Origin of the sequence: Streptomyces termitum (genome assembly GCF_014650175.1) — a bacterium.
Lineage (GTDB): Bacteria > Actinomycetota > Actinomycetes > Streptomycetales > Streptomycetaceae > Streptomyces > Streptomyces termitum.
This window is the reverse complement of record NZ_BMUL01000003.1, coordinates 113,674-171,344: the sequence shown is the minus strand read 5'-3', so window position 1 is coordinate 171,344 and position 57,671 is coordinate 113,674. Positions and strand designations below refer to the sequence as shown.

Annotated in this window: 45 protein-coding genes and 1 tRNA gene (2 of these 46 only partly in view); 10 read left to right on the top strand and 36 right to left on the bottom strand. The window is 73.4% G+C overall.

What is annotated here, in order from left to right:
- Positions 1–1,173 carry the 3' portion of a M9 family metallopeptidase gene (locus IE219_RS06905; protein ID WP_189975964.1) on the top strand. 1,035 nt of this gene lie to the left of the window's left edge, so only the last 1,173 of its 2,208 coding nucleotides appear in the window; its start codon lies beyond the left edge, outside the window; its stop codon occupies positions 1,171–1,173.
- Between the two features lie 76 nt (positions 1,174–1,249).
- On the opposite strand, the gene IE219_RS06900 is transcribed toward IE219_RS06905, so the two are convergent.
- Both IE219_RS06900 and dapE read right to left on the bottom strand, forming a co-directional pair.
- A complete protein-coding gene (locus tag IE219_RS06900; RefSeq protein ID WP_189975662.1) occupies positions 1,250–1,999 on the bottom strand; it encodes an LOG family protein in 750 nt (249 codons plus the stop codon).
- 78 nt (positions 2,000–2,077) lie between these two features.
- Entirely contained in the window at positions 2,078–3,181 is a 1,104-nt protein-coding gene (gene dapE / locus IE219_RS06895; protein WP_189975661.1) for a succinyl-diaminopimelate desuccinylase, read from the bottom strand.
- A 29-nt stretch (positions 3,182–3,210) separates the two neighbouring features.
- Here dapE and IE219_RS06890 point away from each other — a divergent pair, with 29 nt between their 5' ends.
- Together IE219_RS06890 and IE219_RS06885 are read left to right on the top strand one after the other, a co-directional pair.
- The gene (locus IE219_RS06890) at positions 3,211–4,119 is read left to right on the top strand and encodes a VldE C-terminal domain-containing protein (protein ID WP_189975660.1); all 909 of its coding nucleotides are present in this window, start codon (positions 3,211–3,213) and stop codon (positions 4,117–4,119) included.
- A 336-nt stretch (positions 4,120–4,455) separates the two neighbouring features.
- Positions 4,456–4,905: an ATP-binding protein gene (locus IE219_RS06885; RefSeq protein ID WP_189975659.1), complete on the top strand. Its 450-nt coding sequence runs from the start codon at positions 4,456–4,458 to the stop codon at positions 4,903–4,905.
- Between the two features lie 128 nt (positions 4,906–5,033).
- Here IE219_RS06885 and dapC read toward each other — a convergent pair whose 3' ends face one another.
- Together dapC and fdxA are read right to left on the bottom strand one after the other, a co-directional pair.
- Positions 5,034–6,128 carry a succinyldiaminopimelate transaminase gene (dapC, locus tag IE219_RS06880; protein WP_189975658.1) on the bottom strand — a complete coding sequence of 365 codons (1,095 nt, stop codon included), beginning with the start codon at positions 6,126–6,128 and terminating at the stop codon, positions 5,034–5,036.
- A gap of 91 nt (positions 6,129–6,219) precedes the next feature.
- Positions 6,220–6,540 carry a ferredoxin gene (gene fdxA / locus IE219_RS06875; protein WP_030207635.1) on the bottom strand — a complete coding sequence of 107 codons (321 nt, stop codon included), beginning with the start codon at positions 6,538–6,540 and terminating at the stop codon, positions 6,220–6,222.
- A gap of 112 nt (positions 6,541–6,652) precedes the next feature.
- Here fdxA and IE219_RS06870 point away from each other — a divergent pair, with 112 nt between their 5' ends.
- Together IE219_RS06870 and IE219_RS06865 are read left to right on the top strand one after the other, a co-directional pair.
- Positions 6,653–7,678 carry a GNAT family N-acetyltransferase gene (locus IE219_RS06870; protein ID WP_189975657.1) on the top strand — a complete coding sequence of 342 codons (1,026 nt, stop codon included), beginning with the start codon at positions 6,653–6,655 and terminating at the stop codon, positions 7,676–7,678.
- A 7-nt stretch (positions 7,679–7,685) separates the two neighbouring features.
- Complete coding sequence (locus tag IE219_RS06865) at positions 7,686–8,531, top strand: transglutaminase family protein (protein ID WP_189975656.1); 846 nt, start codon at positions 7,686–7,688, stop codon at positions 8,529–8,531.
- Here IE219_RS06865 and IE219_RS06860 read toward each other — a convergent pair.
- The 6 genes from IE219_RS06860 to IE219_RS06835 all read right to left on the bottom strand — a co-directional run bounded on the left by IE219_RS06860 (position 8,528) and on the right by IE219_RS06835 (position 13,427).
- Positions 8,528–9,340 carry an inositol monophosphatase family protein gene (locus IE219_RS06860; protein ID WP_189975655.1) on the bottom strand — a complete coding sequence of 271 codons (813 nt, stop codon included), beginning with the start codon at positions 9,338–9,340 and terminating at the stop codon, positions 8,528–8,530. The genes IE219_RS06865 and IE219_RS06860 overlap by 4 nt on opposite strands.
- Positions 9,341–9,395: 55 nt before the next feature.
- Positions 9,396–9,470, bottom strand: a tRNA-Gly gene (locus IE219_RS06855).
- A 131-nt stretch (positions 9,471–9,601) separates the two neighbouring features.
- Positions 9,602–11,773, bottom strand: a complete 2,172-nt coding sequence (locus IE219_RS06850; RefSeq protein WP_229849634.1) for a peptidoglycan binding domain-containing protein — start codon at positions 11,771–11,773, stop codon at positions 9,602–9,604.
- Positions 11,774–11,902: 129 nt separating this feature from the next.
- On the bottom strand, positions 11,903–12,256 hold the full coding sequence (locus IE219_RS06845) for a DUF6113 family protein (protein WP_189975654.1): 354 nt from the start codon (positions 12,254–12,256) through the stop codon (positions 11,903–11,905).
- Entirely contained in the window at positions 12,253–13,191 is a 939-nt protein-coding gene (mshB, locus tag IE219_RS06840) for an N-acetyl-1-D-myo-inositol-2-amino-2-deoxy-alpha-D-glucopyranoside deacetylase (RefSeq protein WP_189975653.1), read from the bottom strand. Before mshB ends, IE219_RS06845 begins: the two co-directional genes overlap by 4 nt.
- Before the next feature lie 41 nt (positions 13,192–13,232).
- Positions 13,233–13,427, bottom strand: coding sequence for a hypothetical protein (locus IE219_RS06835; protein ID WP_046911704.1), 195 nt, complete (start codon positions 13,425–13,427; stop codon positions 13,233–13,235).
- A gap of 204 nt (positions 13,428–13,631) precedes the next feature.
- Here IE219_RS06835 and IE219_RS06830 point away from each other — a divergent pair, with 204 nt between their 5' ends.
- Complete coding sequence (locus IE219_RS06830; protein ID WP_189975652.1) at positions 13,632–15,815, top strand: S9 family peptidase; 2,184 nt, start codon at positions 13,632–13,634, stop codon at positions 15,813–15,815.
- On the opposite strand, the gene IE219_RS32220 is transcribed toward IE219_RS06830, so the two are convergent.
- The 13 genes from IE219_RS32220 to IE219_RS06765 form a co-directional block, all read right to left on the bottom strand.
- On the bottom strand, positions 15,791–16,729 hold the full coding sequence (locus IE219_RS32220; RefSeq protein ID WP_189975651.1) for a hypothetical protein: 939 nt from the start codon (positions 16,727–16,729) through the stop codon (positions 15,791–15,793). The two genes, IE219_RS06830 and IE219_RS32220, sit on opposite strands and share 25 nt — an antisense overlap.
- Positions 16,730–16,823: 94 nt before the next feature.
- Entirely contained in the window at positions 16,824–18,098 is a 1,275-nt protein-coding gene (locus tag IE219_RS06820) for an ABC transporter ATP-binding protein (RefSeq protein WP_229849633.1), read from the bottom strand.
- Entirely contained in the window at positions 18,091–19,074 is a 984-nt protein-coding gene (locus tag IE219_RS06815) for an ABC transporter ATP-binding protein (RefSeq protein ID WP_189975650.1), read from the bottom strand. The genes IE219_RS06820 and IE219_RS06815 overlap by 8 nt, the downstream gene beginning before the upstream one ends.
- 6 nt (positions 19,075–19,080) lie before the next feature.
- Complete coding sequence (locus tag IE219_RS06810; protein ID WP_189975649.1) at positions 19,081–20,067, bottom strand: ABC transporter permease; 987 nt, start codon at positions 20,065–20,067, stop codon at positions 19,081–19,083.
- Positions 20,060–20,983, bottom strand: a complete 924-nt coding sequence (locus IE219_RS06805) for an ABC transporter permease (protein WP_189975648.1) — start codon at positions 20,981–20,983, stop codon at positions 20,060–20,062. The genes IE219_RS06810 and IE219_RS06805 overlap by 8 nt, the downstream gene beginning before the upstream one ends.
- Positions 20,984–21,078: 95 nt before the next feature.
- A complete protein-coding gene (locus tag IE219_RS06800; protein ID WP_189975647.1) occupies positions 21,079–22,704 on the bottom strand; it encodes a peptide ABC transporter substrate-binding protein in 1,626 nt (541 codons plus the stop codon).
- A 178-nt stretch (positions 22,705–22,882) separates the two neighbouring features.
- Complete coding sequence (locus IE219_RS06795) at positions 22,883–23,971, bottom strand: ABC transporter ATP-binding protein (RefSeq protein WP_189975646.1); 1,089 nt, start codon at positions 23,969–23,971, stop codon at positions 22,883–22,885.
- Positions 23,964–25,019 (bottom strand): ABC transporter ATP-binding protein, encoded by a 1,056-nt coding sequence (locus tag IE219_RS06790; protein ID WP_189975645.1) that lies wholly within the window; start codon positions 25,017–25,019, stop codon positions 23,964–23,966. The genes IE219_RS06795 and IE219_RS06790 overlap by 8 nt, the downstream gene beginning before the upstream one ends.
- Before the next feature lie 14 nt (positions 25,020–25,033).
- Positions 25,034–25,987, bottom strand: coding sequence for an ABC transporter permease (locus IE219_RS06785; RefSeq protein WP_189975644.1), 954 nt, complete (start codon positions 25,985–25,987; stop codon positions 25,034–25,036).
- Complete coding sequence (locus tag IE219_RS06780; protein WP_189975962.1) at positions 25,980–26,912, bottom strand: ABC transporter permease; 933 nt, start codon at positions 26,910–26,912, stop codon at positions 25,980–25,982. Before IE219_RS06780 ends, IE219_RS06785 begins: the two co-directional genes overlap by 8 nt.
- Before the next feature lie 172 nt (positions 26,913–27,084).
- Positions 27,085–28,731 (bottom strand): peptide ABC transporter substrate-binding protein, encoded by a 1,647-nt coding sequence (locus tag IE219_RS06775; RefSeq protein ID WP_189975643.1) that lies wholly within the window; start codon positions 28,729–28,731, stop codon positions 27,085–27,087.
- Between the two features lie 429 nt (positions 28,732–29,160).
- Positions 29,161–31,062: a translational GTPase TypA gene (typA, locus tag IE219_RS06770; protein WP_189975642.1), complete on the bottom strand. Its 1,902-nt coding sequence runs from the start codon at positions 31,060–31,062 to the stop codon at positions 29,161–29,163.
- 265 nt (positions 31,063–31,327) lie between these two features.
- On the bottom strand, positions 31,328–33,787 hold the full coding sequence (locus IE219_RS06765) for an ABC transporter family substrate-binding protein (RefSeq protein WP_189975641.1): 2,460 nt from the start codon (positions 33,785–33,787) through the stop codon (positions 31,328–31,330).
- Positions 33,788–34,000: 213 nt separating this feature from the next.
- Between IE219_RS06765 and IE219_RS06760 the strand changes: the two genes are divergently transcribed.
- Positions 34,001–34,726 (top strand): TPM domain-containing protein, encoded by a 726-nt coding sequence (locus IE219_RS06760; RefSeq protein WP_229849632.1) that lies wholly within the window; start codon positions 34,001–34,003, stop codon positions 34,724–34,726.
- Between the two features lie 45 nt (positions 34,727–34,771).
- Here the strand turns inward: IE219_RS06760 and IE219_RS06755 are convergent, their stop codons facing one another.
- From IE219_RS06755 to IE219_RS06735, 5 genes are all read right to left on the bottom strand, one after another.
- Positions 34,772–37,366, bottom strand: coding sequence for a SpoIIE family protein phosphatase (locus tag IE219_RS06755; protein WP_189975640.1), 2,595 nt, complete (start codon positions 37,364–37,366; stop codon positions 34,772–34,774).
- 144 nt (positions 37,367–37,510) lie between these two features.
- The gene (locus IE219_RS06750) at positions 37,511–37,933 is read right to left on the bottom strand and encodes an ATP-binding protein (RefSeq protein ID WP_189975639.1); all 423 of its coding nucleotides are present in this window, start codon (positions 37,931–37,933) and stop codon (positions 37,511–37,513) included.
- A gap of 156 nt (positions 37,934–38,089) precedes the next feature.
- Complete coding sequence (locus IE219_RS06745) at positions 38,090–38,575, bottom strand: (deoxy)nucleoside triphosphate pyrophosphohydrolase (protein ID WP_189975638.1); 486 nt, start codon at positions 38,573–38,575, stop codon at positions 38,090–38,092.
- A gap of 55 nt (positions 38,576–38,630) precedes the next feature.
- Positions 38,631–38,807 carry an SPOR domain-containing protein gene (locus IE219_RS06740; protein ID WP_189975637.1) on the bottom strand — a complete coding sequence of 59 codons (177 nt, stop codon included), beginning with the start codon at positions 38,805–38,807 and terminating at the stop codon, positions 38,631–38,633.
- 335 nt (positions 38,808–39,142) lie between these two features.
- On the bottom strand, positions 39,143–39,895 hold the full coding sequence (locus IE219_RS06735) for a GntR family transcriptional regulator (RefSeq protein WP_189975636.1): 753 nt from the start codon (positions 39,893–39,895) through the stop codon (positions 39,143–39,145).
- A gap of 304 nt (positions 39,896–40,199) precedes the next feature.
- On the opposite strand from IE219_RS06735, the gene IE219_RS06730 reads away from it, so the two are divergent.
- On the top strand, positions 40,200–41,552 hold the full coding sequence (locus IE219_RS06730; RefSeq protein WP_189975635.1) for a glycoside hydrolase family 18 protein: 1,353 nt from the start codon (positions 40,200–40,202) through the stop codon (positions 41,550–41,552).
- Between the two features lie 252 nt (positions 41,553–41,804).
- Here IE219_RS06730 and IE219_RS06725 read toward each other — a convergent pair whose 3' ends face one another.
- The 6 genes from IE219_RS06725 to IE219_RS06700 all read right to left on the bottom strand — a co-directional run bounded on the left by IE219_RS06725 (position 41,805) and on the right by IE219_RS06700 (position 51,443).
- Positions 41,805–43,055 carry a DUF4190 domain-containing protein gene (locus IE219_RS06725; protein WP_189975634.1) on the bottom strand — a complete coding sequence of 417 codons (1,251 nt, stop codon included), beginning with the start codon at positions 43,053–43,055 and terminating at the stop codon, positions 41,805–41,807.
- 167 nt (positions 43,056–43,222) lie between these two features.
- Entirely contained in the window at positions 43,223–43,981 is a 759-nt protein-coding gene (locus IE219_RS06720; protein WP_189975633.1) for a DUF4232 domain-containing protein, read from the bottom strand.
- Positions 43,982–44,072: 91 nt separating this feature from the next.
- Positions 44,073–46,973, bottom strand: coding sequence for an AfsR/SARP family transcriptional regulator (locus tag IE219_RS06715; RefSeq protein WP_229849631.1), 2,901 nt, complete (start codon positions 46,971–46,973; stop codon positions 44,073–44,075).
- A 197-nt stretch (positions 46,974–47,170) separates the two neighbouring features.
- A complete protein-coding gene (locus IE219_RS06710; protein ID WP_189975631.1) occupies positions 47,171–49,360 on the bottom strand; it encodes a DEAD/DEAH box helicase in 2,190 nt (729 codons plus the stop codon).
- 206 nt (positions 49,361–49,566) lie between these two features.
- A complete protein-coding gene (locus IE219_RS06705) occupies positions 49,567–50,211 on the bottom strand; it encodes a LuxR C-terminal-related transcriptional regulator (RefSeq protein WP_189975630.1) in 645 nt (214 codons plus the stop codon).
- Positions 50,196–51,443: a sensor histidine kinase gene (locus tag IE219_RS06700; RefSeq protein ID WP_189975629.1), complete on the bottom strand. Its 1,248-nt coding sequence runs from the start codon at positions 51,441–51,443 to the stop codon at positions 50,196–50,198. Before IE219_RS06700 ends, IE219_RS06705 begins: the two co-directional genes overlap by 16 nt.
- A gap of 176 nt (positions 51,444–51,619) precedes the next feature.
- On the opposite strand from IE219_RS06700, the gene IE219_RS06695 reads away from it, so the two are divergent.
- Positions 51,620–53,548, top strand: a complete 1,929-nt coding sequence (locus IE219_RS06695; RefSeq protein WP_189975628.1) for a serine hydrolase domain-containing protein — start codon at positions 51,620–51,622, stop codon at positions 53,546–53,548.
- Positions 53,549–53,659: 111 nt separating this feature from the next.
- Here IE219_RS06695 and sbnB read toward each other — a convergent pair whose 3' ends face one another.
- Both sbnB and IE219_RS06685 read right to left on the bottom strand, forming a co-directional pair.
- On the bottom strand, positions 53,660–54,667 hold the full coding sequence (gene sbnB, locus IE219_RS06690) for a 2,3-diaminopropionate biosynthesis protein SbnB (protein WP_189975627.1): 1,008 nt from the start codon (positions 54,665–54,667) through the stop codon (positions 53,660–53,662).
- Positions 54,668–54,748: 81 nt separating this feature from the next.
- Positions 54,749–57,004, bottom strand: a complete 2,256-nt coding sequence (locus tag IE219_RS06685) for an MMPL family transporter (RefSeq protein ID WP_189975626.1) — start codon at positions 57,002–57,004, stop codon at positions 54,749–54,751.
- A 375-nt stretch (positions 57,005–57,379) separates the two neighbouring features.
- Between IE219_RS06685 and IE219_RS06680 the strand changes: the two genes are divergently transcribed.
- A protein-coding gene (locus IE219_RS06680) for an ATP-binding cassette domain-containing protein (RefSeq protein ID WP_229849630.1) crosses the window boundary here: on the top strand, positions 57,380–57,671 show its 5' end (the start). 692 nt of this gene lie beyond the right edge of the window; only the first 292 of its 984 coding nucleotides appear in the window; the start codon lies at positions 57,380–57,382; its stop codon lies beyond the right edge, outside the window.

Below are 57,671 nucleotides of genomic sequence, written 5' to 3'. Positions count from 1 at the left end.
GCCGACTACGGCACCGCGGGCGCCATCGACCGGCTGCGCGCCGGCATCCTGCCCACCACCCACACGTGCAGCCCGTCCATCCGGGTGCGCGCCCAGCAGGTGACCGCGGAGAACCTGGCCGCCATCTGCGACAGCCTCCTCAAGCAGGACGCCTACTTCCACGCCGTCGCCCGTGACTCCGGGCCCGTCGCCGACGACCACAACACCACCATCGAGGTCGTCGTCTTCAACCAGCGCTACGACTACCAGGTGTTCGCCGCCGCCTTCTACGGCATCGACACCGACAACGGCGGCATGTACCTGGAGGGGAACCCGGCCGTCCAGGGCAACCTGCCCCGCTTCCTCGCCTACGAGGACACCCGCGTGCTGCCCGACTTCCAGGTCTGGAACCTGAACCACGAGTACACGCACTACCTCGACGGCCGCTTCAACATGTACGGCGACTTCGGCGCCGGAGTCTCCACCCCCACCATCTGGTGGATCGAGGGCTTCGCCGAGTACGTCTCCTACTCCTACCGCAAGCTGCCCTACGACGCGGCGATCTCCGCGGCCGGGCTGCACACCTACCGGCTCAGCACCCTCTTCGACACCACCTACGAGAACACGGACACCGAGCGCACCTACCGCTGGGGCTACCTCGCCGTCCGCTACATGCTGGAGAAGCACCGCTCCGACCTGGACGCCGTGCTCGCCAAGTACCGCACCGGTGACTGGAACGGCGCCCGCACCCTCCTGAAGAACACCATCGGCACCCGCTACGACGCCGACTTCGACACCTGGCTGACCGCCTGCGCCGCCGGTGCCTGCGCCACCACCCCGGACCCGGGCCCCGGCCCGTCGCTGCCCGAGTGCCCCGGCGCCGACACCCGCCAGCTCGGCCAGAACTGCTCCCGCGGCAACCTCGCCGCGACCGCCGGGAACTACTCGTACCACTACCTCTACGTCCCCGCCGGCACCGCGCAGCTGACGATCACCAGCGCCGGCGGCACCGGGAACGCCGACCTCTACTACAACGCGTCGAGCTGGGCCACCACCGGCGCCTACACCAGCCGCTCCGTCCAGGCCGGCAACGCCGAGACCCTGACCGTCACCAACCCGCCCGCCGGCTACGTCTACATCAGCCTGCACGCCAAGGAGGGCTTCTCGGGGGCGAACGTCTCCGTCCGCTACTGACCCCGCCCGCACACGCCCGAGGCCCCGCCCCCGTCGTCGTACGGGGGCGGGGCCTCGGGGCTCCCGCGGCGGGCCGCTAGCGGGAGATCTCCTTGGTGACCAGGGCGACCGCCTCGTCCACGTCGTCCGTGACGTGGAAGAGGAGCAGGTCCCGCTCGGACGCCTTGCCGCCCGCGACGACCGAGTCCTTCAGCCAGTCGACGAGCCCCTTCCAGTACTCCGTGCCGAACAGCACGATCGGGAAGCGGGTCACCTTCCGGGTCTGCACCAGGGTCAGCGCCTCGAACAGCTCGTCCAGCGTGCCGAGGCCGCCGGGCAGCACCACGAACCCCTGCGCGTACTTCACGAACATCGTCTTGCGGACGAAGAAGTAGCGGAAGTTCACGCCGATGTCGACGTGCTGGTTGAGCCCCTGTTCGAAGGGCAGCTCGATGCCGAGGCCGACCGAGACGCCCTTGGCCTCCCGGGCGCCCTTGTTGGCCGCCTCCATGGCCCCCGGACCACCGCCGGTGATCACCGCGAAGCCCGCCTCGACCAGCGCCCGGCCGATCCGCACGCCCGCCTCGTACTCGGGCGAGTCCGGCTTCGTCCGGGCCGAGCCGAAGACGCTGATGGCGCTCGGCAGTTCGGCGAGGGCCCCGAAGCCCTCGACGAACTCGGACTGGATCCGCATGACCCGCCAGGGGTCGGTGTGCACCCACTCCGAGTCGCCCTCGGTGTCGAGCAGCCGCTGGTCCGTGGTGCCCGGCTGGACCTGATCCCGCCGCCTCAGCACCGGACCGAGGCGCTGCTCCTCCGGCTTCGCCATTCCCTCGGGAATGCCCATGGCCTGCTCCCTTCGCCGATCCACGATCTTTCTCGCTGTCGGGCCAGCGTAGGACCACGGAGGTGACGAAAGGCGAAATTACGGGAGACGGGCGGTCAGCCAGTCGCGGAGACGTGCCTCGCAGTGGTGGATCCGGTCCACGTGCACGTGCTCGTCGCGCTTGTGCGCGTAGATCGGGTCGCCGGGGCCGTAATTGACCGCGGGCACGCCGAGCGCGCTGAACCGGGAGACGTCCGTCCAGCCGAACTTGGGCATCGCGGTGCCGCCGACCGCCTTCATGAACGCCTCGGCGGCCGGGTGGGAGAGGCCGGGCAGCGCGCCGGGGCTCTCGTCGTCGACGGTGAACTCGGCGATGTCGCAGTCGGCGAAGACCTCGCGGACGTACGCCAGCGCCTCGGCCGGGGAGCGGTCGGGGGCGTAGCGGTAGTTGACCGTCACCGAGCAGGCGTCGGGGATCACGTTGGTGGCGACGCCGCCCTCGATCGCGACCGCGTTCAGGCCCTCGTGGTACTCCAGGCCGTCGATGACCGGCTTGCGCGGCTCGTACGCGGCGAGCCGGGCGAGGATCGGCGCGGCGGTGTGGATGGCGTTGGAGCCCATCCAGGAGCGGGCCGAGTGGGCGCGCTCGCCCGCCGTGCGCAGGATGACCCGCAGGGTGCCCTGGCAGCCGCCCTCGACCTGGCCGTCGGAGGGCTCCAGGAGGACCGCGAAGTCGCCCTCCAGCCACTCCGGGTGGGCGGCGGCGATCTTCCCGAGGCCGTTGAGGTCGGCGGCGACCTCCTCGTTGTCGTAGAAGACGAAGGTGAGGTCGCGGTTGGGCGCGGGGACGGTGGCGGCGATCCGCAGCTGCACGGCCACGCCGGACTTCATGTCGGAGGTGCCGCAGCCCCACAGCACGCCGTCCCCGTCGAGCCGCGAGGGGACGTTGTCGGCGATCGGGACGGTGTCGATGTGGCCGGCGAGCACCACCCGCTCGGCGCGGCCCAGGGTCGTCCGGGCCACGACGTTGTTGCCGTACCGGTCGACCGTGAGGTGGGGCAGCGCGCGCAGGGCGTCCTCGATCGCGTCGGCGAGCGGCTTCTCGGTCCCGCTGACGGAGGGGAGGTCGACCAGCGCGGCGGTGAGCGCGGCTCCGTCCCGGGTGAGGTCGAGCGGGGTCTCCTGCGGGGTGATGTCAGCCATATGCCGACCCTAACCCGCCCTCAAGTACGGTGGGCCCCGTGTCCGAGTCCACCCGCCCCGCCCGTCGCGGCCGTCTCGCCCGTTCGGGCGCCGCCCTCGCCGTCCTGTGCGCCCTGTCGGCGTACATCGCCGTCCACCAGGTGACCGGGAGCAAGGGCGCGCCCCGGTGCGTGGTGGGCCGGGGCGAGAGCCGGTACGACTTCACCCCCGACCAGGCGTCGAACGCGGCCACCATCGCGGCCGTCGGCACCTCCCGGGGGCTGCCCGAGCGGGCGGTCACGATCGCGCTGGCCACCGCCCTCCAGGAGTCCGCGCTGCGGAACATCGCGCACGGCGACCGGGACTCCCTCGGCCTCTTCCAGCAGCGGCCGTCGATGGGCTGGGGCACGCCGGAGCAGATCCTGGACCCGGTGTACTCGGCCGGGAAGTTCTACGACGGCCTGGAGAAGGTGCCCGGGTACTCGCGGCTGCCGCTGACCGACGCGGCGCAGCGGGTGCAGAAGAGCGGCTTCCCGCAGGCGTACGCGAAGCACGAGCCGGACGCGACGCTGCTGGCGGCGGCGCTCACCGGGCGGACCCCGGCCGGGATCTCCTGCACGGCCGACGTCAAGGAGGGCCGCCCCGGCGACCCGGCGGCCGTCCGGGCCGAACTCGTCCGCGCCTTCGGGCGGTCCGCCGCGCCGACGTCGGTCTCCGGCGGGCCGAGCGCGGGCCGCTCCGCCGCCGAGCCCGCGCTCCTCGTGGTCCCCGTGCGGGGCGAGGAGCGGCACGGCTGGGAGATCGCGCAGTGGGCAGTGGCCCGGGCGGACGAGCTGCGGGTGGCGGAGGTCGTGTACGGCGGGAAGGTGTGGCGGGCGGACGACTCGGGCGGCGGCTGGGACAAGGCGCCCTCGTCGGCCGCGCCGTCGGCCGCGGTCCACCTCCGGCTGGCCCGCTGAGCCCTTTCCCCCTTCTCCCCCACGCTCCTCCCGCACCCCCGGCCGCACCCCGGCCCCGGGGGTGCACTGGCGTGCGAGGGGTCGCCCGGAGCGGGGGACCGGGGGCGGGGGCGGACGGGTCCCGAAGGGGCGCGCGGAGGGGGCGCGTGAGGCTTGGGGCGACAGGGCAGTGACGGTTCGGCAGCCGTACCCGACAGGCGTCGTTCGTCCGTTTTCCTCCCCACCCGACAATACGACGCTTTGCCGATCCTTTACCCGGCGGTCCCGCAACCTCCCCCGGCCCCGGCTCGGTTGTGCAGCCCGCAAACGCAACCGCCCTCCCGTCGAAGGAGCCCCATGTCCCTCCCCCTGACCCGCCGGATCGCCCGCGTCGCCCTGATCGTCGCGGCCGGCGCAGCCCCCGTGGTCGGTGCGGCCGGTTCCGCGAGCGCCCTGGACAGCGGCCTCGCCCCGACCAACGCCCTCGGCGGACTGACCGCCCTGGACGCCGCCGGTGCGGGCGGCGCCGTCGACGGTGCCGCGCAGACCACCACCAAGGTCGTCGGGGCCACCGGCGGCGAGGCCGTCGCCACCGCCGTCCCGGCCGCCGGCAAGACGGTGGGCGCGGCGGGGAAGACCGCCACCCCGGCCGCCCAGAAGATCGCCGGCGACACCGCGGGCAGCGCGGGCCAGGCCCTCGGCCAGACCGCCGGCGCCGCCGCCCAGAGCGCCGGCTCCACCCCCGCCGGCGGCGTCCTCGGCGGCGCCCCGGCCGGTCAGATGCTCGGCGGCCTGCCGATCGGCTGACCCGGCGCGCAGCAGACACGAGGGCCCGGGACGCGCACCGCGTCCCGGGCCCTCAGGCTTCCCGTGCGACCGCCCGGCCGCAGCGCCCGGCCGGGGCGCCGCACGGCCGGGGCGCCCGGCGGGGGTGCTCAGCCCAGGCGCTCGACCGCCGCCGCGACCCGCTCGTCGGTCGCCGTGAAGGCGACGCGCACGAAGCGCTCCCCCGCCTCGCCGTAGAAGTCGCCGGGCGCCACGAGGACGCCCTTCTCCGCGAGGTACGCGACCGTGTCCCAGCAGGGCTCGTCGCGGGTGACCCACAGGTAGAGGCTGGCCTCGGAGTGCTCGACGCGGAAGCCGTGGCCCTCCAGCGCGGTCCGCAGGGCGGCGCGGCGGGCCGCGTACCGCTCCCGCTGCTCGGCGACGTGCGCGTCGTCGCCGAGGGCGGCGACGGCGGCGGCCTGGACCGGCGCCGCGGTCATCATGCCGCCGTGCTTGCGGATCTGGAGCAGCTCGCCGAGGACGGCCGCGTCACCGGCGACGAAGGCCGCCCGGTAGCCCGCCAGGTTGGAGCGCTTGGAGAGCGAGTGGACCGCGACGATCCCCTCGTACGAACCGCCCGAGACGCCCGGGTGCAGGACCGAGACCGGGTCGGCCTCCCAGCCCAGTTCGAGGTAGCACTCGTCGGAGAGGACGAGGACGCCGTGCTCGCGGGCCCAGGCCACGATCCGGGCCAGTTCCTCCTTAGGGAGGACCCGGCCGGTGGGGTTGGACGGGGAGTTGAGCCACAGCAGCTTCAGCCCGGCCGGGTCCAGCTCGGTCGGGTCGTCGTAGACGACGGGCTCGGCGCCGCAGAGCCGCGCGCCGACCTCGTACGTCGGGTAGGCGAGGCGCGGGTAGGCGATCCGGTCGCCGGGGCCGAGGCCCAGCTGGGTCGGCACCCAGGCGACGAACTCCTTGGAGCCGACGACCGGGAGGACGTTCTCGTGGGCGAAGCCGGTGGCGCCCAGGCGCCGCTCGCACCAGTCGGTGAGCGCGTCGCGCAGCGCGGGCGTGCCCCACACGGTGGGATAGCCGGGCGAGTCCGCGGCGGCCACCAGGGCCTCCTGGATCAGCGCGGGGACCGGGTCGACCGGCGTGCCGACCGACAGGTCCACGATCCCGTCCGGGTGCGCCAGGGCCGTCTTCTTGTACGGCTCCAGCTTGTCCCAGGGGAAGACGGGCAGGCGCGAAGAGACTGCGCTCACGGGTTGGCTCACTTCCTCGTACGTACGCGATACGCGTCGGTCCCGTACGGCGGCGGAGCCGTACGGGACCGAGAGCGGGTGCAACGAAAGATCAGCCGTTCTGCGGCGGCAGGGCGGCGATGAAGGGGTGGTCGCGCTCGATCTCGCCGAGCTTGGAGGCGCCACCGGGCGACCCCAGGTCGTCGAAGAACTCGACGTTCGCCTTGTAGTAGTCCTTCCACTCCTCCGGCGTGTCGTCCTCGTAGAAGATCGCCTCGACCGGGCACACCGGCTCACAGGCTCCACAGTCGACGCACTCGTCCGGGTGGATGTAGAGAGATCGCTTGCCCTCGTAGATGCAGTCGACGGGGCACTCCTCGATGCAAGCCTTGTCCTTGACGTCGACACAAGGCTGCGCGATGACGTAGGTCACGCTGTCGTTCCTCCTCGGTAGGGCTGGTCTGCGCGGGAGCGCGGTGTCGTCGATGCCCGCACCTAGTATCTCCGTTCTCGGGGGTGATCCGAACAGGAGGGGCGGAGAAGCTGTGGAATTCACCGGCGCGGGGCGTCTTGAGGTCCGTGTCACCAGCGCTGACGTGGGAAAACGTGTCTCCGTTCGGTATGTGACGGACTCGGCCCGGGAGGGCGGCCGATTCACCGACGCGGTCGGCGTGCTCACATCATGGAACGCGGGTGTGGTCACGATCACACGAAAGAGCGGCGAGGCCGTCCGGATCCCGGAACTCCGCCTGGTCGCGGGGAAGACGGTGCCCGCCGCCCCGGCCCGCCGCCGGGGCCCCGCCGCCACCTTCCCCGAACTCTCCCGGGTCGCCGCCCGCGCCTGGCGGCCGGTCGAGTCCGAGGCGCTCGGGGAGTGGACGCTGCGCGCGGCCGTCCAGGAGGAGGCCGGACGGCGGACGGGGTTCACCCGGCGGGCCAACTCCGCGCTCCCCTCCGGCGATCCCGGGATGCCGGTCGCCGGGGCGCTGGAGCGCGTACGGGAGTGGTACGCGGCGCGGGGGCTGCCCGCGTACGTGCAGACCGCCACCGGCGCCGAGGGCACCCAGGAACTGCTCGGCGCCGAGCTCGAACGGCTCGGCTGGCGGCGGGAGGTGACCGCCGAGCTGCGGACCGCCGCGCTGGCGCCGCTGGCCGACCGGGAGCCGGGCCCCGCCGAGGTGCGGCTCGCCGCCGCCCCGGACGAGGCGTGGCTGCGCTTCTCCCGGCCCTCCGCCGCCGGTGATCCGGCGGTGCGGCACGTGCTCGCCTCCGGGCCGCGGGTGTGGTTCGCCTCCGTCGCGGGCACGGGTGGGGTACCCGTGGCCGTCGGACGGGTCGTCGTCGACGGCCGCTGGGCCGGGTTCACCTCGGTGGAGGTCGGTCCCGGGCAGCGCCGCCGGGGCCTCGGCACCGCCGTGATGGCCGCACTCGCCCGGCGCGCCCTCGACGAGGGGGCGTCGGCGGCCTGGCTCCAGGTCGAGAGCGACAACGAGGGCGCGCGGGCGCTGTACGAGGGGATGGGCTTCGCGGTGCACCACCACTACCACCACTACCGGCAGGCGGAGGCGTGAGCGCGGCGTGAGCGCGGAGGAAGCCCAGGACCCACCGCCCGACCGGCGGGCGGAGTTCGCCCGGGAGGCGCGGGCCGAACGCCCCGACCTGGCCCGGCTCTGCCTGCTGATCTGCGCCGTCGCCGACCCGTCGCTGACCGAGCACGACCTGGTCGGGGCCGAGGTCGAACTCGACCGGCTGGCCGGGATGGTCCCGTACGCGACCCGCTTCACGGGCGCCTGGAAGGACGAGCTGGCGGCGCTCCTCGGCGGCCGGGAGGGCTTCGTCGGCGTGCCCGCCGACTACCAGCGGCTGGAGTCCTCGCTGCTGCACGAGGTGCTGCGGCGGCGCAGGGGGCTGCCGATCCTGCTGTCCGTGGTGTGGCTGGAGGTCGCCCGGCGGGCCGGGGCGCCGGTGTACGGGATGGGGCTGCCGGGCCACTTCGTCGTCGGCTTCGGCGACCCGGCCGCGCTCGACCTGGCCGACCCCTTCGCGGGCGGCCGGGCGATGACCGCCGAGGACGCCGAGCTGCTGGTGGCGAGCGCGACCGGGGAGGCCCTGGACCGGTCGATGCTGCGGCCGGCCGAGCCGGGCGCGATCGTGCTGCGGATCCTGCGCAACATCCGGGCCTGGGCGGCGCCCCGGCCGGAGCGCTCGGACGTGGCGCTGTGGGCGGTGGAGCTGGCCCTGCTGCTCCCCTCCCACCCGGCCAGGCTCCGCTACGAGCGGGCCGAACTCCTGGTCCAGCGCGGCGACTTCCTCACCGGCGCGGCGGAGATGGAGGCGTACGCGCAGATCATGGACGCGGTCGACCCGGACACCGCCGCCACGATCCGCCACCAGGCCCAGGCGGCCCGCGCCCGGCTGAACTAGGGCCTGTCCGGGTGGCGTCGGCCGGTCTCCCGGATCATCGCGAGCAGGCGGGCGTGGGTGGCGGGGTCGGCGGCGGCGAGGAGGCCGGGGGCGGCGCGACCCTCGCCGAGCGGGGTGCCGTCGAGGCCGGTGACGACGCAGCCGGCGGCCCGGCAGAGGGCGATGCCGGCGGCGAAGTGGACGCTGCCGGAGAGGTCGCCGCCGTCGGTGACGTACGCGGCCCGCTTCCCGTCGGCGACCCAGGCGAGGGCGAGCGTCGTGGAGACCACCCGGGGCCGGAAGCCCGCGGTGAAGCCGGGGTGGGCGAGCAGGTCGACGGCGCGGAAGCCGGGGGCGCCGGGGAAGGGCGGGTCCAGGTTGACGTCGACGAGGCGGGTGGCGGCGGTGGGCTCCAGGAGCCGGCCGCCGGCGCCCCGGGCGCGGACGCCGTCGGTGGAGAGCACCTCGTCCTCGTACGGGTCGGCGACGGCCGCCGCGGAGCCGTCCCGCAGGGCGACGTTGACGGCCACCAGGCGGTTGCCGACGCCGTAGTTGAGGGTGCCGCAGAGGGGGTCGACGAGCCATGTGCGGCGGGCTCCGGCGGCGCCGGTCCGGCCGCTCTCCTCGCCGAGGACGGCGTCGTCGGGGCGGGCGGCGCGCAGGACGGCGAGGATCGCCCGCTCGGCCGCGAGGTCGGCGGTGGTGGCGTAGTCGCCGCCGCCCTTGTCGATCCGGTCGAGCCGCTGCCCGTGGAGGGCGCGCACGACCTCGGCACCGGCCCGTGCCGCGGCGGCCGCGACCTCCGCGTCGGAGGAGTCCTGGGTGATCATGCGGGCGAGGGTACGCGCCGCGCGCCGCCCGGACCTGGGGCGGGCGGAAGGAGGGGGCGGGGCGACCGGATTCGAACCGGCGTCCTCCGAGATGGCATCGCGGCGCATTACCTCTGTGCTACGACCCCGCCCCCAGGCCACCGACCCTAGGGAAACGCCCCGGCGCGCGGCAAGCCGTTTCCGGCCCGTGCGGGCCGTGACGGCCGACGGGCCCCCGCCCTCGGGGAGGACGGGGGCCCGGACGGTCGCGGCCGGAGGGTGTCAGCCCTGGCCGGTGAGGTCGATCGTGGCGGTGCGCTCGGCCTTGGTCCTGCCGCGCAGCGCGTCGCGCATGACGAAGGCGACGTCGTCGGCGGAGACCTGGTGCTTGGAGCCGTCGCCCTTGGTGACCATGACGCCGTCGAAGGTGCCTTCGAGGAGCCGGGCGATGGCCTTCTTGTCGTAGACCTCGACCAGCTGGCCGTCGATGGCCTTCATGGAGAGGATCTGCGGCAGGGAGCGGGCCGGGCCGAAGTCGATCTCCTTGCCGCCGGCCCGGACGGTGATCCGGCCGGACATCGCGGGCTCGGCGAACTCCCGCATGGCGCGGTCCAGTTCCTCCTTGCCGACGGTGGGCTGCCGGACGGTGGCCGGGAGGTCGACGACGTTGGACCGGCCGGTCTCGACCTGGGCGCGGAAGGCGTCCTGGACGGAGATCAGCGAGCGCTGGACGTCGATGCCCTTGCCGGGCTTGCCGGGGACGGCGGTGACCTTGTTCGGGGCGAAGAGGATCGTGGCCTCGGTCGCGGTCGAGGAGTTGCCCGCGAGGTCCTGGAGGGCGACGGCCAGCTTCTCCTTGTCGACCGGGAAGACCGGCTTGGCGACGCGCTCGCCGCCGAAGAGGGAGCCGATCACCGAGACCGGGTTGTAGTCGCTTCCGGCGGCGGCGCGGACGGTCTCCTGGCTGTCCAGGGCGAGACCGGCCTTGTCCGGGGCGAGCTGGACCTTCTTGCCGTCGACGGTGAGCTGGAGGGGGGTCGCGGCGCGCGGGCCGAGGGCCGCCTCCAGCTTGTTGACGGCCTCCTCCTTGGTGCCGCCGCCGATGTCCACGCCGAGGACGGTGGTGCCCTTGGGGACGTCGGAGTGGTTGAGGAGGAGTCCGGCGCCGTAGGCCACACCGGCCAGGCCGACGACGGCGACGGCGGCGAGGACCAGCTTGGAGCGGCCCTTCTTGGCCGGGGCCGGGGCGGGGGCGGGCTTCGGCGCGGGCCGGGGCGCGGGGCCCCGGTCCGTCCGGCCGGGTCCGCCGGGGCCGGGCCGGGCGTCGGCGCGCGGGACGCCGCTGTCGAGGGTCGCGCCGGAGACGCGGCCGTCCGGGCCCGGACGGCCCTGGGCGGGGCCGGGCTGCTGCGGCGTCAGGACGGCGGTGTCGTCGGAGAAGCGGGGGGCGCCGTCGGCGTACGTGCCGGGGGCGGCGGGGACCGGCGCGCCGGGGCGCGGCGGGGCGACCGGCCCGGCCTGCGGCCCGGTCCGCGGGCCCGCCTGCGGACCGGCGGGGGCCTTCGGCGGGGCGCCGAGGTGGGCGATGCCGCTGGCCGGTCCCGTGGTGGGTCCGGCGGGCCGGGGGGTGCCGTGGGCGGGCGTGCCGTCGTACAGCGGCGTCCCGGCGGCCGGGGTGCCGTCGTACACGGGGGTGCCGGCGGCGGGCGTCCCGTCGTACACGGGGGTGCCGCCCGCCGGGGTGCCGTCGTACCCCGGGGTGCCGTCGGGGGCCGCGCCGGGCCGGGGGCCGTCGTAGAGGGGCACGCCGGCGGCGGGGGTGCCGTCGTAGCCGGGGAGGGTGCCGGTGTCGTACAGCGGGTTGCTGACGGGGCGGCTGGAGGGCGCGGAGCCGACCGTGGGCACACCGGCGGTCGCGGAGCCCGCGAAGCCGGTGCCGGGGGTCTGCGGGCCGCCCGGGGCCTTCGGCGCGGGCGCCGGGGCCTGGGGGGCGGGCGCGGCGGCGGGTCCGGCGGCCGGGGCCTGCGGCGCACCGGCGGCGCCCTTGCGCGGCGCGAACCAGTCGCTGGTCCCCTTGGCCCGGGGCGCCTCGGCGGCGGCCTGCGGCGGCTCGGGCGCGGGGGCCGGCTCCGGCTCGGGCTCCGGGGCGGGCGCGGGCCGCTCCGGCTCCGGGGCGGCGTCCGCGTCGGAGACGGGCTTGCGGACCACGACGGGCGGGATCGGCCGCGAACCCGGGATGTTGATCCGGATCCGGGTGGTCAGCGTGGTCTCGGTCTTGGGCTCCTCCGGCGGCGCGGGCGCGGCGGAGCTCTCCTCCGGCGCGTCCTGCGTCGGGTGGAGCGACGGATACTGGCGGGATCCGTACGGCTGGGTTCCCGACGGGTAGGCGGCCCCGCCGCGCCCCTGGGCGCCGGAGGACGAACTGTCGGTCTCTCGACCAGTTTCACGACTCAAAGCAGGATCTCCCGGTTGGCTCCGCCGCCCGCTCTTGCTGATGCTCGTACTGTCCCGGGCGGTTCGGCGGCGCGCACCACCATACTGTCCGGCGCCGCCGGTTATCCGCCCGGAGGGAAGTCCGTTCGGTCACGGAGTGGGTGAGGGGAGCCTGCTGACGGTGGCGCAGATCACAGCGGCGGCCATGCCGCCGAAGAGGAAGATCAGTTCCCCGAGGCCGCCGCCGAAGATCCCGTCGCCCTCGGGGCGGCCGAAACTGAGCAGGATGACGGCGAGGAGCCAGCCGCCGCCCGCGGCGGCGAGGCCCACCTGGGTGCCGGTGGCGCGCATGCCGCCGTAGAAGAGGGCGAAGGTGGCGAGGAGGGCGAGGAGCAGGCCGAGGGGGAACCAGGCGGCCTGGACGAGCGCCCCGGCGGCGCCGACGAGGACGCCGAGGAGCAGGAGGCCCGCGTAGGCGGCGTAGCGGGCGGCGGGGGCGGTCATCGGCCCGTCACCTCCCGCGGGGCCTCCTCGGCGGCCGGGAGGCCCGCGAAGAGGTCGGTCTCGCGGGTGCCGGCCGGGGCGCCGGGGGTGCCGTGGACGAGTTCGTAGTACTCGGTGGTGAAGAGGGGCTGCCCGAGGTCGTTGGAGAGGGCGAAGAAGGGGCCGTCGACGGCGACCTGGGTGGCGTGGGCGGCCATGGCGGCGCTCTTGCGGTCGGCGTACGAGCCGCCGGAGCCGAGCGGGCCGCCGTCGATCTCGGCGGTGATCCGGTCCTCGTCGACGACGCCGGGGACGTCGCCGAGCGCGGCGTCGGCGGGGAAGGCGGAGCCCTCGGCGGCCAGGCGGGCGAAGCCGGCCTCGGCGACGGGGCGCGGGACCCGGTTCCAGTAGATCTTGGCGACGGCGTGGGCGGGGCCCAGCTCCGGGCGGTGGGCCGGGTCGGCGGCGAGCTCGGCGGCGCGCATGGCGACCCGGTGGGCCTGGATGTGGTCGGGGTGGCCGTAGCCGCCGTCGGGGTCGTAGGTGACGAGGACCTGCGGGCGGACCTCGCGGACGATCTCGACGAGGGGGGCGGCGGCCTCGTCGACGGGGGTGCTCCAGAAGGCGCCGGGGCGCTCGTTCTGGGCGACGCCCATCATGCCGGAGTCGCGGAAGCGGCCCGCGCCGCCGAGGAAGCGGTGGTCGGTGACGCCGAGCTCGGCCATGGCGGCGGCGAGTTCGCCGACGCGGTGCGGGCCGAGGCGGTCCTCGCGGTCGGGCGCCAGGTGGGCCAGACCGGGCGGGATGACCTCGCCCTCCTCGCCCAGGGTGCAGGTGACCAGGGTGACCAGGGCGCCCTCGGCCGCGTACCTGGCCATGGTGGCGCCGTTGTTGATCGACTCGTCGTCGGGGTGCGCGTGCACGAGGAGCAGACGACGGGCGGGGAGATCGGTCATGGCCCCACCCTACGAGGCGGGGCCGCCCTCGACCGAGCGGGTCAGAACTTGAGTCCGCCGATCATGCTCGCCACGTTGGTGGTGAGGGTGGAGATGGAGGGCGCGATGGAGGAGCTTGCGAGGTAGAACCCCAGGAGCGCGCAGATCGCCGCGTGACCGGCTTTGAGCCCGGATTTCCGGATCAGCAGGAAGACGACGATCGCCAGCAGCACCACCACGGAGATCGAGAGTGCCACGGCGGTTCACCTCCACCTTCGGTCGGAATATGTCGAGCGGTTCTGTTAGGTCGGCGCTTCGCGGGGCATGCGCCGTATGGCGTACGCATGATGCATACCCACGGGTGCCTACCCACCAAGCGCTACGGATCATAACTATCCGTGCCCTCGCATCGATCGGCGTACGGGGGCACGAGGGGCGCGCACAGCGCTACTTTCAGCCGTATGACCATGTCTCAGCAGCACGCTTCCGCCCCTTCCGAGGGGCTGTCCTTCCCGCGCCTGCACGCCAGGACCCAGCGGTTCTCGCTGGGGGTGCCGCGCGGTTTCACGGTCTCACCAGACGGTCTGCGGGTGGTCTTCACCCGCTCGGGCTCGGGCACCGACCTGACCCACGCGCTGTGGGTGCTGGACCTGCCGGCGGACGGCGGGGCACCGGCGGAGCGGGTGGTCGCGGAGCCGTCGGTGCTGCTCGCGGGGGCCGGCGAGGAGCTGTCCGCGCAGGAGCGGGCGCGCCGGGAGCGCAGCCGGGAGGGGTCCGCGGGGATCGTGGCGTACGCGGTGGACGCGGCGGTGGAGCGGGCGGCCTTCGCGCTGTCGGGGCGGCTGTTCGCGGCCGGGCTGCGGTCCGGGGAGGTGCGGGAGCTGCCGGTGCCGGGACCGGTGCTCGACCCGCGTCCTTCGCCGGACGGGCGGTGGGTGGCGTACGTCTCCGGGGGCGCCCTGCGGGTGGTCGGAGCCGATGGTTCCGGTGATCGGGCGGTGGCCGTCCCGGAGGATCCGCACAGCACGTACGGATTGGCCGAATTCATCGCCTCCGAGGAGATGGGGCGGGACCGGGGTTTCTGGTGGTCGCCCGGCTCGGACCGGCTGCTGGTGGCCCGCGTCGACGACCGGGCGGTGGGCCGGTGGTGGATCGCCGACCCGGCCCGTCCGGACCGGGAGCCGCAGCGGGTGGCCTATCCGGCGGCGGGCACGCCCGACGCGGAGGTGCGGCTCTTCCTGTACGGCTCCGACGGCTCCGGGCGCACCGAGGTGGTGTGGGACCGGGACCGCTTCCCGTACCTGGCGCGCGTGCACTGGTCGGCGGCGGGGGCGCCGCTGCTCCTGGTCCAGGCGCGCGACCAGCGGAGCCAGTTGTTCCTGGAGGCGGACCCGGCGACCGGGGCGGTCTCGGTGGTGCGGGCCGAGGAGGACCCGGCCTGGCTCGAACTGCTGCCGGGGGTGCCCGCCCGGACGCCGGACGGGCGGCTGGTGCGGATCGGGGACGAGACCGGGGCGCGGGCCCTGGCGGTCGGCGACCGCACGCTGACGGACGCCGCGCTGCACGTGCGGGCGGTGCTCGACGCGGGCGTGGACGACGTCCTGGTGTCGGCGTCGGCGGGCGCTGCCGCGGCGGCGCCGGAGACCGGCGAGGCGCACGTCTACCGGGTGTCGGCGGCGGGCGCGGAGCGGGTCTCGGAGGGGCCGGGCTGGCACACGGCGGTGCGGTCCGGGGCGGTGACGGTGCTGGTGTCGGCCCGGCCGGAGGTGCCGGGGGCGGTGGCGCGGGTGCTGCGCGACGGCGTGGAGGCGGCGGTGATCGCCTCGTACGGCGCCGAACCGCCGCTGCGGGCCCGGCCGGTCCTCACCGAGGCCGGTGAGCGGCGGATCCCGTGCGCGGTGCTGCTGCCGTCCTGGTACGAGGAGGGGCGGGGGCCGCTGCCGGTGCTGATGGATCCGTACGGCGGCCCGCACGGGCCCCGGGTGGTCGCCTCGCACCACGCGCACCTGACCTCGCAGTGGTTCGCCGAGCAGGGCTTCGCGGTGGTGGTGGCGGACGGCCGGGGCACCCCGTGGCGCTCCCCCGCCTGGGAGAAGGCGGTGCTGCGGGACTTCTCGGTGGCCCTGGACGACCAGGTGGACGCGGTCCGGGCGCTGGCCGGGCGGTTCCCGCTGGACCTGGGGCGGGTGGCGATCCGGGGCTGGTCCTTCGGCGGCTATCTGGCGGGGCTCGCCGTGCTGCGGCGGCCCGATGTCTTCCACGCGGCCGTGGTGGGGGCGCCGGTGACGGACTGGCGGCTCTACGACACCCACTACACCGAGCGGTACCTGGGCACCCCGGAGGCCGAGCCCGGGGTGTACGCGGCGCAGTCGCTGGTCACCGACGAGGGGCTGGCGGCGGCGGAGGGCCCGGCCCGGCCGATGATGGTCGTGCACGGGCTCGCGGACGACAACGTGGTGGTGGCGCACGCGCTGCGGCTGTCGTCGGCGCTGCTCGCGGCGGGCCGGCCGCACGAGGTGCTGCCGCTGTCCGGGGTGACGCACATGACGCCGCAGGAGCGGGTGGCGGAGAACCTGCTGCTGCTCCAGGTCGACTTCCTCAGGAGGTCCCTGGGCGCGGGTCACCAGCCGGGCGGGCGCGGATAGGGCGGCGGCGGGGCCGGCTCGGGCGGGCGGGGGCCGGGCGCGGGGTCGGGGGCGCCGCGCCCGGCGAGCAGGACGAGGACGGCGGCCCCGGCGAGCGCCGTGCCGAGGCCCGCCGCGAGGGCGGGCCCGTCAAGGGCGGGGGCGGCGGCGGGCTGGACGTCGGGGCGGAGGTACGGGAAGAGGGCGCGGGCGCTCGCCGCGGTCCCGTCGCCGAGGAGGAGGCCGCCCGCGAGGAGTCCGAGGGGGCGGGTGTGCCGGGCGGCGGTGAGGGCGGAGCAGGCGGCGGCCGCGAGGAGCAGGACGAGGACGGCGGAGAGCCAGCCGGGCGGGACGGCGAGCGCGGTGCCGGCGGCGGACCGGCCGCCGGTGAAGCGGTCGACGGCGCGCATCGGGTCCGGGCCGCTGGAGTGGCGGACCTCGCGGACGGTCAGGGCGAGGGCGGCGAGGGCCAGCAGGATTCCGGCGGCGGCGGCCGGGCGGGGGCGCGGCCGGGTGGGGACCGGGTCGTGCGGGCCGGGGCGCGGGCGGCGGCCGAGCAGGGCGACCGCGAGGAGGCCGGCGGCGAGGGCGGTTTCGAGGAGGGCGGTGACGAGGGGGCCGGTGGCGTGGCTCCACAGGCCGGGGAGGCGGGCGGCGAGGGTGACGGCGCCGGTGGCGGCGAGCGCGCCGGCGGCGTGCCGGGAGCGGAGCGCGGCGAGGGCGGTGAGCGCGGCGGCGAGGCAGAGCAGCGGGTCGAGCGGGCCGGTGGCCGCCCGGAAGGGGGCGGCCCGGAGGCCGGTGTCGGCCCAGTGGCGCAGGAGGTCCTCCGGGGAGCCGAGGGCGGCGAGGTCGCCCAGGATCCAGACGAAGGGGACGAGGGCGAGCACGGCGGCGAGCGCGGCCCCGGTCAGACGTGCCGGTCGTGTCACAGTCACGGGCCGATCCTCGACGGTCGGCGCCGGGCGGGACAAGGGGTTCCGGGGAAGTGCGGGGGCGCGTCGCGGGCGCCCCCGCACTTCCCCGGGGCCGTCAGGACTCCTTGCTGATCCCGCCGGTGCCGCCGCCGGTGTCCTCGCCGCCGGTGCCGCCGTCGGCGTCCTCGCCTCCGGTGCCGTCGCCGGTGCCGTCTCCGGTCTTCTCGCCGGTCTTCTCATCGAGGTCGAGGTCGGGGCCGGGGCCGGGCGGTTCCTTCTTCAGGAGGGTCGCGCCCGGCGGTTCGGCGGCCGGGCCGGTCCCGGCGGCGGTCTCCTTCAGGGGGCCGGCGTGGGCCAGCGCGTCCTCCGGGGGCACGACCTGCTTCTCCTCGGCGAAGTGGCAGGCGGAGTCGTGCTTGGCGGGGGTGTCGGCGAGGCGGTAGACGGCCGGGACGGCGAGCAGCGGCACCTCCAGGGTGCACCGCTCCTGCGCCTTCCAGCAGCGGGTGCGGAAGCGGCAGCCGGAGGGGACGTTGGCCGGGGAGGGCACGTCGCCGGTGAGGATGATCCGCTCGCGGTGCTCGCGGGCCTCGGGGTCGGGCACCGGGACGGCGGAGAGCAGGGCCTGGGTGTAGGGGTGGGTGGGGTGCTCGTAGATCTGGGCGTCGGTGCCGATCTCGACGATCCGGCCGAGGTACATGACGCCGACCCGGTCGGAGATGTGCCGGACGATCGACAGGTCGTGGGCGATGAAGACGTACGAGAGGGCGAACTCGGCCTGGAGCCGGTCGAGGAGGTTGATGACCTGGGCCTGGACGGAGACGTCGAGGGCGGAGACCGGTTCGTCGGCGACGATGATCTCGGGCTGGAGGGCGAGTCCGCGGGCGATGCCGATGCGCTGGCGCTGGCCGCCGGAGAACTGGTGCGGGTAGCGGTTGATGTACTCGGGGTTGAGGCCGACGACGTCGAGGAGGTCCTGGACCTTGCGGCGCCGGTCGCCCTTGGGCGCGACCTCGGGGTGGATCTCGTACGGCTCGCCGATGATGTCGCCGACCGTCATGCGGGGGTTGAGCGAGGTGTACGGGTCCTGGAAGACCATCTGGATGTTGCGGCGGACGGCCTTCAGGGCGCGCGGGGAGAGCTTGGTGAGGTCCTCGCCCTTGTAGCGGATCGATCCGGAGGTCGGCTTCTCCAGGTTGACCAGCATCTTCGCGACGGTGGACTTGCCGCAGCCGGACTCGCCGACGATGCCGAGGGTCTCCCCGGAGGCGAGTTCGAAGTCGACGCCGTCGACCGCCTTGACCGCGCCGACCTGCTTCTTGAAGAGGATGCCCTGGGTGAGGGGGTAGTGCTTGTGCAGGTCCCGGACCTCGAGAATCGCCTCAGCCATGGAGGCACTCCTTCCAGAAGTGGCAGGCGCTGGAGCGCGGCACGGGCGACTCGGTGACCTCGTACAGCGGGGGGACGTCGGTGCGGCAGACGTCCTGGGCCATCGGGCAGCGCGGGTTGAAGGCGCAGCCGGGCGGGATGGCGAGCAGGTTGGGCGGCAGGCCCTTGATCGCGTACAGCTCCTGGCCCTTCTGGTCCAGGCGCGGGATGGAGTCAAGCAGGCCGCGGGTGTAGGGGTGGGCGGGGGCCTTGTAGATCTCGTGGACGGGGGCCTGTTCGACGATCCGGCCGGCGTACATGACGGCGATCTTGTCGGCGACGTCGGCGACGACGCCGAGGTCGTGGGTGATGAGGATGAGGCCCATGTTGAGTTCGCGCTGGAGCTCGGCGAGGAGGTCCATGACCTGGGCCTGGACGGTGACGTCGAGGGCGGTGGTGGGCTCGTCGGCGATGATCAGCTCGGGTTCGAGGGCGAGCGCCATGGCGATCATGATGCGCTGGCGCATGCCGCCGGAGAACTGGTGGGGGTACTGGCCGACGCGTTCCTTGGCGGCGGGGATGCGAACCCGGTCCATGAGTTCGACGGCCTTGGCGCGGGCGTCCTTCTTGCTCATCCCCTTGTGGACGATGAACATCTCGCCGAGCTGCTCGCCGACGGAGAGGACGGGGTTGAGCGAGGAGAGCGCGTCCTGGAAGATCATCGCCATCTTGGCGCCGCGGACCTTCCTGCGCTCGTCCTCCTTGAGCTTGAGGAGGTCCTCTCCCTTGAAGAGGATCTCGCCCTGGGGGATCTTGCCGGGAGGGATGTCGAGGATGCCCATCACGGCCTGGGCGGTGACGGACTTGCCGGAGCCGGACTCGCCGAGGACGGCGAGGGTCTCGCCGGCGTCCACCGAGTAGTTGACGCCGTTGACGGCCTTCGCGACGCCGTCGCGGGTGTGGAACTCCACGTGCAGGTCGCGCACTTCGAGCAGCATGGGTCCCTACCTCAGCTTCGGGTCGAGGGCGTCGCGGACGGCGTCGCCGAGCATGATGAAGGCGAGCACGGTGATCGCGAGGGCGCCGGCGGGCCAGAGCAGCATGTGCGGGGCGTTGCGGACGTACTGCGAGGCCGAGGAGATGTCGATGCCCCAGGAGACGGTGGGCGGCTTGAGGCCGACGCCGAGGTACGAGAGCGTCGCCTCCAGGGCGATGTACGTGCCGAGCGCGATGGTGGCGACGACGATGACGGGCGCGACGGCGTTGGGCGTGATGTGCCGCAGCAGCATCCGGGAGTTGGAGGCGCCGAGCGCGCGGGCGGCCTGCACGTAGTCGTTCTGTTTCGCGGTGATCACCGAACCGCGGGCGATGCGGGAGATCTGCGGCCAGCCGAGCAGCACCATGAAGCCGATGACGGGCCAGACGGTGGAGCTGGTGACGACGGAGAGCAGGACCAGGCCGCCGAGGACGACGGGGATGGCGAAGAAGACGTCGGTGATGCGGGAGAGGACGCCGTCCCAGGCGCCGCCGAAGAAGCCGGCGAGGCCGCCGAGGACGGAGCCGAGGAGGGCGACGCCGAGGGTGGCGAGGACGCCGACGGTGACGGAGGTGCGGGCGCCGTAGACGGTGCGGGTGTAGACGTCGCAGCCCTGGCCGTTGAAGCCGAAGGGGTGGCCGGGCTGGGAGCCCTCCTGCGCCTTGGCGAGGTCGCAGTCGAGGGGGTCGCCGGAGGCGATCAGGGACGGCCAGATGGAGATGACCACCAGGAAGAGGATGATCAGTCCGGAGACGATGAAGACGGGGTTGCGGCGCAGGTCGTGCCAGGCGTCGGACCACAGGGAGCGGGGCTTCTTGTCGGGTCCGGTGCCCTTGGGGCCGCCGGGGGTCTTCTCCAGGGTCTCGGCCTCGGCCATGGCGAGGTCGGTGGCCCCGCCGCCTCCGGTGGCGGCGATGGCGCGGCCCTCTTCGTACGGCTCGATCGGCTCAGGCATAGCGAATCCTCGGGTCCAGGACGGCGTACAGGAGGTCCACCAGGAGGTTGGCCAGCAGGAAGATGAGGACGAGGATCGTCACGAAGCCGACCACGGTCTGGGTGCTCTGGCGGACGATGCCGTTGTAGAGCTGGAGGCCGACGCCGTGGATGTTGAAGATCCGCTCGGTGACGATGGCCCCGCCCATGAGGGCGCCGACGTCGGCGCCGATGAAGGTGACCACCGGGATGAGGCTGTTGCGCAGCAGGTGGCGGCTGATGACCCGGCGGCGCGGGAGGCCCTTGGCGACGGCGGTGCGGACGTAGTCGGCGCGCTTGTTCTCGGCGATCGAGGTGCGGGTGAGCCGGGTGACGTACGCGAGGGAGACGGAGGCGAGGACGAGGCCGGGGACGATCAGCTCGCTGAAGGTGGCCTCGGGCGAGACGGCCGGTTTGATCCAGCCCCACTTCACGCCGAGGAGCAGCTGCACCAGGAGGCCGGTGACGAAGGTGGGGACGGAGAGGACGACCAGGGTCAGCAGCAGGACGGTGGTGTCGACGGGGCGGCCGCGCTTGAGGCCGGTGACGACGCCGAGGCTGATGCCGATGACGATCTCGAAGAGGATGGCGACGATGGTGAGGCGCAGGGTGACCGGGAAGGACTGCGCCATCAGCTCGGTGACGGGCTGGCCGTTGAAGGCGGTGCCGAAGTCGCCGGTGAAGACGTTGCCCATGTAGGTCAGGTACTGCTGCCAGACGGGCTTGTCGAGGCCGAACTCCTTCTTCAGCTGGGCGGCGGTCGCCGGGTCGCACGCGCGGTCGCCGCACAGTCCGGCGATGGGGTCGCCCATCACGTTCACCATCAGGAAGATCAACAGCGTGGCGCCGAAGAAGACCGGGATCATCTGCAGCAGCCGCCGGATCACGTATCGACCCATGGGGGGCTCCGGTGGGTTGGAGGAAGGCGTACGGCCCGGCGCGGGGGTCCGCGGGCCGGGCCGTACGGCGCCGATGTGCTACGACGGCCGGCGGGTCACTTGACCTTGATCTGGCCGTAGACCGGGACGCTGAACGGGTTGAGGGCGACGTTCTCGACCCGGTCGGAGTAGCCGGCGCTGCCGTTCTGGTACCAGAGCGGGATGGCGCCCATGTCGTCCCGGAGGACTCCCTCGGCCTGCTGGAAGAGGCCGACGGCCTTCTTGATGTCGGTCTCGGCGTTGGCCTGGTTCACCAGGTCGTCGAACTTCTTGCTGGTGTACTTGCCGTCGTTGGACGAGGCGTTGGTGAAGTACAGCGGCTGGAGGAAGTTCTGGATCAGCGGGTAGTCCATCTGCCAGCCGGCCCGGAAGGGCCCCTGGAGCTTCTGGGTGGTGACCTGGTTGCGGTAGTCGGCGAAGGTGCCGACGGGGTTGCCGACGCAGGCGTTGTTGTTGCCGAGGGCCCGGTTGATGGAGTTGCAGACGGCGTCCACCCACTCCTTGTGGGAGCCGGTGTCGGCGTTGTACGAGATCTTCATCGTGCCGCCGGGGATGCCGCCGCCCTCGGCGACCAGCTTCTTCGCCTCGGCGGGGTCGTACTTGCAGAAGTCGCCGCAGACGTCCTTGAAGCCGCCCTCCTCGCCGAGGACCGGTGAGGTCCAGTCGACGGCCGGGGTGCGGGTCTTCTGGAAGATGGTGTCGGTGATCTGCCGGCGGTCGATGGCCATCGACAGGCCCTGGCGGAGCTTCTCCTGGCCGGGCTTGTTCCAGTTCGCGTCGTAGAACGGGATGGCGAGGGTCTGGATGATGCCGGCCGGGGTGTTGATGTACCGGTCGCCGAGGTCGGCGGAGACGTTCTTGAGCTGCGAGGCCGGAATGTCGTCGACGAGGTCGAGGTTGCCGGCGGTGAGGTCGGTGTACGCGGTGTTGTTGTCCGTGTAGACCTTGAGGGTGATGCCGCCGTTCTGCGCCTTGTCGTCGCCCGGGTAGCCGTCCCAGCGCTTGAGCTGCATCTGGGAGCCCTTGGAGTACGAGTCGATCATGTACGGGCCGTTGCCGACGGGCTTCGACAGCCAGCCGGCGTGGTCGTCGAAGAAGGACTTCGGGAGCGGGGCGAAGGCGGCGTACCCGAGGGTGTCGGGGAAGGTCGAGAACTTCTGGGAGAGCTTGATGGTGAAGGTCTGCGGGCCGGTGACCTTCAGGCCGGAGAGGGTGTCGGCGGTGGGCTCGCCCGTGTCGGGGTGGACCTTGTCGTAGCCGTCGATGTAGCCGAAGAAGTAGGCGTTCTTCTGGTTGTTCTTCAGGTTGGCGCCGTAGTTCCAGGCGTCGACGAAGGACTGGGCGGTGACCTTCTCGCCGTTGGAGAAGGTCCAGCCGTCCTTGACGGTGACGGTGAAGTTGGTGGAGTCGGTGGTCTCGATCTTCTCGGCGAGCATGTCCTTGGCCTCGCCGGTCTTCGGGTCGTACTCCTTCAGACCGCGGAAGATCATCGACAGGACCTTGCCGCCCTGGACCTCATTGGTGTTCGCCGGCTCCAGCGGGTTCTGCGGGTCGCCCCAGGAGGAGCTCACGATGCCGTCGGCCCCTCCGCCGCCGCTGTCCCCTCCGCCGCCGCAGGCGGTCGCCGCGAGGGCGACGGCGGTGGCCAGTGCGGCCCACTTGGCGTGCGTGGCTCCGCGCATGGAGTGCCTCCCGATTGTCCTAAGCGTGACTTAGGCCCCAATATCACTCGATATTGACGGGTGTGCACTTTTACGGCGTCCGGGTGGGTGCGCGGCCCGGACGCCGGGGGAACGAGGAGGGCCCCTCGCACCCGGCGGGGGTGCGAGGGGCCCTGGCCCTTCGGACTGTCACGGTCGGTCAGCCCGCGTGGACGACATCCCGCTCCTCGGCGAAGTGGCACGCCGACTCGTGGGCGGCGAGCGTCTTCTGGCCGCGGAACCGCTCCGGGACCGCGAGCACCGGCTGCTCGGTGGCGCACTTGTCCTGCGCCTTCCAGCAGCGGGTGCGGAAGCGGCAGCCCGACGGCGGGTTCGCCGGCGACGGGACGTCACCGGTGAGGATGATCCGGTCGCGGTCGGCACGCGCCTGCGGGTCCGGCACCGGCACCGCGGAGAGCAGCGCCTGGGTGTACGGGTGCGTGGGGTGCTCGTAGATCTCCTCGTCCGTACCGATCTCGGCGAGCTTGCCGAGGTACATGACGCCCACGCGGTCCGAGATGTGCCGGACGATCGACAGGTCGTGCGCGATGAAGACGTAGGACAGGTTGAACTCGTCCTGGAGCTTCTCCATCAGGTTGATGACCTGCGCCTGGACGGAGACGTCCAGGGCCGAGACCGGCTCGTCGCAGATGATGATCTCCGGGTTGAGCGCGAGGCCGCGGGCGATGCCGATGCGCTGGCGCTGACCGCCGGAGAACTGGTGCGGGTACCGGTTGATGTACTCGGGGTTCAGGCCGACCACGTCGAGGAGGTCCTGCACCTTGCGGCGCCGCTCGCCCTTCGGGGCCACCTCGGGGTGGATGTCGAAGGTCTCGCCGATGATGTCGCCGACCGTCATGCGCGGGTTCAGCGAGGTGTACGGGTCCTGGAACACCATCTGGATGTTCCGGCGGACGGCCTTCAGCGCGCGCCCGGACAGCTTGGTGATGTCCTGGCCCTTGTAGAAGACCTCGCCCGCGGTGGCCCGCTCCAGGTTCATCAGGAGCTTGGCGACCGTGGACTTGCCGCAGCCGGACTCGCCCACGATGCCGAGGGTCTCGCCCTGGTAGAGGTCGAAGGAGACCCCGTCCACGGCCTTGACCGCGCCGACCTGCTTCTTGAAGAGGATGCCCTGCGTGAGCGGGAAGTGCTTCTTCAGGTTGCGCACCTGGAGGATCGGCTCACCGCGTCGGACGGGGGTGTCCAGGGCGGCGGCCACGGCCTCGTCGTTCGTGCTGAGGTCAGCCATGGATCGTCTCCTTCCAGAAGTGGCAGGCGCTCTTGCGGCCCGGCAGGTCCGACCCGTCCTGCTCCGTCACCGGCACCAGGGCCGGGATGTCCGTGCGGCAGAGGTCGGTGGCCTTGGGGCAGCGCGGGTTGAAGGCGCAGCCCGTGGGCACCTTGAGCAGGTTGGGCGGCAGGCCCTTGATCGCGTACAGCTCCTGGCCCTTCTGGTCCAGGCGCGGGATCGAGTCGAGCAGACCCCGGGTGTACGGGTGGGCGGGGCGCGCGTACAGCTCGTGGACGGGCGCCTGCTCGACGATCCGGCCGGCGTACATCACGGCGATCTTGTCCGCGACGTCGGCGACGACGCCGAGGTCGTGGGTGATCAGGATGAGGCCCATGTTGTACTCGCGCTGGAGCTCCGCGAGGAGGTCCATGACCTGGGCCTGGACCGTCACGTCGAGGGCCGTGGTCGGCTCGTCGGCGATGATCAGCTCGGGCTCCAGGGCGAGCGCCATGGCGATCATGATGCGCTGGCGCATGCCGCCGGAGAACTGGTGGGGGTAGTCGCTGACCCGCGCCTTGGCGGCGGGGATCTTGACCTTGTCCATCAGCTCGATGGCCCTGGTCTTCGCGTCCTTCTTGGACAGGCCCTGGTGGACGCGGAACATCTCGCCGAGCTGGTAGCCGACGGAGAGGACCGGGTTCAGCGAGGAGAGCGCGTCCTGGAAGATCATGGCGATCTTCCGGCCGCGGATCTTCCGCCGCTCCTCGTCGGACATCTTCAGCATGTCCTCGCCGCGGAACAGGATCTCGCCCTGCGGGATCTTGCCGGGCGGCATGTCGAGGATGCCCATGATGGCCTGGGCGGTGACGGACTTGCCGGAGCCGGACTCGCCGAGGACGGCGAGGGTCTCGCCGGCGTCCACCGAGTAGTTGACGCCGTTGACGGCCTTGGCCACACCGTCGCGGGTGTGGAACTCGACGTGCAGGTCCTTCACTTCGAGCAGCGGGCCGGTGTGGCCGCCCTCTCGCGGCGCCGGGACGGTCGCGTTCTTGTTGATGGTGCTCACGTTGTACGCCCTCCTCAGCGCAGCTTGGGGTCGAGGGCGTTGCGAACGGCTTCGCCGAGCATGATGAACGCCAGAACGGTGAGGCTCAGCATGATCGACGGCCAGAGCAGCACGTGCGGGGCCACACGGATCTGCGCAACGCCCGCGGAGACGTCGACGCCCCACGACACGGTCGGGGCCGAGAGGCCCAGGCCCAGGTAGGACAGGGTGGCCTCGGCCGAGATGTAGCCGCCGAGCGCGATGGTCGCGACGACGATCACCGGGGCCATGGCGTTCGGCAGGATGTGCCGGAAGAGGATCCGGACGGTGCCGGCGCCGAGCGCCTTGGCCGCGTGGACGTAGTCCGCGTGCTTGACCGTGATCACGGCACCGCGCATGACGCGGGTGATCTGGGTCCAGCCGAGGAAGGCCAGGGCGAAGACGACGACCCAGATGGTGCGCTCGGTGAAGGACTGGAGCACGACCATCGCGCCGAGCAGGAACGGGATGCCGAAGAAGACGTCGGTGATCCGGGAGAGGATCGCGTCCCAGACGCCGCCGAAGTAACCGGCGAGCATGCCCATGATGCTGCCGACGGTGGCGACGATCGCGGTCACGCAGAGGCCGACCATGACCGAGGCACGGGTGCCGTAGATCAGGCGGGCGTAGACGGAGCGGCCCTGCTGGTCGTAGCCCAGCCACTCCGGGGAGCCGATCTTGCTGAGCTCCGCCTTGCCGAGGAAGTGGTTGCTCAGGTCGCCCATGGTGGGCGAGGCGCTGGTGAAGAGGCTCGGGAAGGCCGAGATCACCAGCAGCAGCGTGATGAGCGCGGACGACACGATGAAGTACGGGTTGCGCCGCAGGTCGTGCCAGGCGTCGCCCCACAGGGAGCGGGCCTTCTCCTGCTTGTGCGAGCCCTTCGACTCCGGCGCCGAGGGGGGTGCGACGGCGTCTTCGACGGCGGTGGCGGTCTTGGTCACGTCAGGCATACCGGATCCTCGGGTCCAGGACCGCGTACAGCAGGTCGATGAGCAGGCTCGTCACGAGGTAGACGAGCACCAGGATGGTGACGAGGCCGACCAGGGTCGTGCCCTCGCGACGGGAGATCGACTCGGCGATGATGCCGCCGATGCCCTTGATGTTGAAGATCTGCTCGGTGACGACGGCGCCGCCCATGAGGGCGCCCAGGTCGGTGCCGAGGAGGGTGACGACCGGGATCATGGAGTTGCGCATCAGGTGCACACCGATGATGCGGCGCTTGGGCAGGCCCTTGGCGACGGCGGTGCGCATGTAGTCGGAGCGCAGGTTCTCGGCCATCGAGGTCCGGGTGAGCCGGGCGACGTAGGCGAGCGAGAGGCCGCCGAGGACGACCGCCGGAGCGATGAGCTCGTCCCACTGCGGGACGGTGCTCACGTTGGGGCTGATCCAGCCGAGGTTGAACGCGAAGACCATCTTGATGATGTAGCCCAGCACGAAGACCGGGATCGACATGATCAGGAGGGTGAAGAGCAGGATCGCGTTGTCCGCGAGCCGGCCGGCGCGCAGGCCACCGATGATGCCCAGGGCCAGACCGAAGGTCAGCTCGAACACGAAGGCCAGCGCGGCCAACTGGAGCGTGATGGGGAACGCGTCACCGAGGACCTCGGTCACCGGGCGCCCGTTGCGGATCTGGTCACCGAAGTCGAGATGCAGGATCATGTCCCGCATATAGACGAAGTACTGCTCGGGGAGCGACTTGTCGAGACCCAGCTCATGGCGCTTGGCGGCCAGGGTCGCGGGATCCGCGCCCTTGTCACCGAACATCGCCAGCACGGGGTCACCGGGCAGGCTGTGAACCATGAGGAAGATCAGCAGGGTTGTCCCGAAGAAAACCGGGATCATCTGGAGCAGTCGTCGTGCGACATAGCGCCCCATCATGCCTCCGTTGAAATGTGACGGCCGCAGCCGACGGGCCCTCCCATGACATGGCTGCCCGGTTTCGGGCAGCGTGATGCCGTGGAAGGGCCCCCCAGCCACTGCGTAAGGCACCGAGACGGGACTGACGTTCCGTCAGTCCCGTGACGGCATGCGGACTACGCTCGGGTGATTACTTCTTCTTGACCTCGACGCCGGTCAGGATCGGGTCGCCGTCCTGGCCGTACGCCACACCGGAGACGTTCTCCGAGTAGCCCGCGTTGACCTTGTAGTACCAGAGCGGGATCGACGGCATGTAGTTGATCAGGTCCTTCTCGATGGCCTGGTACGCCTTGACGGACTCGTCGAGGGTCTTGGCCGAGTCGGCCGCCGCGATCTTGGCGTCCAGCTCCTTGTTCGAGAAGTCACCCTGGTTGCCGCCCGCACCGGTGCGGAACAGGTCCGAGATGAAGTTCGCGTTCACCGGGTAGTCGAGCACCCAGCCGGAGCGGTACAGGGACTTGACCTGCTTGGTCTTGCGCGCGGTCAGGTCGGCCTGGAAGTCCGGCTTGCCGTCGCCCACGCACTTGACGGTGGTGGCCTGCGTGATGGAGTTGCAGACCGCCTCCACCCACTCCTTGTGACCACCATCGGCGTTGTACTGGATGGAGATCTGGTTGTTCGGGACGCCGCCGCCGGCCTCGATGAGCTCCTTGGCCTTGGCGGGGTCGAACTTGGTGATCTCGACCGCGTTCGGCTGGTAGCCGAGCACGCCCTTGGCGACCCAGCCGGTGGCGGGCTCACGGGTGCCGTTGAGCACCGTCTTGGTGATGGTGGCGCGGTCGATCGCCATCGACAGACCCTGGATGACGCGCGGGTCGATCGGCTTCGGCTTCTTCCACTGGTCGGCGTAGAAGGCGACGGCGATGGTCTGGATCGCGGAGTACGCCTGGTCCACGGCGCGCTCGCCGAGGTCCTGGCGGTACAGCGGGAGGTCCTTCGGGGCGATCTGACGCAGGACGTCGACGTTGCCCGACTTGAGGTCCTCGTACGCGGCCTCGAGGGTGGTGTAGTTCTTGAAGACCACACCGCCGTTCTTCGCCTTGTTCGGGCCCTTGTAGTCGTCGAAGCGGACGACCTCGATCTGCTTCTTGTGGTCCCAGCTCTTGAACTTGTAGGGACCGTTGCCGACCGGCTTCGCGCCCCGCTCCTTCGCCGGCAGCTTGTAGAAGCTGTCCGGGAGCGGCGCGAACACGATGTAGGCGAGCTTGTGGGCGAAGTACGGAACCGGCTTCGCGAGCTCGATGGTGAAGGTGCCCTCGTCCACGACCTTCAGACCGTCGAGGGTCTTGGAGGTGGCCTTGGCGCCCTCGGCGTCCGGGTGGACCTTCTCGTAGCCCTTGATGTCGGCGAACCAGGACGCGAGGCCCTGGGCGTTGTCGACGCTGGCGTTCCAGTTCCACGCGTCCACGAAGGACTTGGCGGTCACCGGGGTGCCGTCGTGGAAGGTCCAGCCCTTCTTGAGCTTGACCGTCCAGGTCTTCGAGTCGGTGGTCGTGACCGACTCGGCGTTGATCATCTCGAGCGAGCCGTCGGCCTTGTAGTCGACCAGGGTCGAGAACAGGCCGGCCATGACGGCGGAGCCGTTCGACTCCATCGTGTCGCCGGTGAGCAGCGGCTTCTCCGGCTCACCGAGCTCGATGGAGAAGATGCCGTTCGGGTCGACGGCGCCCTTGGCACCCTTGGCGCCCTCGTCCGTCTTGCCACCGCCACAGGCGGTCGCAGCCAGGGCGACGATGATCGCGCCCGTTACCCACTTGGCGCTCTTGGCACCGCGCATGGGTTTCCTCCTCATGAGTCCACTTGTCACTACAAGGGGGGCACTTGGAGATCTGCCGACACCCCTGACGGCGTGGATCCCCCGGTACCCCGAGTGTGCTCGTGAGTCGGCACTCCCCACAGTGCGTGACCCATTGACCCGAGCTCAATGGAGCCAACTATTAAGTACGTCCGGGCTGTAAACCACACTTAAGTGGTCTCGGTTTGACAACATCACCTCACTCTCAGATACCGAAATCCGGACAAACTGAGCACAGACAGACACCCCCGAAACGGACCGTTAACACACGTACCGGAGAGCGATGACCGGAATCCGGACGCCGGGGGCGGTCAATGAGTTTGACGAAAAGGGCCTGGCCACTCGCACATCATGCGAGTGGCCAGGCCCTTCGTGTGAGATACGGCTCAGCCGTTCTCGTTCCGCTTCGTATCAGCCGTTCTTGGCGCGCGAGGCGGAGCGGCCGCGCTCCTTCTGGTCCAGGACGACCTTGCGGATGCGGACGGCCTCCGGGGTCACCTCGACGCACTCGTCATCGCGGCAGAACTCCAGGGACTGCTCCAGGGAGAGCTTGCGCGGCGGGACGATCGCCTCGAAGGAGTCGGCGGAGGAGGAGCGCATGTTGGTGAGCTTCTTCTCCTTCGTGATGTTCACGTCCATGTCGTCGGAGCGCGAGTTCTCGCCGACGATCATGCCCTCGTACACCTCGGTGCCGGGGTCGGTGAACAGGACGCCGCGCTCCTGGAGGTTGGTCATCGCGAAGGCGGTGACCGCGCCGGCGCGGTCGGCGACCAGCGAGCCGTTGTTACGGGTCGTCAGGGTGCCGAACCACGGCTCGTGGCCCTCGTGGATCGAGTGGGCGATGCCCGTGCCGCGGGTGTTGGTCAGGAACTCCGTACGGAAGCCGATGAGGCCGCGGGACGGGACGACGAACTCCATGCGGACCCAGCCGGAGCCGTGGTTCGACATGTTGTCCATGCGGCCCTTGCGGACGCCCATGAGCTGGGTGACGGCGCCCATGTGCTCCTCGGGCACGTCGACCGTGAGGCGCTCGACGGGCTCGTGGATCTTGCCGTCGACCTCCTTGGTGACGACCTGCGGCTTGCCGATGGTCAGCTCGAAGCCCTCGCGGCGCATCTGCTCGACCAGGATGGCCAGCGCGAGCTCGCCGCGGCCCTGGACCTCCCAGGCGTCGGGGCGCTCGGTGTCGAGGACGCGGAGCGAGACGTTGCCGACCAGCTCGCGGTCGAGGCGGTCCTTCACCTGGCGGGCGGTGACCTTGCGGTCCTTCACGGCGGCCTTGGCCTCCGCGCCCTTGCCGGTGCCGCCGCGGCCGACGAGCGGCGAGGTGTTGGTGCCGATGGTCATGGAGATGGCCGGCTGGTCGACCGTGATCAGCGGCAGCGCGATCGGGTTCTCCGGGTCGGCCAGCGTCTCGCCGATCATGATCTCGGGGATGCCGGCGACGGCGCAGATGTCACCGGGGCCCGCCACCTCGGCCGGCTTGCGGGTGAGCGCCTCGGTCATCATCAGCTCGGTGATGCGGACGTTGGAGATCGTGCCGTCGCGCTTGATCCAGGCGACCGTCTGGCCCTTGCGCAGCTCGCCCTGCTCGACGCGGAGCAGCGCGATGCGGCCGAGGAAGTTGTCGGCGTCCAGGTTGGTGACGTGGGCCTGGAGCGGGGCCTCCTCGTCGTACACCGGGGCCGGGACGTGCTCCAGGATGGTGGAGAAGAACGGCTCCAGGTTGGTGGAGTCCGCCGGGACGGTGCCGTCCTCCGGCTTGGTCAGCGAGGCGATGCCGTCACGGCCGCAGGCGTAGACGATCGGGAACTCGATCTGGTCCTCGTCGGCGTCCAGGTCCAGGAAGAGGTCGTAGGTCTCGTTGACGACCTCGTCGATCCGGGAGTCCGGGCGGTCCGTCTTGTTGATGCAGAGGATGACCGGCTTGCGCTGCTGGAGGGCCTTGCGGAGCACGAAGCGGGTCTGCGGGAGCGGACCCTCGGAGGCGTCCACCAGGAGGACGACCGCGTCCACCATCGACAGGCCGCGCTCGACCTCGCCGCCGAAGTCGGCGTGGCCGGGGGTGTCGATGATGTTGATCGTGATCGGGGCCCCGCCGTCCTTGGGGTGGTACTTCACCGCCGTGTTCTTGGCGAGGATCGTGATGCCCTTCTCACGCTCCAGGTCGTTCGAGTCCATCATGCGGTCGTCGAGCTGCTGGTGGGCGGCGAAGGCACCGGCCTGCTTGAGCATGGCGTCGACGATGGTCGTCTTGCCGTGGTCGACGTGGGCGACGATGGCGACGTTACGGATGTCGTGGCGCGTGGGCATGGGTGGCTTGCGCTTCTCTCGGATCGTGGGAATCGGCGTCAGTTCCTCTTACGCCCGCCGGGCGGACGCGCCACGGCTACGTCCCATGGTACGGGGCCGTGGTGCAAGGGGCTTCCCCGGACCGATCCGAGAAGGTCTAATAGGGGGGTTTGCCAGGGTGTGGGGAGAGCGGAGCAGCCGGGTCAAGGGGCCGACGCGATCCTGCCCGCCGGGGGCTCCGGCGGGCAAGGAACTTGAGCTGCTTCTGAGGTTGTGACCTGTGTTTTCAGTCGCGTGAACGGTTATCCTTGGCGGTTTCGGTCTTCTTGAAACCGATGTCCTGGTACCGGGGGGCGGCGAAGCCCCAGGCCCCGGCGTTGACCACGTCCTTCCGGGCCGCGACCAGCTGCGGGCGCTGGTAGAGCGGGAGGGAGCCGGCCGCGGCCCAGATCCGGGCGTCGGCCTGCCGGACCAGCTCGTTCGCCTCCTCCTCGTCGAGGGTGCCGGCCGCCTGGTCGAAGAGCTGGTCGATGCGGTCGGTGCCGACCCGCGAGTAGTTCTGCTCGACCAGCAGCGAGCCGTCCGAGGCGGGCTCGGGCTTGGCGAAGATCGGGCGGGCGTCGGTCGCCGGGTAGGCGGAGGCGGGCCAGGAGTAGAGCGCCAGGTCGTACGCCCCCGAGGCGATGTGGTCCTTGAAGAAGGACTCGTCGGGGACCTTCACGACCTGGGTGCGGATGCCGACCGCGTCGAGCATCCGGACGATCTTGTCGCCGACCGCGCGCAGCGTCTCCGACCCCGGCCCGGAGGGCATCACGAAGCGGAGGCTGAGCGGCTTGCCGTCCTTGCCGAGGGCCTGGGAGGCACCGGAGGCGGCGGCCGGGGCGGCGCTGCCGAGCGGGGCGTAGGCCCCGGCGACGCCCTTGTCCGGCTTGGGGGCCAGCTCGGGCCGGTCGGCGGCCTGGACGGCGCGGGCGCCGGCCGGGGTGTCGAGGGACTCGGCGCGGGTCAGCAGGGCGGCGCTCTCCAGGGCGGCGGCGGGGGCCGGAGCGAGCACCCGGGTGCTGCTCTCGGGGCCGCCGGGACCGACGAGGGGGGCGAGGCGGGCGTCGGCGCGCGCCGCGCGGGGGGCCGCCTCGCCGGGCTTGTCGTCGCCGACGATGTAGAGGCCCTCGTCGGAGGCGGTGTCGTCGGCCTTCGCCTTGCCCTCGCCGGCCGCCCCGGCCTCCTTGGCGTCGCTCTTCTCCTCCTTCCCGGCCTTCTCGCCCTTCTCCGTCTTCTCGGCCTTCTCGCTCTTCTCGGCCTTCTTCGTGTCCGCCTCGGAGCCGGCCTTGGTGCCCGCCGGGTCCTTGCCCGCGCCGCCGGGGACCCAGCCCGCGGCGGTGAGGAGGGCCCGCGCCTCCTGGGTGTCCTGGCCGCCGAGGGCGTCGCTGCCGTCGGCGTAGGCGGGCTGGCCGGACAGGGCGAGGTGGCTGCCGGGCGGGTCGGCGGGCAGGCCCAGCGGCTTGAGGACGGACTCGGCGAGCTCGCGGCGGTCGATGGCGCGGGCGACCGCGCGCCGGACCCGCTCGTCGGCGAGCGGCCCGGACTCGCCGTTCAGGGAGAGCTGGGTGTAGGCGGGCTCCAGGGACTTGCGGACCACGTACCCGGCGAGGGTGTCCTGGGCCTTGGCGTAGCGGGCGACGGCGGCCTTGTTCTCGGCGCGGGCGGCCCGGACCTCCTCGGCCGCCTCCTCGTCCTCGCCGTGGGCGAGCGCCCAGGACTTGAGGGCCTTGCCGGGGGTGATCGCGGAGCCGGGGCCGTGGAGGGCGGCGGCCTGGGCGCCGCCGCGGCCGGCCGCGGCGTCCTTGAGGGCCAGGGAGATCCGCTCGGCGGTGGGGCGGTCGATGTCGGCCAGGTCGAGCCGGCCGTCGGCGAGGGCGTCGGCGCGGTCGGAGCGGGGCACGGCCCGCAGGACGAGGCTGTCGAGCTTGGCCGGTCTGCCCCACCAGCGGGGGTTGCGGGTCAGGGTGAGGTCGCCGGCCTTGCGGTCCACCGCGCCCGGCCGGAACGGTCCCGCGGTGACCTTGAGGGCGGTCCGCGCGCCTTCGTTGAAGGAGTTCGGGGACCCCATCACCTGCTTCGGGTAGAGGGGGGTGAAGAGCGAGCGCCAGTCGGCGTAGGGCTTGGCGAAGGTGACCCGTACCTCCAGGTCGTTCGCGCCCTTCTCGATCTTCTCGATCCGCTCGTAGCCGGAGTTGCGGGCGGTCCAGTAGGCGGTGTCGCGGCCGCTGAGGGCGCGCCACTGGGCGACGAAGTCGGGGGCGCCGATCTCGCGGCCGTCGCTCCACACGGCCTGCTGGTTGAGCTTGTAGAGCACGACCTGCCGGGGCTCGGTCTCGACGACCTCGGCGGACTCCAGGTAGTCGGGGTTGCGCTGGGGGCGGCCGTTCCCGTCGAGGGTGTAGAGGGCGGGCAGGACCGCGCCCGCGATCCGGCTGGTGGTGGCGTCGGCGTCGGCCTGGAAGGTGTTGAGGGTGGCGGGCAGGCCGTCCACCGCCCAGCGCAGGGTGCCGCCGTCGCCGACCATGCCGCGCGCGGTGGGGGCGTCGTCGCCGGCGGCGGCCGGGCCGGTCGCGGTGTCCTCGGAGCTGCACCCCGCGAGGACCGTGACGGCGAGGACCGCACTGGTGAGCGCGGCGACGGAGCGGAGCGTGCGGGCGCGGGGGCTCCTGGACCACGTCCCGCTGGGGGCGCCGATCTGGGACATGACTGTGACCCCTTCGTCCGGATTCATACCGTTTTCACACCGAGCGGGAGATGATCAGATCTCCCGCTCATCCACTGAACGGCACGGCACCGGACGTGCCCCGGCCGACACGGCGGCGCCCCCGGCAAACCCACCCGTGCGGCCCAACCCGGGGCAGCCGGAGCTCCGGTCGTACGGTCGCGGGGGCGCGGATCCGTACATAGCCTCCGTTCTGTGACCCGAACAGTCATCCGAGCGGTCTTCCGGGCGGTCGCGGTCGTCGGGGTCCTGCTCGCGGCGCTGGTGGCGGGAGGCATCGGCGCGGCCGGGGCCCGCGCCGACGGCCCCGTGGTCCTCCCCTCCGACGGGCAGGTCCTCGACCGGGTCGGCGCGCTGCGCGCCCGGCGTCCCGAGGTCGCCGACGCCCTCGACCGGCTCCTCGTCGCGCGGGGGGTCCGGCTCTTCGTGGTCTACGTACGGGACTTCTCCGGCCGCTCCGCGCGGGCCTGGGCCGACGCGACCGCCGAACGGAACGGGCTCGGCCGCGACGACGTGCTGCTCGCCGTCGCCACCCACGACCGGCGGTACGGCTGGGCCGCCGCGCCCGGCGGACCGCTGGCCCGGGAGGCGCTGGACGAGGTGGCGCGGACCGCGGTCGCACCCGCGCTGCGGCACCACGACTGGGCGGGCGCGGCGATCGGCGCGGCCGGCGGCTGCGGCGCCGTCCTCGCCGGCCGGCCCGTGCCCGTCCCGGAGATCACCCCGGGACCGGCCGACCCGGGCGGCCCCCGCGCCTCCTCCGCGAGCGACCTGGTCCTGCCGGTCGCGGTGGTCGGCGGCGCCGTGGCGATCGGCGCGTACTCCTGGTTCCGGCGCCGCCGCCGGGCCGCGACCCGCACCACACCCGGCGGCGACGGGCCGGACCGGGCCCGGCCCGCGGCGGATCCGGAGGACCGCTGAGCCGGGGGCTCCCCCGGTCAGGACATCCGGGTCGGAACATCCGGGTCAGAACATGCTGAGGAGCTGGTCCACGGTGGGTTCGGCGGCGCCGTCCGCGCCGGGCAGGGCCAGTTCGAACCAGACGGTCTTGCCGCGCGGGGTGCGGCGCGCGCCCCAGGACGAGGAGAGCAGGCCGACGAGCTGGAGGCCGCGGCCGCCCTCGTCGGTGTCCTTGGCGCGGCGGCGGCGCGGCTGGACGAGCCCGGCGTCCCAGACCTCGCAGACGAGGGTGCGCTCGCGCAGCAGCCGGAGCCTGATCTCGCCCTCGCCGTACCGCAGGGCGTTGGTGACGAGTTCGCTGACGAGGAGTTCGACGGTGTCGACGAGGGCGTCGAGCCCCCAGGCGGTGAGCTGGGTGCGGGCGAGCTCCCGGGCGCGGCCGACCGAGCGGGGCTCGCGGAGCAGCGTCCAGTCCCCCACGGCCTCGGCGGGCAGGCCCTGGATGCGGGCCATCAGGAGGGCGATGTCGTCCTCGCCGTGGCCGGTGTCGAGGGTGGTGAGGACCCGGTCGCAGACGTCCTCCAGCGGCCGGTCCCGGTCGGCGAGGGCCCGCCGGAAGGCGCTGAGGCCCTCGTCGAGGGGGAGGTCGCGGGATTCGACGAGGCCGTCGGTGTAGAGGGCGAGGAGGGCGCCCTCGGCGAGTTCGACCTCGACCTCCTCGAAGGGCTCGCCGCCGACGCCCAGCGGCATGCCGGGCGGCACGTCGAGGAGGCGGGCCGGCTCGCCGGGTTCGACGAGGACCGGCGGGAGGTGGCCGGCGTTGGCGAACGTACAGCGCCGGGTGACCGGGTCGTAGACGGCGTAGACGCAGGTGGCGAGGTAGACCTCGGCGAGTTCGGGGCCCCGGTTCTTGTGGGCGCGGGACTGCTGGGCGCCGATGGGGGCGCCGAGGCCGCGGGCGATCTCGTCGAGGTGGGAGAGGACCTCGGCGGGTTCGAGGTCGAGCTGGGCGAGGGTGCGGACGGCGGTGCGCAGTTCGCCCATGGCGACGGCGGCGCGCAGGCCGCGGCCCATGACGTCGCCGATGACGAGGGCGGTGCGGTGGCCGGGGAGTTCGATGACGTCGAACCAGTCGCCGCCGACCTCGGCGGCGTCGGTGCCGGGGAGGTAGCGGCAGGCGATGTCCAGGCCGGCGGCCTCGGGGTCGCCGGGCGGGAGCAGGCTGCGCTGGAGGATGAGGGCCCGCTCGTGCTCGCGGCGGTAGAGGCGGGCGTTGTCGATGCAGACGGCGGCGCGGGCGGCGAGTTCGACGGCGAGGGCCCGGTCGCGGTCGCCGAAGGGCTCGCTGCCCTTGGTGCGGGAGAACCGGGCGAGGCCGACGACGGTGTCGTGGGCGGTCATCGGGACGACCAGGGTGGAGTGGACGGGGCCGCCGTCGGTGCCGGGCACGGTCCGGACCCGGCCGGTGCGCAGCGCCCCGGCGCAGGGCGAGTTGAAGGGGTAGCGGTGGACGGCGCCGACCTCGATGGGGGCGGGGCCGCCGGGGTCGCCTGCCTGGCCGTGGCAGGCGTCGGTCCGCAGCGGGGTGTCGGAGACGGCGGAGGCGAAGGCGACCCGGCGCAGTTCGGCGCTGCCCGCCCCGTGGCCGATGTCGTGGGAGCTGCCCCAGCGGCCGGGTGGGGCCTCGTCGCCGGTGAGGAGGCTCTGGTAGAGGTCCACGGAGGCGAGGTCGCAGAAGCCGGGGACGGCGACGTCGAGGAGTTCGCGGGCGGTGGCCTCCAGGTCGAGGGAGTTCCCTATGCGGGCTCCGGCCTCGTTGAGGAGGGCGAGGTTGCGGCGGGCGCTGGCGGCCTCGCGGGCGGCGTTCTGCCGACGGGTGACGTCGACGCCGAGTCCGGCGACGCCGATCGGGCGGCCGGAGCCGCCGTGCACGCGGTAGAGGTTGACGGACCAGCTGCGGCGGATCCGGGCGCCGGGGGCGGCGCCGGTGATCCGCAGGTCGTTGACGGACTCCCCGGTGTCCAGGACGCGGCGCAGGGCGGTGGTCATCCGGTCGGCCTCGGGCTTGGCGAGGTAGTCGTGGACGGTACGGCCCCGGTGGTCGTCGGCGGCGCCGCCGAAGACGGAGGCGAAGCGCTGGTTGGCCCGTCTGACGGTGAGGTCGGTGTCGAAGAGGAGGAAGCCGAAGGGGGATTGGCCGAAAATCGCCTGGGAGGCGGCGAGGTCGGTCTCGATCCGGCGGAGCGCGCGGACGTCGACGACGATGCAGAGGGCGGCCCGTTCGCCGGTCTCCGTCTCGGTCGGCATCACGTACATCTCGGCGAGGCCGTGCGGCCGCTCCCGGCCGGGCGCGCCCGGCTCGTCGGGGGTGCCGGGGATGCGGAAGGGGACGAGGCCGGTCCATTCCCGGCCGTCGAGGATCTCCGCGACCCGGCGGTGGCCGCGAGCGCGCAGCTCGGGGGGCATGAACGCCTCGACGGGGTCCTTGCCGCGGGCCTCGTGGGCGGGGACGCCGAAGAGGTCGGCGGCCCGGCGGCTCCACCGGTCGACGCGTCCGTCGGGCCCGAGGGAGAAGGAGGCGACCCGGATGTAGTCGTAGATCGAGCCGGGCGGGCTGCTCTGCCACACGACGCCGCCCGTCGTCTCGGATATCTCGCTCACGCGACCGTCCCCTCCAGCTCACCGCACCGGACCGGCCATGCCCGCAGTATTCAGCACGCGGGCCTCCGGCGGCACGACGTCCACGATCACAGGGTGGTCTCGGTCGGCTCGTGACCCGCTCCCGTGATCGTCGTCCCTCTCTCTTTACTCACCAGGGAGAGCCAGCTCGAACCATACGGTTTTTCCCGTGCCTCCCTGACGGGTCCCCCAGCGGCGGGCGGAGCAGGCCACCAGGCCCAGTCCCCGGCCGCCCTCGTCGTCGGGTCCGGCGGGCCGTTCGGTGGGCGGATCCGGAAGCGGATCGGAGACCTCCACCAGCAGGGCGGAGTGGCGCGGGGGGTCGGCGGCGGCGCCGTCGGACCACAGGACGCGCACGCCGATGGGGCCGGAGGCGTACCGCAGCGAGTTGGTGACCAGCTCGCTGACCAGCAGGACGGCCATGTCCCCGACGGCCGTGTCGACTTCCCAGGAGCGGAGCGTCTCGCGCACGGCGTGGCGTGCGGTGCGCACCGCGTCGGCCTCCGCCGGGAAGTTCCACTCGGCGCGGACGCCGTCGGTGTCGATCACACGCGATCACTTCCCCAGCCGTGCCTCGGCAGGGTCCCCGGCCGGAAGAGGACGAGCCCCTTCCGGGGGACCAATGGGGACATACCCGAAATTCGGTGCGAAATATCCACCCTGGGGGCGGAGACGGGCGCACGGTGGCACGAACGGCGTAGGACCTCAGCCGCGCGGCGTCCCGGGGAGCGCGCCGGGGAGCCTGAGCGCCGCCTCCGCGACGGCCGGGCGGTCCTGGTCCAGCCAGTCCACGGAGTCCAGTTCGGCACGGGCGAGCCAGCGCAGCGCGTCGTGGTCCTCCAGCGGACGGGGCTCGCCGGAGAGCAGCCGGGCGGTCCACACCCACAGGACGTAACCGGGCTTGAGGGGCCATGCGCCCGGGAGCCGCTCGCCCGGCTCGGCCTCCACGCCGAGCTCCTCGCGCAACTCGCGCACCAGGGCGTCCTCGGGGCGCTCGCCGGGCTCGACCTTGCCGCCGGGCAGCTCCCAGCGGCCGGCGAGGTCGGCGGGGGCGCTGCGGCGGGCGGCGAGCAGCCGTCCCCGGTCGAGGAGGGCGGCCGCGACGACGAGCACGGTGCCGTTCCCGCGCTCGGATCCGGCATCGCGCTGTCCGGAGGCGTTCCCGTACGGCCCGGGGGCGTTCTCACTCATGGGCCGAGCCTAAGCCCCCTGTCCGGTCCGTCCCGCCGCGTGCCCCGAGGGGGCGTCAGGCGGTGGGGGTGACGCGCTCGACCCAGTAGAGCTGGCGGTGGCCCCGGTCGTCGAGGGTGTCCGCGATCTTCTGGGCCTCGTCCTGCGTCGCGTACCGCCCCACCCGGTAGCGGTTGCCGTTGTCGTCCTGCCGGATCACGAGCCACGGGAGGACGGGGCCTGCGTCGGTCATCGGGCTGCTCCCTCCGCCGGACCGTGCGTCGTCATGGAACTCCGGGAAACCTCAATCCGCATATGCCTGAGCTTACGCCTGACCTTCACACAGCGGATACGGGTTTTCACCAAGAGGCACGGATCGGCCGGGAAACGACGGAAGGCGACCGAAGGTCACATGCCGGACGCCGCACGGGAGAACGGCGGGCACCGGCATGGGGACGGGCCCGCCACGAGGGCGGACCCGGGGGCGCGCGGCGGGGCGCACGGAAAGCGGCGGACGGAAGACAACGGGCGGAAGGCGGCGCGCGGAAGGCGGCGGGCGCCTGACGGCGTGTCGGCCCCGCGCCGGTCTCAGCGGACCGGGAGGTGGTACGAGAGGCGGTAGCGGTCGGCGGGGACGACGAGGTCGGCGGTCTCGACGGCCCGGCCGGAGGCGTAGAAGGTGCGCTCGACGGCCAGCACCACGTGGCCGGGGACGCCGCCGAGGACGAGCAGCTCCTCCGCGAGGCCGGGGCGGGCGCCGACCTCCTCCACCACGTTGTCCACGACGACGTCGATCGCGGCCATCCGCTCGACCACGCCGCAGCCGCCGAGCGGCCCCTCCTCGGGGAGCATGACGGGGGTGCGGCCGGTGACCGCGAGCGGCTCCCAGGAGGTGGCGATCATCATGGCCTCGCCGCCGTCCCGGTAGACGTACCGGGTGCGCATGACGCGGTCGCCGGGCTCGATGCCGAGCCGGGCGGCGGTCTCCCGGCCGGCCTCCTCCTGCTCGCTGTTCGCCTCCCAGGTGCCGCGCGCGCCCTCGGCGGCCTGCTCCTGCCGGAAGGGGGTGGCGCCGGTGGCGGGGCGGTAGCCGGAGCGGGCGACGGCGCGGGGCACCGGCCGCTCCCGCACATAGGTCCCGGAGCCGGAGCGGCCCTCGACGAGCCCCTCGGCCATGAGCACCTTGCGGGCCTCCAGCGCGACGGTGTCCGACACCCCGTACTCCTCGCGGATGCGTGCCTGCGAGGGGAGGCGGGTATGCGGAGGGAGCGAGCCGTTCGCGATCTTCTCTCGCAGATCGCTCGCCACCCTCAGATAGGCGGGCTGCTCACCGAACGTCACTGGACACTCCCCTCAGGTTGACGGACAGCTACAGCCTGGCAACCGAATGTCGCCATCCGCAAGCATGGGCCAAAGTTTCACTCGATGTGATGACGGCGGGGCCGGCGGGGAATGGCGGAGATTCGACGGCGCGCGACCCCTTGACCCGCATTGGTCTGGACCAATACCTTCCTGCCTGCACGCCCCGCTCGGCGCACCCCGCACACCCCGCACCGCCCGCTCCGCGCACCCCGCACACCTCCGCCCCGCGCACCCCCGCACTCCCCCTCGCACGCTCCCTCCCGCCCCGCACAGGAACGAGCCCATGCGTCCCAGAGTCCTCAGCAAGCCCGTCCTCGCCACCGCCGCGGCCACCGCCCTCGGCCTCCTCGCCACCCTGGCCCCCACGGCCGACGCCCACCAGCGGCCCGACCACCGGCCGCCGGCCGCGAAGCACGACCTCAAGCGGGTCGGCTACTTCACCCAGTGGGGCATCTACGGCCGGAACTTCCAGGTCAAGGACCTGGACACCAGCGGCACCGCGGCGAAGCTCAGCCACATCAACTACGCCTTCGGCATCGTCGACAAGGCCGGCAAGTGCGTCATCGGCCCGGTCCCCGGCTCCGACCCGTGGGCCGACTACGTCCGCCCGGTCGACGCCGCCACCTCCGTCGACGGCAAGGCCGACACCGACGGCCAGCGCCTCGCCGGAAACTTCAACGAGCTGCGCGAGCTGAAGGCCAAGCACCCGAACCTCAAGGTCATGATCTCGCTGGGCGGCTGGAGCGGATCGGCGTACTTCTCCGACGCCGTGCGCACCCCCGCCTCCCGCAAGGCCCTGGTCTCCTCCTGCATCGACCTCTACATCAAGGGCAACCTCCCGGTGGACGGCGCCCGGGGCGGCGCCGGAGCCGCCGCCGGCCTCTTCGACGGCATCGACCTCGACTGGGAGTGGCCCGGCTCCGAGGGCAACGAGGGCAACGTCATCCGGCCCGAGGACAAGGTCAACTTCACCGCCCTGGTCCGCGAGTTCCGCACCCAGCTCGACGCCTACGGCCGCTCGCTGCCCAAGAAGCAGCGCAAGCACTACGAGCTGAGCGCGTACGTGCCCACCGCCCCCGCCAAGATCGACGCGGGCTTCGAGGTCGCCAAGATCATGCGGGACTTCGACTTCGTGAACCTCCAGGGCTACGACTTCCACGTCTCCGGCGAGAAGACCACCGGCCAGCAGTCCGCGCTCTTCGCCAAGGACGACTGGAGCGTCGAGGGCACCGTCAGGGCGTGGCTGCGGCGCGGCGCCCCGGCGAACAAGCTCGTGGTCGGCATGCCCTTCTACGGGCAGGGCTGGACCGGCGTGACCGGCGGCGGCGACGGCCTCGGGCAGCCCGCCGCGGGCCCCGCCCCGGCGACCTGGGCGCCCGGCTCCGAGGACTACAAGGAGCTCAAGAAGCTGGCGGCGTCGGGGGCGTACAAGATCTACCGGGGTCCGGGGAACGGCAACGCCTGGCTGTTCGACGGCACCACCCTGTGGACCTACGACGACCCGGCGGTGCTGCGCACCAAGGCGGCCTGGGCCCGGCAGCGCGGTCTGGCCGGCGCCATGATCTGGTCGCTGGACGGCGACACCCCCGACGGCGAGCTGATCAGCGCCATCGACCGCGGCCTCACCCGCCGCTGACACACCCCCCACTCCCCCGCGTCCCGCCCCGCCGGACGGGGCCCGGGGGCGCGGACCTGCCGCCGGCGCGGCGGGCCGGGGCGCGGAACGGCGGCTGGTCACGGGCCGCCGACCCCCGCCCGGCACCGCCTCACGGCGCCGGAAGCGGTCCGCACCGACGGGGCCGGGACTCTCGCGCGGAGACCCGGCCCCGTCTCCCTTTCCCGCGCCGGGCGGCCGGACGTCTCCTCGTCCCGCGCCCGGCGGCCCGGGTCAGACGGCGCCGCGGCCGGCGTCGGTCTCCCGGGGCGTGTCCGTCAGGCCGAGCGCCCCGCGCACCTCCGCGCTGCCGTCCTCCGGCAGCAGCTCCCAGGCCCGGTCGTAGGCGGCCCAGAACGCGTCGGCGTCGGGCGCGGTGGCCAGCTCCTCCCACTGCTTCGACGCCTTGTCGAGCCCGGCCAGGTAGGCGGTGAGCGGCGTCCGGGCCTCCTGCGGCCAGTCGCGGGCGCGCAGTCCCCGGCGCGCGGCGTCGATCGCCTCCCGGACGTCGCCGGCCCAGGCGGTGTTGGCCCGGAAGTCCTCCTCGGCGTCCGCCTCCGGCTCCTCGTAGACGGCGTCCTCGACGGGGTTCACCTGGAGGAGGAAGGCGGACTGGTCGGCGGTGAGCGTGCCGCGGTCGGAGCGCAGCGTGCCCCTGACCGGCTTCTCCATGCCGAGCGCGCAGACGATGCGCCGCTCGCCGTCCCGCCAGGAGGCCCGGTCGGGGAAGTAGTGCAGGCTGCCGGAGTCGGCGGGCAGCGCCCAGGTGTCCAGCGCGTACCCCGCGACCATGCTCGCGCAGCGGTCCTCGCCCAGTGCCGTGAGCTTCTTCTCACCGGGCCAGGCGTCGTAGCCGGTGACCCGGACGTGACCGGCGATCTCGCCGTCGTGCGCGTCCGCGCAGTCGACGACCCGCACGCCGATGATGTACTCGCCCTCCTCGGCGTCGTCCCGGAAGCACTCCCCGGTCTTCATGTCGATCGGCGAGCTGGAGGAGGCGGCGTCCCGCATCCCCTCGCCGAACGACCGCACGGCGTCCTGGACCTGACCGGTGATCAGGCCGATGACGACCAGCAGGGTGCTGATCGTGGAGAGCGCGATCCCGGCGACGGCGAGCCCCTTGCCGTTCTGCCCGCGCTTCTTGATCTGCGGCAGCGCGCACAGGCCGAGGACGAGGCCGAGCGGCGGCAGGCAGCAGACGATGCCGGAGACGAGGGAGCCGACGGCGAGGCCGTTGGTGGTGGGCCGGGGCTGCCCGTAGGGACCGTAGGGGCCGTACAGACCGGGCACGCCCGCGTACGGCATCCCCGGCGAGGTGTACGGGCCGGGGGCCGCGTACGGGCCCGGCGCCGGGTACGGACCGGCCGGGGGCGCCGGAGGTCCGGCGGGAACGGCCGGTGGGACGGGCGGCGCCGGGGCCGGGCTCCCCTGCTCCGGGTCGGCGCGCGGCGGCTCGGACGGCGGGATCGGCGGGGTCGGCTCCACGAGTACGGTGCTCCTGAGGGGCGGCGGCGAACAGACGATCGGGCGCGCGCATCGTACGTGTTGCGGATGTCCGCCCGCCGGGCCGGGGTGCGGGCGGACAGGGGAGCGGGCCCGTCTCCGATCCCCCTGGAGACGGGCCCGCCGGTCGCGGCCGGACGGCCGGACGATCAGAACTCGTCGGCGCCGTTGCGCAGTTCGTACGTCCAGTAGCCCGTCTTGGCGGCGGCGTCGGTGACGGCCAGGCCGCCCGCCGGGGTCTTGACGGTGACGGTGCCCTCGGCCGGGCCGTCGGCGGCGAAGAGGTTCACGCCGAACTCCTGGACCACCTTGTTGTCCTCGTGGACGCCGCCCTGGGAGACCCGCACGTTGGCGTAGGCGGAGGCGCCCGCGTCCAGGACGATCGGGATGCCCGGGTTGCTCTTGGCGACCGGCGGGACGTCCTTCGCGGTCTGGAGCTGGCCGAAGGAGATCAGCGGGTACTTGAGGAGGGTGCAGGTGCGGCCGGAGGTGTTGGTGGCGGTGAGGACGATGTGCTCGGTGGGCACCTCGTCGGCCTTCTCCATGGTGACCTTGACGTCGCCGTAGGCACAGGCCTTGGCCTTGGCCTTGGTGCCGGAGGAGGACGGGCCCGAGTCCGTGCCCGTCTTCGCCTTCGTCTTCGTGCCGGTGGTGCCGGTGGAACCGGTGCTGCCGGTGGAGCCCGTGGTGTCGGAGGAACCGGTGGAGCCGGTGGAGCCGGTCTCCGCCTCGCCCGCCGGGGCCTCGCCGGTGGTCTGCGGGGCGGTGGTCTGCTGCGCGGGCTTCGCCGCTCCGGCGTCCTTCACCGCGTCGCCGCCGCCGCAGGCGGTGAGGCCGAGCGAGGCGACGGCGACGGCGGCGAGCAGGGCGGCGCGGGTGGCGGCGGTCTTCTTGTGGAGCGTGCGCATGGCGGTGGTCCCCCGAGGTGCGGTGCGGTCGGTGTTGTATCCAGTCTCCGGAGGGCCACTGCCGTGCCGCTGCTGTCCCGCTTGCGTATCGCTAACGCCGCTCCGACAGGCTCGCAAGCCGCTCCGCGGCCCGTGCCGAACCCTCCGTGAAACCGGCCGCCTCGGCGTCCGCCGCGGCACGTTCGAGCTGGTGGGCGGCCTCTTCCAGGCGTCCGACACCGGCCAGCGCCTCGCCCCGGACGATCCGCAGCTGGGCCCCGACGACGACCGCGTCCGGGGCGACGAGTTCCCCGGCGCGAAGCACGTGCGCGAGGGCGTCCTCGTACTCCCCCGCCCGCAGGCAGTGCCCGGCGAGGTGCTGGAGGGTGAGCACCTGGGTGGACGGGTGGCCGATCCGGTCCGCGAGCGCCACCGCCCGTGTCATCAGCTCCCGCGCCCGGCGGTGCTCCCCGGTGGCGTCGAGGACGGCCGCGTGGTTGACGACGGCGATGGCCTCGCTGATCGAGTCGCCGGCCCGCGCGGCGAGCACCGGGGCCTGGGCGAGGTGGACCAGGGCCTCCTCGTGCCGCCCCTCCTCGTGCAGGATCCAGCCGAGGAGCGCCCGCGTGCGGGACTGGGCGTCGGGGTCGCCGACCGCCTCGGCGGAGGCCAGCCCGGTCTCCAGGAGCGGGGTCCAGCCGTCCTGGAGGCGCATCAGCATCAGCGGCCAGGCGACGAGGGCGATCCGCCAGGCCCGGTCGTGCAGGCCCAGGGCCACGGCGGCGGCCACCGCCCCCTCCAGGGCGGGGCGTTCGGCGGCGTACCAGTCGAGAGCGGCGGTACGGCCCTCGAACTCGGGTATCGCGGCGGGCCTTCGGACGTCGGCGGGCAGCGCGTAGCAGGGCTGCGAGCCGGGTTCGGCGGCGGCGTCGGCCACCAGGCCCGCGTACAGGTAGTAGTCGAGGAGCCGGTGCAGGCCCTCGGGGTCGGCCCGCTCGGCGAGTCCCCGCGCGTACAGCCGGACGAGGTCGTGCGGGGTCCAGCGGCCGGGCGCCGTCTCGGCGAGCAGGTGCGCCGCCGCCAGCCGCTCCAGGTCGGCGGCGGCCCGCGCCGGGGTGGTGCCGGTCAGCGCGGCGGCGGTGAAGGCGTCCAGGTCGGCGCCGGTGTGCAGGCCGAGCGCCCGGAAGGAGCGGGCGGTGTGCTCGGGGAGCTGCTGGAGGGTGAGCCGGAGGGCGGCGGAGACGCCGACGTCCTCGACGTCGAGGAGCGCCAGCCGGCCCTGCTCGTCGGCGAGTTCGCCGACCATCGCGGCGAGCGGCCGCTCGGGGCGCTCGGCCAGCCGGGCCGCCGTGACCCGCAGGGCGAGCGGCAGGCCGTCGCAGAGCGCGGCGAGCCGGTCGGCGGCGTCCGGTTCGGCGGCGGTCCGCGCCTCGCCGAGCACGGTCGACAGGAGGGCGGTGGCGGCGGCCCTGGGGAGCTGGCGCAGCGGCACCGGGCGGGCGGCGTCGGAGGCGATCAGGCCGCTGAGCCGGTCCCGGCTGGTGACCACGGTCACGCACCGCTCGCCGTCCGGCAGGAGCGGCCGGACCTGCTCGGAGGAGCGGGCGTTGTCCAGGACGACCAGGATCCGGCGGTCGGCGGTGAGGCTGCGGAAGAGGGCCCCGCGGCCCTCCACGGACTCCGGCACCCGCTGCTGCGGCACCCCGAGCGCGAGCAGGAACTCGCGCAGGACGACGCCCGCCTCCGGGGCGGGGGTGTCGCTGAAGCCCTTCAGGTCCGCGAAGAGGCGGCCGTCGGGGAAGCCGTCCCGGCGCCGGTGCGCCCAGTGCACGGCGAAGGCGGTCTTGCCGACCCCGGCGGGCCCGGTCACCAGGCAGACGGGGCCCTCGCCGCCGCCGGCCGCCCGGTCGAGCGCCGCCGCCTCGCCCTCCCGGCCGGTGAAGCCGCGCGGGGCCCGGGGCAGCAGTTCGGGGACGGCCCGCGCCACCGGCGCCCCGGCGGCCTCCGGCCGCGCCTCGACCGGAACGGACGTGGGCGCGGGCGCGGGCGTGGGAACGGGGGCGGCGGCGGTCGCGGCGGCGGAGGCGGGCGCGAACGCGGCGGCGGGCGCCGGGGCCTGGGCCGGAGCGGCGGCCGGGACCGGTGCCGGGGGCGGACCGGAGGGCGTACCCCCGTGGTCCTGGGGGGACGGGGGCACGGCGGGCGGACCGGCGGCGGGCCGGTCGGGGGCGGGGGGTCCGGGGGCGGCCGGGGGCTTCGCCGCCGGGGCGGGGGCCGGGGTGCGCAGCAGGGTGGTGTAGGCGTCGGCGAGGCCGGCGCCCGGGTCGACGCCCAGCTCGTCGGCGAGCAGCCGCCGGGTGCGGTGGTACCAGTCGAGGGCGTCCGAGCGGCGGCCGGCGCGGGCGAGGGCCGACATCAGGGCGGCGGCCAGCGACTCGCGCAGCGGGTGCGCGACGGCCTCGGCACGCAGCACGGCGGCGGCCCGGCCGTCCTCGCCGAGCTTCCCGTACGCCTCCGCCAGCGCCTCCACCGAGGAGAGCCGCAGCTCCTCCAGGGCGGTGGCGGCGGCCTCCAGGGGCGCGCTGGGCACGGTGCCGGTGAGGGCGGGCCCCTGCCAGTAGGAGAGCGCCTCGCGCAGCATGCGGACGCTGTCGGCGGGGTTGCGCTGGGCGGCGGCGAGGGCGACCAGCTCCTCGAAGCGGTGCGCGTCGACCAGGGACTCGGGCATCCGCAGCAGGTAGGCCGAGCCCTGGGTGGTCAGTTCGACGCCGTACGCCTCCGCGCCGTGCGCGGCGAGCAGCGCCCGCAGCCGCGAGACGTGCCCCTGGAGCACGGTCTTCGCGTGCGTGGGGGGTTCGTCCTCCCACAGCGCGTCCATCAGCCCCGTCACGTGCACGGCCGTGTTGGGTCGCAGCAACAGCGCGGCCAGCAGGCTGGTCCGCTTGGCGGGCCCGGGGGCCGTGTCACCGCTCTCCGTCACGACGGCGACGGATCCGAGCAGCCGGAACTCCACCCGTACCTCCGTGTTACCGAATGTCCCCCAGCTGCCCCCGGCTGGAGAGGATACGCGCCGGTAGCGCCCCGGCCCGCACCGCGCCCGCCCTTCGGGACGCATTCGGCCGAAACCGGCGGCCGCTCCGGCGGGTCCGGCGGGTGCGTCCGCCAGGTGTCCGTCAGGTGCCGGGCGGGCGGGTCCGGTGGGCGGGTCCGTCAGGCGTCGGTCTCCTGCCGGGCCGGGGACGGGCGGGGGACGCGGGGGGACGCGCCGCCGAGGCGGGCCTGCTCCTCCTCGACGATCCGGCGGGCGAGGTCGGGGTCGGAGACGTCCACCGCGTCCGGGGTGGCCTCGGCGACGGCGCTGCGGCGGGCGTAGTCGTCGAAGAGGCGGGTCTTGCCCTCCAGGGCCCGCACCAGGCTCGCGTCGACGCCGCCGGTGGAGAGCAGCCGGTGCACCCGCACCGGCCGGACCTGGCCCATGCGGTGGGCGCGGGCCACGGCCTGGTGCTCGGCGGTCGGCTTGGTCTGCGGCTCGCACAGGACGACGACCGAGGCGGCCTGGAGGTTGATGCCGGTGCCCGCCGCGTGGACCTGGGCGAGGATCACCGCCGGGCCGGGGGCGGCGGTGAAGGCGTCCACCAGGGCCTGCCGGCGGGCGGGCGGGACGCTCCCGTCGAGCGGGCCGTGGACGGGGAGGAGGCCGTCCAGGGCTCCGGCCACCGTCCCCAGCACCTCGTTGAAGGCGGAGAAGACGACCGTCTTCTGCCCGTTCTCGGCGGCCTCGCGGACGATCTCGCGGAGCCGGCCCAGCTTGGCCGAGCCCTCGGGGCGGGCGTAGGCGGCCCGGCGCATGGCCATGAAGCTGCCGGCGCGCACGGCCTCGCGGTAGGCCGCCTCGTCGGTGGCGCTCGGCTCCTCCCACTCGTCGGTGTGCTGGAGGCTGGGGAGTTCGGTGAGCACGTCCGCCTGGTTGCGGCGCAGGTAGACGGGGGCGACGGCCTTGCGGAAGGCGACCGAGCCGGCCGGGGCGTCCGCCCCGGTGAGGGAGGCGGCCAGTTCGGGGGCGAGCATGCCGACGAGGCTGCGGAACTCCTCGACCCGGTTCTCCATGGGGGTGCCGGTCATGAAGAGGACCCGGTCGCAGCGCCCGGTCCAGCGGGCGACCGCCTGGGACCGCTGGGCCTTCGGGTTCTTGACGCAGTGCGCCTCGTCGACGACGAGGAGGGCGACCTCCTCGTCGGGCACCGGGAAGCCGCGCAGCGCCTCGTAGGTGGTGACGCCGACGCCGCCGCCGGTCCGCCAGTCGGCGAAGGCGTGCCGCCGGGCGGGGCCGTGCAGGACGACGGGGCGCAGGGTGCTGCGGGCCTCGATCTCCCGGGTCCAGTTGACGAGGACGCTCGCCGGGCAGACGACCAGGAAGCGGTGGTGGCCCCCGGCGGCGAGGTGGGCGAGGACGGCGATGGCCTGGACGGTCTTGCCGAGCCCCATCTCGTCGCCGAGGACGACCTTGCGGCGGGCGAGGGCGAAGCGGGCGCCGAACGCCTGGTAGCCGCGGAGCGCGACCCTCCGGTGGGTGTCGTCGAGGCCCTGGACGCGGACCCGTTCGGCGATCTCCTCCGGCAGGAAGCCCTCGGCCGCCGCCTCGTCGGGCTCCCGGCCGGAGACCTCGGTGAGCAGGCCGTAGTACTCGGCGGAGCGCAGCTCGAAGTCGACCCAGGCGGCGGCCTCGTCGGGGCCGCCGCGCAGCAGGTCCACCGAGGTCTGGGCGAACAGGCCGGGCAGTCCGGCCTCCGTCGCCTCCCGCACCTCCGCGCCGATCTCCGCGACGGCGGCCAGCGCCCGCTCCCGCCGCTCGCGCCCGGCCAGCAGCATCCCGAACCGTCCGGCGGCCGGTCCGGCCGCGTCGAGGAGCGGTCCGAGGCGGCCGGTCAGGACGGCGGCCCGGTCCACCGCCCGCCGGGCCTCGGGGCCCGCCCCGACCAGGACGTGGAGGGCGCGGACGAGGGCGGTGGTGCCGGGTTCGGGCCGGTCCACGTCGAGGTGGACGGCGACGGTCTCGTCCACGGCCTCGGCCAGCCGCCGGGCGGCGGCGAGCACCTGATCGGCGGTGCTCCGGCCGATGCCGGGGATCTGGCGCAGCCGGTACGCCCCCGCGTCGAGGATCCGGCCGACGCTGTCGAGGCCGCTCTCGGCGACGCCGGTGAGCCGGAGCCGGCCGCCGGTCACGTCCTGGAGGCGGGCGAGCGGCATCGCGTCGAGTTCGGCGCGGGCGGCGGCCTCGTGGAGCGGCACGAGCGCGGCCCGTACGGCGTCCACGGCCCGCCCGTGGTCGCCGACGACGGCCCGCGCCGCCTCGTGCAGCCGTGCTCCTCCGGCGATCGCCTCCCGCTCCGCGCGTCCCATGCCGGCCCCTTCCCTCGCTCCGGTGCATCCTCCCACCGGGGGCCGACACCCCCGGCGGGACGGGCGGGGCGGGCGGGCCGTTTCGGCGCCGGGCGGCGTTCGGCCCCGGGACGTCCCGTGCTTCCGCGTCGTTCTCGGCCACCTCGTTCAGGACCGCCTCCACGGGGGCGACGGACCGCGCGAAGAGCCGCCGGCCGGGGGGCGGCTCACTTGAGGTAGGCGAGGACCGCGAGGACCCGTCGGTTGTCGGCCTCCGAGGGGGGCAGGTCGAGCTTGGTGAAGATGTTGGACGTGTGCTTGATCACGGCCCGTTCGGTGATGACCAGTTCCTGGGCGATCGCGGCGTTCGAGCGGCCCTCCGCCATCAGGCCGAGGACCTCGCGCTCGCGCGGGGTGAGCCGGGAGAGCGGGCCGTCGCGGTGGTGGTCCTTGGCGAAGAGCTTGGCGACGACGTCCGGGTCCATCGCGGTGCCGCCGGCCGCGACCCGGCGGACCGCCTCCACGAAGCCGTCGGGGTCGAAGACCCGGTCCTTCAGGAGGTAGCCGATGCCGCCGCTGCCGTCGGCGAGGAGTTCGCGGGCGTAGAGCTGCTCGACGTACTGGGAGAGGACCAGGACCGGCAGGCCGGGGAGCCGGCGGCGGGCCTCCAGGGCGGCCCGCAGTCCCTCGTCGGTGAAGGTCGGCGGGAGCCGGACGTCGACGACCGCGACGTCCGGCTGGTGGTCGAGCAGGGCCTGGAGCAGGGTGGGCCCGGTGTCCACGGCGGCCACGACCTCGAAGTCGTACGACTCCAGGAGGCGGACGAGGCCGTCCCGCAGCAGGAAGAGGTCTTCGGCTAGGACAACGCGCACGGCAGCTCCATGGTGAGGGTGGTCGGTCCGCCCGGCTTGCTGTTGATCGCGAGGAGGCCGTCGAAGGCGGCGAGCCGGCGCTCGATGCCGCGCAGCCCGGTGCCGCGCGAGGGGTCGGCGCCGCCCCGGCCGTCGTCGATGACCTGCCCGCGCAGCGCGCCGGACTCGTACCAGAGGTCGATGCTGACACGGTCCGGGTCGGCGTGCTTCGCGGCGTTGGCGAGGGCCTCGGCGACCGCGAAGTACATGGCGGACTCCACCGGCGCCTCGGGGCGGCCGGGCAGGTCGGCGTTGACGGTGACGTCGAGCGGGCTGTCCAGGGCGAGGGCGCGCACCGCGTCGGCGAGGCCGCGGTCGGCGAGCACCGGCGGGTGGATGCCGCGGACCAGGTCGCGCAGTTCGGTGAGGGCCGCGGCGGACGCCTTGCGGGTGTCGGCCAGGATGGCGCGGACGGCCTCCGGGTCCTTGTTCAGGAGCTGCTCGGCGACGCCGAGGTTCATGCCGAGCGCGACCAGGCGGGCCTGCGCGCCGTCGTGCAGGTCCCGCTCGATGCGGCGCAGTTCGGCGGCGGAGCTGCTGACGGCGTCGCTGCGGCTGTCGGTGAGGCGGCGGACCCGCTGGGCGGTGCGGCTGGGGGCGAGCAGGGTGCGGGCCAGCGAGGCGTGGAGGCGGAGCAGGGCGGGGCCGGTGGCGAGGCCGCCGGCGAGGACGAGGACGCCGAGGGCGGCGCAGTACCAGGCGGAGGTGAGGTCGCTGATCCGGACCCACAGGTAGTAGTTGCTGCCGGCGTCGGCGATGGGGCCGTAGATCGCGGGCATCAGCATGCCGCCGATGCCGCCGACGACGAGGGCGAGGGGCAGCAGGGCGGCGACCACGCCGGCCACCGGGTTGACCAGCGTCCAGGCCAGGTCGCGCCAGGTCGCCGGGTCGGTGAGGATCCCGTGGGTGCGCTGCCAGTGGCCCTTGAGGCCGGGCGCGGCGGCGGGGGCGGGGAGGTAGGGCTGCTCGATCGCGCGGCCGGACCAGCGCCCGGCGGTCCGGCGGGAGGCGTTGACCGTGGCGCGCAGGGCGACGGCGAGGGCCGGGACGAGGAACACGCCCAGGCCGATGCCGATGAGCGAGACGGCCGTCACGAACAGGCAGAAGAGGACGAGTTCGGCGATCGCGAGGCCGAGGACGGGCAGTCCCTTGCCGGCGGCGCGGAAACCCTCGCGGATGTTCAGGTTGGTCACGGTCGTCCCATTCCCCTCGGTGTACGGCTCCCTGCCGTGTCGATGCCCCGAGTCTCGTCGCTCGCGGGCCGGTGCGCAGGGGACGTGCGTCCCGTCCGCGATGGTGTACCTAGGTCCCCCTCGGGACGCCACCGAGGTGGCTGGGTCCTTCGCCCCGCCGCGAGTTGACTGGAGCCATGACGAAGCGACTGCGACCGCGACTGAGGCACCTGCTCCTCCCGCTCTGCGTGCCGCTGCTCCTGGCGGCCGGCACCGGTCCCGCCGCGGCGGCGCCGGAGACCCGGACGGTGGCCGGGGTCACCGCGCAGGCCGCGCCGTCCGGACTGGCCGGGGCCGTCGACTCGCTGGTGCGCCGGCAGCTGGCCGAGCACCGCATCCCCGGCGCCTCCGTGGTGGTCGTGGAGGGCGGCCGGCCGGTCCTCACCCGGGGGTACGGCGTCGCCGACGCCGCCTCGGGGACGCCGGTGGACCCGGCCCGCACCGGCTTCTTCCTCGCCTCGGACGCCAAGCTGTTCACCGCCGTCGCCGTCCTCCAGCAGGTCGAGCGGGGCCACTTGGACCTGGAGTCCGACGTCAACCGGTATCTCACGGCGTTCAAGGTGAGGGACACGTATCCGGGGCACCCCGTGACGGTACGCGATCTCCTCACGCACACGGCCGGGTTCGACAACACCATCATCGGGCGCGCGGCCACCCGGCCCGAGGACGTCCGTCCGCTGGGCGAGAGCCTCGCCGCCCACCAGCCGCGCCGGGTGCGCCCGCCGGGCGAGGTCGCCAGCTACGACAACTACGGTGTGGCGCTGGCCGGTTACCTGGTCGAGACGGTGACGGGCAAGCCGTTCGCCACCTATCTGGACCGCGAGGTGCTGCGTCCGCTGGGCATGACGCGGACGAGCTTCGCGCAGCCGCACGCCCCCGCGATCGCCGCCGGTCTCGCCCGCGGCCACCGGCCGGAGGGCGGGCGCCAGCGGGTCCAGGACGGGCAGTACGGCGACTGGTCGCCGACCGGCGCGGGTGCGGTCAGCACCGCCGCCGACATGGGCCGGCTGCTGCGCGCCCTGCTGGCGGGCGGCGGTCCGGTGCTGTCCGAGCGGTCCGTCGAGGCCCTGACGAAGCGGCAGTTCGGCAACGACGACCGGCTTCCCGGGCTCGGCTACATCCTGGAGGAGCGGGTGCGCGACGGGCAGCGGATGCTGGTCAAGGACGGCGACCTGCCCGGCTTCCACGGCAACCTGGCGCTGCTGCCCGACCGCGACGCGGCGGTGTACGTGGTCTACAACGGCGACGGCGAGGACGGCACCGCCGCCTACGCGGGGCAGGAGGTCGTGGACCGCTTCGCCGACCACTTCGGGACGGCGGCCGGTGCGCGCCGCTCGGTCTCGCTCGCCGACGTCGCCCCGTACGAGGGCGAGTACCGCTCCACCCGCACCAGTTCCACGGAGCTGACCCGGGTGAGCGCCCTGATCGGCTCGGTGCGGGTGAGCGCGGGCGACGGCGCGACGCTGACCACGACGGGCCTCTCGCGCGACCCGGAGGCCGGCGCGCGGCACTGGGTGCAGCTGAGCCCGGGGCTCTTCCAGGAGCGTGGCGGGCAGGACCGGATCGCCTTCCGCGACGGGCGCCTGACGATCGCCTCCGACGCCTCCGTCTCGTACGAGCGGCTGCCCTGGTACCTCTCGCCCACGCTGCACCAGCAGGTGCTGGTCGGCTCGCTGGGCTTCCTCGCCCTGACGGTGCTGGTGCTGCCGGTGGCGCTCCTGGTGCGGCGGCGCCGGCCGGGCACCCCGGCCGGGGCGCGGGCGGCCAAGCTGCTGCTGTGGACCTCGGGCGCGCTGATCACCGCGGCGACGGTCTGCTTCGTCCTGCTCGCCGCCGACCCGAACGCCCTCAACCGGACGATCATCGTGGGCGATTCGCCGCTCCTGAAGGCGGTCCCGGCGCTGACCGGGATCGCGCTGGCGACCACCGGCGCCATGGTGGTGTGCGCCTTCCTCTCCTGGCGGCGGCGCTGGTGGCGGGTGACCGGCCGGGTGCACTACACGTGCAGCACCCTGGCGGCGCTGGTCTTCCTCGGGGTGGCCGCCTCGTACCGGCTGGTGGGCTGAGGCGCGGCGGGGCCGCGGCGGGGTGGTCACGGTCGCTCCTTCGTCGGACGCGGGAGGGCCCGGGCAGGAGATCCTGCCCGGGCCCCGTCGTGCGTGGCGGGTGGGGTCGGGCTACCAGCGGCTGGTCTCGCCGAAGAAGTCCGCGATCTCGACGGCGTCGCCGGAGGCGCGGGCGGCGCGGAAGACGTGCAGGCCGACGGCGAGGTCGAGGACGCCGAGGCCGAAGGGGGAGAAGACGACCGGCTTGTCGTCGCCGACGGCGACCTCGCCGCGGACGACCTGGGCGAGGGTGCCGGTGACGAAGTGCCGGTCGCCGTACTTCTGCTCGGCGAGGTGCGGGGAGGTGTTGGCCTTCATGCAGTGCTCGACGTCGTCGAGGACGTTGTACGCGCCCTCGATGAGCTCCGGGCCGATGTCGCGCAGCGAGATGTTGAGGACGACCTGGCCGGGGGCGAGGGCGCCGGGGTCGGTGATGTACGGCTCGGCGGCGGTGGTGGCGAGGACGACGACGTCGGCGCCGGTGAGGGCGGCGGTGAGGTCGGACTCGGTGCCGGCCGGGTAGCCGAGGGCGTCCGTCGCGTGGGCGGCGAGGGCGGAGCCGTACTCCTCGCTCTTGTCGTGGACGGTGACCTGGCCGACCTCCCAGTCGCGGGCGCGGAAGAACTCCAGGATGTTGCGGGCGATGATGCCCGCGCCGACCACGGTCATCCGGGCGGCGGTGCGGCCGCCGGTGAGCTGCTCGGCGGCGAGGACGGCGGAGGCCGCGGTGCGGGCCGCGCTGATCTGCGAGGCCTCCAGGCAGGCGAAGGGGTAGCCGGTCTCGTAGTCGTTGAGGAGGAGGGCGGCCGAGGCGCGCGGGATGCCGCGCTCGATGTTGGCCGGGAAGCTGCTGATCCACTTGATGCCGGAGACGTCGGCGTCGCCGCCGAGGTGCGCGGGGAGCGCGATGATGCGGGCGTCGGGCTTCTCGGGGAAGCGCAGGAAGTAGCTGTCGGGGTTCACCGAGTCGCCGGCGTGGTGGGCGAGGTAGGTGTCGCGGACGACGTCGACGATGTCCTGCCGGGAGGCCGAGATGATCTCCCGCGCGGTCTTGCCGCCGACGACGCTGAACTCGTACATGGAGAGAAATCCTTGGGATCGTGAGCGGATGGAAGAGCGCGGGCCGCCGCCGGTGGTCGGCGACGGCCCGCGGTGGGGGGTTCAGCGGCCGGCGAGGGTGTGCTCGGCCGGGGTGGTGCGGGGGGAGGCGGTGGCGGCGGGCGCGGCGTGCTTCGGGGCGGGCGCCGGCTCCTCGCCGTGGGACAGCTCGGGCAGCCACTTCAGCCAGGACGGCAGCCACCAGTTGGAGCGGCCGAGGAGGGTCATCACGGCGGGCAGCAGGACGGCGCGGACCAGGGTGGCGTCGAGGAGGACGGCGACGGCCAGGCCGACGCCGAGCTGCTTGAAGTCCTGCATGGACAGGGTGCCGAAGACCGCGAAGACGGCGACCATGATCAGGCCGGCGCTGGTGACGACCCCGGCGGTGGAGCGGATGCCGTGGGCGACGGCGGCGCGGTTGCCCACGCCCTGGTCGTAGGCCTCGCGGATCCGGGAGACCACGAAGACGTGGTAGTCCATCGACAGGCCGAAGAGGACCACGAAGACGAAGAGCGGCATCCAGGACTCGATGGCGCCGACGGCCGTGGTGCCGACCAGCTCGTCGCCCCAGCCCTTCTGGAAGACCGCGGTCATGACGCCGTAGGCGGCGACCACGGAGAGCAGGTTGAGGACGATCGAGGTGATCGCGATGACCGGGGAGCGGAAGCAGAGCAGCATCAGCAGGAAGCTGACGCCCATGACGAAGGCGAAGACCGGCACGATCGACGACTTGAGCTGGTCGTTGTAGTCGGTCGAGAAGGCGAGGTCGCCGCCGACGAGCGCCTGGTCGGCGGGGTCCTTCTTCAGGGTGGCGGGGATGATGTCGCCGCGCAGCTGCTCCAGGGCCCGGACCGAGGTGGCGTTGCGGCCGTCGCCGGCGAGCGGCGCGCTGATGACCGCGATGTCCTCGTCCTCGTGGACGGTGACCTCGACGGGGTTCTTGACGTGGCCGGAGGCGAGGGCGCGCTCCTTGAAGGCGGCGACGGCGCCGGTGGCCCGGGCGGAGGTGATGTCGTCGGTCTTGAAGACGATCTGGGCCGGGGCCGGGGCGCCGGGGAAGACCTCCTCGATGCGCTGCGCGGTCTTCGCGGTGACGTTGTCGGCGGGCAGCAGCTGGTCGAAGCCGAGCTTCTCGGTCTTCATGGACAGGGCCGGGGCGGCGAGGGCGAGGAGGAAGGCGATGCCGAGGACGGCGAAGACGGCGGGGGCCTTGAGGACCGCGCCGAGGAGCCGGCCGGGCTTGTCGCCGACGGCGCGGACGACGGGCTTGCGGCGCAGGCCGGGGATGCGGCCGGCGTCGATGCGGTCGCCGAGCATGGCCATCACGGCGGGCAGCACCGTCATGGAGCCGAGGACCGCGATGAGGACGACCTCGATGGTGGCGATGGCGAAGCCCTCGAAGACCGTGAGGCCGGAGAGGAACATGCCGGACATGGCGACGGCGACGGTCAGGCCGGAGATGAGGACGGAGCGGCCGGAGGTGGCGGCGGCGATGCGCAGCGCGCTGTCCTTGTCGCGGCCGGCGGCGCGCTCCTCGCGCTCGCGGCGGATGTAGAAGAGGCAGTAGTCGACGCCGACGGCGAGGCCCATGAGGAGCAGCACCGAGTTGGTCATGGCGTCGACCGGGACGAGCTGGCTGGAGAGGGCGAGCAGGCCCATGGCGGCGACGCACGCGGTGATCGCGAGGATCAGCGGGAGGACGGCGGCGAGGAGCGCGCCGAAGACGACGAGCAGGATGCCGAGGGCGACGGGGACGGCGGTGAACTCGGCGCGGGTGAAGTCCTCGCCGAGTGAGTCGTTGATGCCCTTGAGGCCGCTGGCGGCGCCGTACTGGCCGAAGGTGACGCCGGTGTGCGCCGCGTCCGCCTTGGCGAGGGCGTCGACGACGGGCTGGATGCGGTCGGCGGCGGTGTCGGGGTCGCCCTTGACGGCGAACTGGACGAGGGCGTCGTGCTTGTCCTCGGAGATCGCGCCGGTCTTGTAGGGGTCGCCGATGCCCTGGGCGAGGCCGGTGCCGTCCACGGCGGCGATCGCGTCGGCGACGGCCTTCTTGAACGCCGGGTCCTCGGCGGTGAGTTCGCCGCTGTGGACGAGGACCATCTCGGGTGCCGGGGTCTTGATGCCGGCGTCGACGAGGACGCGGGCCGCGCGGCCCGACTCCCCCGTGCCGTAGTCGGCCTCGGTCAGGCTCTGCTGGCCCGCCATACCGCCGAGGACCGTGAGCGCGATGACGGCAAAAAGCCATCCGAAAAGTGCGGTCTTGCGGTGCTGGGCGCTCCAGGCGCCCAGCGAAGCCGCCAGATTTCGTTGCCTTGCCATTACCTCTCCCAGTGGGACGTCAGCGTGGGGGACCCTAGATGGGCGACGGCTCTCACTGTAGATATCCGGGGCTCCTCGGCCGCCGTTCTCCCTATGTCAGGCAACTGCCGATGCAGGATGCTGCCAACGGCGTTCCGCATGGCCTTGCAGCATGTTGCAGCGGCAGCCTGTGGCCAGCGGGAGCGGCGCGATCCGGCCAGGTCGGCGGTTAGGTTCCTCTATGTCGGGAGTTGTGCGACGGAGGTGGCCGATACGGCGCCCGCCGAATGGAGAAACCGGCCGGGCGACCCGCCATCCATTTACCCACTCCGCGCCGTTCCTACCCAGCCCATAACCAGCCAACCAATTTCACCGATGCGTGAAAGGGGGAATTCCGTGAACACCGCGATCGAGGCGGCCGGACTGACGAAGCAGTACGGCGGCCACCGCGCCCTCGACGGCGTGGACCTGTCGGTCGAGGCGGGCACCGTGCTCGGCCTGCTCGGGCCCAACGGAGCGGGCAAGACCACCACCGTCCGCACGCTCGCCACCCTGCTCGAACCCGATGCCGGCACGGCTCGCGTCGCGGGCTTCGACATCGTGCGCCAGCGCCGCGAGGTCCGCCGCAGGATCGGCCTCGCCGGTCAGTACGCCGCCGTCGACGAGCTGCTGACGGGCCGCGAGAACC

Coding starts and splice junctions, on each gene's coding strand:
- IE219_RS06900 (WP_189975662.1), bottom strand. CDS start 1,999: ATGGGCATTCCCGAGGGAATGGCGAAGCCGGAGGAGCAGCGCCTCGGT.
- dapE (WP_189975661.1), bottom strand. CDS start 3,181: ATGGCTGACATCACCCCGCAGGAGACCCCGCTCGACCTCACCCGGGAC.
- IE219_RS06885 (WP_189975659.1), top strand. CDS start 4,456: ATGTCCCTCCCCCTGACCCGCCGGATCGCCCGCGTCGCCCTGATCGTC.
- IE219_RS06860 (WP_189975655.1), bottom strand. CDS start 9,340: ATGATCACCCAGGACTCCTCCGACGCGGAGGTCGCGGCCGCCGCGGCA.
- IE219_RS06845 (WP_189975654.1), bottom strand. CDS start 12,256: ATGACCGCCCCCGCCGCCCGCTACGCCGCCTACGCGGGCCTCCTGCTC.
- mshB (WP_189975653.1), bottom strand. CDS start 13,191: ATGACCGATCTCCCCGCCCGTCGTCTGCTCCTCGTGCACGCGCACCCC.
- IE219_RS06830 (WP_189975652.1), top strand. CDS start 13,632: ATGACCATGTCTCAGCAGCACGCTTCCGCCCCTTCCGAGGGGCTGTCC.
- IE219_RS06820 (WP_229849633.1), bottom strand. CDS start 18,098: ATGGCTGAGGCGATTCTCGAGGTCCGGGACCTGCACAAGCACTACCCC.
- IE219_RS06815 (WP_189975650.1), bottom strand. CDS start 19,074: ATGCTGCTCGAAGTGCGCGACCTGCACGTGGAGTTCCACACCCGCGAC.
- IE219_RS06810 (WP_189975649.1), bottom strand. CDS start 20,067: ATGCCTGAGCCGATCGAGCCGTACGAAGAGGGCCGCGCCATCGCCGCC.
- IE219_RS06805 (WP_189975648.1), bottom strand. CDS start 20,983: ATGGGTCGATACGTGATCCGGCGGCTGCTGCAGATGATCCCGGTCTTC.
- IE219_RS06800 (WP_189975647.1), bottom strand. CDS start 22,704: ATGCGCGGAGCCACGCACGCCAAGTGGGCCGCACTGGCCACCGCCGTC.
- IE219_RS06795 (WP_189975646.1), bottom strand. CDS start 23,971: ATGGCTGACCTCAGCACGAACGACGAGGCCGTGGCCGCCGCCCTGGAC.
- IE219_RS06785 (WP_189975644.1), bottom strand. CDS start 25,987: ATGCCTGACGTGACCAAGACCGCCACCGCCGTCGAAGACGCCGTCGCA.
- IE219_RS06780 (WP_189975962.1), bottom strand. CDS start 26,912: ATGGGGCGCTATGTCGCACGACGACTGCTCCAGATGATCCCGGTTTTC.
- IE219_RS06775 (WP_189975643.1), bottom strand. CDS start 28,731: ATGCGCGGTGCCAAGAGCGCCAAGTGGGTAACGGGCGCGATCATCGTC.
- typA (WP_189975642.1), bottom strand. CDS start 31,062: ATGCCCACGCGCCACGACATCCGTAACGTCGCCATCGTCGCCCACGTC.
- IE219_RS06765 (WP_189975641.1), bottom strand. CDS start 33,787: ATGTCCCAGATCGGCGCCCCCAGCGGGACGTGGTCCAGGAGCCCCCGC.
- IE219_RS06745 (WP_189975638.1), bottom strand. CDS start 38,575: ATGAGTGAGAACGCCCCCGGGCCGTACGGGAACGCCTCCGGACAGCGC.
- IE219_RS06740 (WP_189975637.1), bottom strand. CDS start 38,807: ATGACCGACGCAGGCCCCGTCCTCCCGTGGCTCGTGATCCGGCAGGAC.
- IE219_RS06730 (WP_189975635.1), top strand. CDS start 40,200: ATGCGTCCCAGAGTCCTCAGCAAGCCCGTCCTCGCCACCGCCGCGGCC.
- IE219_RS06720 (WP_189975633.1), bottom strand. CDS start 43,981: ATGCGCACGCTCCACAAGAAGACCGCCGCCACCCGCGCCGCCCTGCTC.
- IE219_RS06710 (WP_189975631.1), bottom strand. CDS start 49,360: ATGGGACGCGCGGAGCGGGAGGCGATCGCCGGAGGAGCACGGCTGCAC.
- IE219_RS06695 (WP_189975628.1), top strand. CDS start 51,620: ATGACGAAGCGACTGCGACCGCGACTGAGGCACCTGCTCCTCCCGCTC.
- sbnB (WP_189975627.1), bottom strand. CDS start 54,667: ATGTACGAGTTCAGCGTCGTCGGCGGCAAGACCGCGCGGGAGATCATC.
- IE219_RS06685 (WP_189975626.1), bottom strand. CDS start 57,004: ATGGCAAGGCAACGAAATCTGGCGGCTTCGCTGGGCGCCTGGAGCGCC.